The sequence below is a fragment of the Thiomonas sp. FB-6 genome, assembly GCF_000377645.1.
GTDB lineage: Bacteria > Pseudomonadota > Gammaproteobacteria > Burkholderiales > Burkholderiaceae_C > Thiomonas_A.
Genome location: NZ_KB898498.1, coordinates 1 through 43,047 on the forward strand (window position 1 = coordinate 1; position 43,047 = coordinate 43,047).

The window sequence follows — 43,047 nt, forward strand, 5'->3', positions numbered from 1 at the left end:
ATCGTCGAGACCGGCAACGAGTCGATCCGCTTCATGCGCTCCAGTGCCGACGCCAGGACGCGGATCAAGAGCCGGGAACAGGCTCGCAAGGCGCCAGCACAGACCACCTAAGACACCGAGGGGGAAGCCGTTCCGGGCTACGCCCTCCACGGCTTCCCCCTCGATCAAACCGACCACCAGGAGATCACCGACCCAGGCCACGACCTACACTTATCCACCGCCGGACATCATCAGACCGGCTCCCATCCCTGGCTCACTATTGGGTCGGCACGGTGGCTCAGAATTGCATCGGCGCACACACCTGGCGGAACTGCGCGCTGGTGGCGGCAATGTCGCGCTGCTGCTGAACGATGGCCGCCTGCAGCGCCAGCGCGTTGCTGCGCTGAGTCGCGAGGTCTCCAGCCTGGTTGATGCTGTCCTGCTGCTTTTGCAGGTAGTCCTGGCGGGCGACGTAGTTCCCCTGGACCAGTTGGGCGTAGGAGGCCGCCACCTCGGCCGCCAGCGGCGCGGTCTGGCTCAGCTTGGCCACGTCCTGCTGGGTGGCCTCCAGTTGATCTCGGCGGTGCAGCAGCTCGGCTTGCTGGGAAGCCAGCTTGTCCTGCAGCGCGGCGTACTGCGCATCGGCGAGGTGCTGGCTCGCTTCCTGGTCCGTTGGAGCTGCGCCGGAGACGGTCTGGACCTTGGGCGCACGGTCGTTCGCTTGTGCCTGCAGCAGCGCCTGCGCCCGGGCGGCATTGAGCTGCGCCTGCGCCAGCGCCGATTGCGCCTTCGCACGGTCGGCCTGCGCCTGCGTGGGGTCGAGCTCCAGCACGGGCTGGCCCTGCCGCACCCACTGCCCGTCGCGCACCAGGATCGCGCGCACGATGCCGGTATCCATCGGCTGCACCACCTTCACCTCGCCCGTGGGCACCAGCTTGCCCTGCGCCACCGTCACCACGTTGAGCTTGCCCACGAGCGACCAGATCACGACGAGCACGGCGAACAGCACGATCAGGCGCGCCGCCCACTTCGGGGCCGGGTGCACGGGGGTCTCGGCCAGCTCCAGGTGCGCGGGCAGGAAGGCCAGTTCATGGTCGGTACGCTGGGGACCAGCCAGCTCGTGGCGCAGCCGCCAGGAGGCTCGCCCGATCTGGGCGTAGCGCTGCAGCAGATCGCGCAGGGCTTGGAGCCTGGGCTGCACTCAGGCCACCTGCATGCGGACCATGCCCGCGTAGTAGCCGTCGCGCTCGACCAGGTCGGCGTGCGAGCCCATCTCGACGATGCGCCCCTTGTCCATCGCCACGATGCGCTCGGCGATGCGCACGGCGGAGAGCCGGTGGGCGATGATGATCACGGTGCGCCCGCGGCAGATGGCGCGCATGTTGTCCTGGATGATGCGCTCGGACTCGTAGTCCAGCGCACTGGTGGCCTCGTCGAAGATCAGGATGCGTGGGTTGCTCACCAGCGCACGGGCGATGGCGATGCGCTGGCGCTGCCCGCCCGAGAGATTGGCCCCGTGCTCGCCCACCAGGGTGTCGTAGCCCTCGGGCAGCTCGCTAATGAACTCGTGGGCGCCGGCGAGCCTGGCGGCGTGCATGACGGCGTCCAGGCCGATGGCCGGCTGGCTGAGGGCGATGTTGTCGCGGATGCTGCGGTTGAACAGCAGGTTCTCCTGCAGCACCACGCCCACCTGCCGGCGCAGCCACGCGGGCTCGGCCAGCGCCAGGTCGACGTCGTCGATGCGCAGCCTGCCGCTTTCGGGCAGGTACAGGCGCTGCAGCAACTTGGTCAGGGTGCTCTTGCCCGAGCCCGAGCGCCCGACGATGCCCACCACCTCCCCGGGGGCCAACTCCAGCTCGATGCCCTGCAGCACCAGCGGGCCGTCGGGGGTGTAGCGGAAGTGGATGTTCTCGAAGCGAATGTGGCCTTGCACCTGGGGCAGCGCCTGGCGGCTTTGGCTGAGTTCGGTGCGGGTGTTGAGGATGTCCCCCAGGCGCTGCATGGAGATGCCCACCTGCTGGAAGTCCTGCCAGAGTTGGGCCAGGCGCAGCACGGGGCCGGAGACGCGCCCGGCCAACATGTTGAAGGCCACCAGCTCGCCCACCGACAGCTTGTGGGTGATCACCAGCTGCGCCCCCCACCAGAGAATCCCCACGTTGACCAGCTTGCCGATGAGCTGAATGAGCTGCTGGCCGACGTTGGCCAGGGTGGTCACCCGGAAGCCCGCGCTGACGTAGCTGGCCAGCTGCTTGTCCCAGTGCTGGGTGAACTGCGGCTCCACCGCCATGGACTTGACCGTCTCCATGCCCGAGACGGTCTCCACCAGGAAGGACTGGTTGTCCGCGCCACGCGCAAACTTGTCGTTCAGTCGCTGGCGCAGCGGCGGCACCAGCAGCGCCGAGACGGCCACGTACAGCGGCAGGGAGAGTGCCACCAGCAGCGTGAGCTTGAGGCTGTACAGCAGCATCACCCCCAGGAACACGCCGGAGAACAGCACGTCGATGGCCGCGGTCAGCGTCTGCCCGGTGAGGAAGCTGCGGATGTGCTCGAGCTCGCGCACCCGCGCCACCGTGTCGCCCACGCGTCTTGCGCCGAAGTAGCCCAGGGGCAAGGCCAGCAGGTGGCGGAACAGCCTGGCGCCCAGCTCCACGTCGATGCGGTTGGTGGTGTGGGAGAACACGTAGGTGCGCAGTCCCGTAAGCGCCACCTCGAACAGCGAGCTCACGAGATAGGCCACGCCGACGACCTCCAGCGTGGAGCGCGCGTCGTTGACCAGCACCTTGTCCACCACCACCTGGAAGAACAGCGGTGTGAGCAGCGCGAACAGCTGCAGCACCAGCGAGACGCCGAACACCTCCAGCAGCAGCTTGCGGTACTTGACCACCGCGGGGATGAACCAGGAGAAGTCGAAGCGCGACAGATCCCCGGCCAGCGAGGCGCGCGAGGCGAACAGGATGGCGTGCCCGTCCCAGCGCGTGGCCAGCTGCTCGCGGCTGAGGATCTCGTTGCGCCCGCTCGCCGGGTCGAAGATCAGCGCCTTGGCCGCGTCCACCCGGGCCAGCACGAAATGGTGGCCGTCGGATGCCAGCGCCAGGCAGGGCAGCGGCGTGTGCTCCAGGCGCTCGGGGCGCAAGCGCACGGTGCGGGCCTTCAGGCCCAGCGCCTTGGCGCCCAGCAGCAGTTCCACCTCCTGCAGCGCGCCTTGCGGGCGCGCGAGCTGATGGCGCAGCGCCTGCGCGCGGCCGGCAGGTTGTGAAACTGGGCGATCAGCACCAGGCAGGCCAGGCCCGCGTCAAGCTCCGCGGGGCTGGGCGAGCCGTGTGGCTGCTGCGCGGGTTCCGTCTCCGGGACCACGGGCAGCGCGCGTCAGGGCTGGATCTGGGAGTTCGGAACTGCGAAGGGGCGCTCTCGCTCGGGCGTGACGCAGGCGAGATGGCGCTTTCGTGGCGCTGCGTGGTCCATGGCTTTCATGTTCCCCTCCCCCTTCCCGGCTCATCGAGCGAAGTGGTTGTCGCCCAAAGCCATCGCGATTGCGCGATTGATGGGAACAACGGTTTCGATCAATCTAACCGGATTTCGGGACAGGAGTGCGCATTGTCGCAGGGTGTTGCATCTGCGTACACTCCAGAGGGGTATGCCCACGGGGGCATCTCTTTGCATGTCCGGATCTGCGCCAAAGGATGCTCTGCGCCATGAGCATGGCGCCTGGACCGCGAATCGACACCCTGCGCCCAGGACGCTCTCGGGGGAAACTGTCCCATAGCGTCGCCGCCACGGGGCGCTGTGGGACAGTGCCCAAAAAAAAGGCACTGACGATTTCTCGTAAGTGCCTGATTCTCTTAAGCAATTTGGTGCGCCCGGCAGGATTCGAACCCACGACCCCTTGGTTCGTAGCCAAGTACTCTATCCAACTGAGCTACGGGCGCAGCGAAAGAGGAAGTATACACGGGAATTTTGGCGCTTGAAAAGTCCCCCGTGCGGGCGCGTTGTGCCGTCCGAGCTTGCGGGCTGCCGGCGATCCGGGGAGCAGGCGGGCAGGCGACAATGCGCCCCCATGTCCCTCGCGCGCGCCTTTTCCCTGAGCCTGTTGCTGCTGGCGGCCAGCCGCGTGCTGGGGGTGCTGCGCGACGCGGTGGTGGCCACACACTTCGGGCTCAGCGGCCATGCGGACGCGGCGCTGGTGGCGCTTTCCTACCCCGATTTCACCATTTCGCTGCTGTGGGGCGCCGCGGTGCCGGCGGTGATGGTGCCGCGCATGGCGGGGCGCCCTCCGGCGGAGATCGCCGCCGAGGCGGCGCGCTGGTCGCGCCTGGCGCTGGCCGCCTTCGCGGCCGCCGGCCTGGCCAGCTGGCTGCTGCGACAACCCCTGCTGCAGCTGCTGGCGCCGGGCCTGCGCGGCGCCGATGCGCTGCTGGCCGCGCGCACCCTGGGCCTGGGCGCGCTGGTGGCGCTACCCGCCGGGGCCGTGACCATGGTGGGCGCGGCGGCGCTGCAGTCGCAGGGACGCCTGCAATGGCAATACGCGGGCAACGTGGTGTTCAACCTGGCGCTGATCGCCGGCCTGCTGCTGGCCGCGCGCCTGCAGTCCTTCGGCTGGGTGGCCGCCGGCATCGCGGCGGCCTCGCTGGCCCGCCTGGCGATGATGCGCGGCGTGGTGCGGCAACTGGGGCCCGCGCCCGCGGGCAGTGCGCGCTGGCCCGAGCGCGCGGGCCTGCACGCCGCCCTGCTGGCGCTGGCGGCTTCGGGCCTGACCGTGCTGTACACGCTGGCGGCGCGCAGCTTCGCCTCCAGCACCGGCGCCGGCCAGCTGGGCGTGTTCCAGTACGCGCAACGCGTCGGGGAGTTGCCGCTGCACACGGTGTTCGCCGTGGCCGCGGCGCTGGCGCTGGCCCGCCTGTCGGCGGCGGAGGCCGCCGGAGACCGCGCCGGCGCGCTGGAACGCGGCCGCCAATGGATGCGCTCCATGTTGCGCGTGGCGCTGGTGCTGGGCGCCTGCGGCATGCTGGCGGCGCCGCTGGCGGTGCGCCTGGTGTTCGGCTGGGGCCGCATGGACCCGGCGGGCCAGGCCGAGCTGGTGCGCTCGATGCGCTGGATTCTCGCCTTGATGCCGCTGCAGGCGGCGCAACTCGTGCTGGCGGCGCGCCTGAACAGCCACCGCCGCATCGCCGACCAGGTGCTGGGCTACGGCTGCGGCCTGCTGGCCCTGTTCGCGCTGGGCGCGCTGCTGCCGCCGGTGTGGTGGCGCGCGCTGGCCGCCTACGGCGCAGCCTACCTGGTGGCCGCCGGTGTGTTGTGGCTGCGCCTGGCCCGACGCACCACCGACGCCGAGACCGCCAATGCGCGGCTGCTGGCGCTGACCACGCCAGCGCTTGCGGCGCTGGCGTGGCTGCTGGCCGCCTGGCCCGCCGCCTCGTGGGGGCCGATGCTGCTGCAGGCGCTGCTGGCCCTGGCGGCCCTGGGCGGCGGTGCCTGGTTCCTGCTGCGCCATGACGCGATAGGGGAAATCATGGGGCGCGCGCTGGCCCGCCGTTACACTCGCTCGTGACCATGGACTGGATCCAGATCACCAATGTTCCGGAGTTCGCCGCCTTCGCCGTCGAGTGCGGCGTGGCGCGCATCATGGTCGATCTCGAGCGCATCGGCAAGCAAGAGCGCCAGGGCGGCCTGGGCACCTTCATTTCCGACCACCGCCCGGAAGACGTGGCCGCGGTGCGTGCCGCCGTGCCGCGCGCGCACCTGCTGGTGCGCATCAACCCCTGGCATGCGCAAAGCGCGGCCGAGGTGGAGCACGCGGTTCGCCACGGCGCCGACAGCGTCATGTTGCCCATGTTCGAACAGCCCCGGGCCCTGCAGGAATGCGCACGCGCGCTGGCCGGGCGGGCCCGCCTGGTGGCGCTGCTGGAAACCCGTGGCGCCCTCGACAGCCTGGACGCCTGGGCGGGAACCGAGGGGCTGGACGAGATCTACGTAGGACTCAACGACCTGCACCGCCAGCTGGGCTGCCGCTTCATGTTCGAACCGCTGGCCGACGGCACGGTGGAGCGCGTGGCGCGCACCGCGCAGGCGCACGGGCGGGGCTTCGGCTTCGGCGGCATCGCGCGCCTGGACGAAGGCCTGCTTCCCGGGCGCGTGGTGCTGGCCGAACACCTGCGCCTGGGCTCGGGCAGCGTGATCCTGTCGCGCACCTTCAACCGCGAGATGATCGAATTCCCCGACAGCGACTGGCGCAGCGTGTACCGCGAGCAGCTCGGGCGCCTGCGGCATTGCGAATCGGTGCTGCGCGCGCGCAGCCCCGAGGAAATCGAGAGCGACCGCCTGCTGGCCCGCGACCTGATCCGCAAGGCTTCGCTGGCGCTGGGCACCCCGGGCTCCTGATGCTCAAGCGGGGTTTCGACCTGCTGCTGGCGGCGCTGGCCCTGCTGCTGCTGGCCTTGCCCATGCTCGCCGTGGCGCTGGCCGTGTGGTTGGACAGCGGGCGTCCGGTGCTGTTCGGCCAGGCCCGCGTGGGCCGCGGCGGGCGGCTGTTCCGGCTGTACAAGTTCCGCTCCATGGTGGTGGACGCCGAGGCGCGGGGGCCGCAGCGCACGGCCAGCGGCGACCCGCGCATCACTCGTGTGGGGCGCTGGCTGCGGCGCAGCAGCCTGGACGAACTGCCCCAGTTGTTCAACGTGCTGCGCGGCGACATGAGCCTGGTGGGACCGCGCCCTGACGTGCCGGCGCAGCAGGCGGACTACCGCGCCGAGGACTGGGCCCTGCGCTGCAGCGTGCGCCCGGGCATCACCGGGCTGGCGCAGGCGCTGTACCGCTCGCGCGCCACGCCGGCGCAGCGCCTGCAGGCCGACCTGGATTACGCGCGCCGCCCCGACCTGGCGCGCGACCTGCGCATCATGGCGCTGACCCTGCTGCAGCTGCTGCGCAGGAGCGGCAACTAATCCCCCAGCGGAGGCCGGGTTTACGGGCCGAAGCGCCCGACGCCGCCCGGTGGGGCGCGGCTGCGACGACAATAGGGGTTTTGCGCCCTTCTCGACCCATGTGCGGCATCTACGGCTATTTCGACCGCGCCGGCGGTGAACTCGACGCGCGCGCGCTGCAGGCCATGGACGCCTCGCTGCGCCACCGCGGGCCCGACGACTCGGGCATCTGGTGCATGCCCGGCGCCGCGGTGGGCAACCGCCGGCTGTCCATCATCGACATCGCCGGCGGGCACCAGCCCTTCGTGTCCGACGACGGCCGCATCGCCCTGGTGCAGAACGGGGAGATCTTCAACCACGTCGAACTGCGCCGCGAACTGCAGCGCGAGGGTGTGCGTTTCGCCAGCGACCACAGCGACACCGAGGTGCTGCTGCGCCTGTACGAGCGCGAGGGGCTGGACTTCCTGCCTCGCCTGAACGGCATGTTCGCCCTGGCCGTGCTCGACCGGCGCGACCCCGAGCGTCCCTGCCTGCACCTGGCGCGCGACCGCATCGGCGTCAAGCCGCTGTACCTGCACGACGACGGCACGCGCCTGCTGTTCGGCTCGGAGATCAAGGCGCTGCTGGGCGCCTTGCCGTCGCGCCCGCGGCTGGATCTGCCGGCGCTGCAGCACTACCTGGCCTTCAACTACGTGCCGCCTCCGTGGACCCTGTTCTCGGGCGTGCGCCACCTGGAGCCGGGCTGCGTGCTCAGCGTGGACGCGCGCGGCGCGCGCCAGCGGCGCTGGTGGAACCTGGCCGAGCAGCAACAGGCCCCGCAGGAATTCGGCGCATGGCAGGAACAGTTCCTGGGCCTGCTCGACGATGCCGTGCGCCTGCGCATGCGCGCGGACGTGCCCTTCGGCGCCTTCCTGTCGGGAGGCGTGGATTCCAGCACGGTGGTGGCCCTGATGGCCCGGCACCTGCGCGAGCCGGTGCGCAGTTTCTGCATCGGCTTCGACGATCCCCGCTTCGACGAATCGCCCTACGCGCGCGACGCCGCGCGGCGCTTCGGCACCCTGCATCGCGAGCGCATCGTGCAGCCGGACCTGCTCGACGCCTGGCCGGGCGTGCTGTGGCACTGCGACCAGCCGCACGGCGACGCCTCCTTCCTGCCCACGCTGGAAGTGGCGCGACTGGCCGCGCAGGAAGTCAAGGTCGTTCTCACGGGCGACGGCGGCGACGAACTGTTCGCCGGCTACGACAAATACGCGGCGCTGCTGGCCGACCCGGCGCTGCAGGGCCTCGACGACGAGGCCTTCGCCCACCGGTTGGTCGAAGGCACGGGGCTGTTCGGCGCGCAGGCCCGCTCGCAGCTGCTGCAGCCCTGGCTGCAGCAGCGCCTGCGTGACGTGGACAGCGTGCGCGACGTGGCCCTGCCGTGGCTGCGCCAGGCGGGGCACTTCGACCGCGTCAACCAGATGCTCTACCTGGACATGATGCTGCTGCTGCCGGGCAACAACCTGGTCAAGCCCGACCGCATGGGCATGGCGGTCTCGCTGGAGGCGCGCACGCCCTTCCTGGACTGGCGCATGATGGAGCTGGCCTTCCGCAGCCCGGGCACGACCAAGCTGGTGGACGGCGACAAGAAGCACTGGTTCAAGCGCGCGGTGCAACCCCTGATCGGCGAGGAACTGGCGATGCGGCGCAAGCAGATGTTCACCGTGCCGGTCGGCGAATGGTTCCGCGGCCCGCGCAAGGCCTGGCTGCACGATCTGCTGTTCGCCGAGGACGCACTGGCCGCGCGCCTGTTCCAGCCGGCGCGCCTGCGCCAGCTGTTCGAGCAGCATGTGGACGGCAGCGCCAACCACACGCGCGAACTGCGCGCGCTGGCGGCGCTGGAGATCTGGGCGCGGCGCTTCCAGCCGGAGCTGGACCCGGCATGAACGAGTCCAGGCGCCTGCTCGCGGTGGCCTACGGCGGCGGCCACGTGGCCATGCTGCTGCCGGTGCTGGGCGAACTGCGGCGCCGACATCCGCGGTGGAACATCCAGTTGCTGGCGCTGACCACCGCGCGCCGCGCGGCGCAGGCGGCGGGCTGGGACTGCCTGGGCTACGAGTCCCTGCTGCCGCTGCTGGATGCGCAGGAGCGCGAACAGGCGCTGCGCCTGGGGCAGGAATTGCAGGCCGGCAACAGCCATCCGGACGTCGCGACTTCGGAGACCCTGGCCTACCTGGGAATCAACGCCTGGTCGCTGCGCGGCCAGCTCGGCGAGCAGGAGGCGGCGCGGCGCCTGGCCGAGCGCGGGCGCCATGCCTTCCACCCGCAGCTTTTTTTCGAGCGGGTGCTGCGCGCCTTGCGGCCGGATCTGCTGCTGAGCACGAATTCGCCACGCAGCGAGCAGGCCGCGCTGGAGGCCGCGCAGGCGCTGGGCATCCCCAGCCTGGCGGTGCTGGACCTGTTCGCGCAGCCCGGCGACCCCTTCGCGGCGCGCAGCCAGCGGCCGGACCGCGTCTGCGTGCTGGCCGACGCGGTGCGCGACAACCTGCTGGCGGCGGGCTGGGAGGCGCAGCGCATCGCGGTCACCGGCAACCCCGCCTTCGACGCGCTGCACGAGCCCGCCGCGCGCGAGCAGGCTCGCGAAATGCGCCGGCGCTGGGCGCAGCACTGGGGCCGCGAGCCGGGCCGGCTGGTGCTGCTGGCCACGCAACCCGAGGCGCAGGCCCACCCCGCCTCGCCATGGCCGGCGGGCGACGCGCTGGCGCTGGCCATGGAAGCCAGCGCCCGCGCCTGGGTCGAGCAGCGGCCCACGGCCTCGCTGGTGGTGCGCCACCACCCCAACCACTGGCACCGCGCGCAACGCGCGCCGGATACGGCGCAGGTGCATTTCAGCGTGCCGGCGGACGAAGCCATCGAGCCGCTGGTGCTGGCGGCCGACGCCGTGGTGGTGCAGACCACCACGGTGGGCCTGCAGGCCGCGGTGGCGGGGCGCCCGGTGCTGTCGCTGCGCTGCTCGCCGGGCGCGCTGCGCGGCCTGGACTACGCCGCCCTCGGCGTGGCGCGCGGCGTGGCGGACCTGGACGAACTGCCCGCGGCGCTGGACCAGACCCTGGCCCGCCCGCCGGCCCCGACCCGCTGGGCGCGGCCCGCCGCCGCCGCGCCGGCGGTGGCCGATCAAGCCGAAGCCCTGCTGCAACGAGCCCCATGAAGACCATCGCCACCATCTGCGCCCGCGGCGGCAGCAAGGGCCTGCCGGGCAAGAACATCCGGCCCTTTCGCGGGCGCCCGCTGATCGCGCACAGCATCGCCTTCGCGCTGGAGCACCCGGGGATCGACGCCGTGTGCGTGTCCACCGACGACGAGCGCATCGCCGCGGCGGCGCGCGCGGCCGGCGCCGAGGTTCCCTACCTGCGCCCGCCCGAACTGGCGCGCGACGACAGCCCCAAGCTGCCGGTGATCGAGCACCTGCTCGACTTCCTGGAGCGCGGGCAGGGGCGGCGCTACGAGCGCATCGTGGACCTGCAACCCACCTCGCCGTTGCGCATCCCGCAGGACCTCGACGCCTGCCTGCGGCGCGCCGCAGAGCCCGACGAGCCCGGCCTGGTGGTGACGGCCTACGACAGCGGCTTCAACCCCTACTTCAACCTTGTCGAGCTGCAGGGCGACGGCAGCGTGCTGGTGTGCAAGGGCGGCGGGCTGGCCACGCGCCAGGCCGCGCCGCCGGTGTGGGCGCTCAACGGCTCCATCTACGTCTGGCGCCGCGCCGCGCTGGCGCACGCGGCGCGCCACGGCATGTGGAGCGTGCGAGTGGCGGCTCATATCATGCCCCCATCGCGCTCGGTGGACATCGACACCGCCGAGGATTTCGCGGCGGCCGAGCGTGCCGCATCCGAAGGATCCCCGACACCATGAACCGGCCCCACGTGTTCGTCATCGCCGAAGCCGGGGTCAACCACAACGGCCGCCTGGACCTGGCGCTGGGCCTGGTGGACGCCGCCGCCGCGGCCGGCGCCGACGCCGTCAAGTTCCAGACCTTCCGTGCCGAGGACCTGGTGACCCCGGGCGCCGCAACCGCCAGCTACCAGAGGCAGCAGACCGGCCACACCGACCAGCTGGCCATGCTGCGCGCGCTGGAGCTGAGCCACGAGCAGTTCCAGACCATCGCGGCGCGCTGCCGCGAGCGCGGCATCGAGTTCATGTCCACGCCCTTCTCCGAGCAGGCGGTGGACCAGTTGGTGGATCTCGGCGTGCGGCGCCTCAAACTGCCCTCGGGCGAGATCACCAACCGCCCGCTGCTGCAGAAGGCGGCGCGCGCGCGCCTGCCGCTGCTGGTGTCCACCGGCATGGCCACGCTGGAGGAGGTGCGCGACGCGACGGAATGGGTGCGCGAGATCTGGCTGCGCGGCAGCGCCCCGAGCGCGGCGCCGCCGGTGGCCGCGCCGCTGGTGCTGCTGCATTGCACCTCGGCCTACCCGGCCCCCGACGAGGCGCTGAACCTGCTGGCGCTGCGCCAGCTCGGCGAGGCCTGCGGCATGCCGGTGGGCTACTCGGACCACAGCCTGGGCAACACCGCGGCGCTGGCCGCGGCGGCGCTGGGGGCGGTGGTGATCGAGAAGCACATCACCCTGGACCGCCGCCTGCCCGGGCCCGACCACGCGGCCTCCAGCGAGGCGGCCGAGTTCGCCGCGCTGGTGCGCGAACTGCGCCGCCTGCAGGACATGCTGGGCGACGGCATCAAGGCCCCGCGGCAGCAGGAGCTGGAGGTGCGCGAGGTGGCGCGGCGCAGCGTGGTGCTGGCCTGCGCGCTGCGTGCCGGCAGCGAACTGGCGCTCGAGCACCTGCAACTGAGGCGCCCGGGCCACGGCATCGCCCCGCGCGAGCTCGACGCGCTGATCGGGCGCCGCCTGCGGCGCGACGTCGCCGCCGGGCAGCTGCTGGCCTGGGAGGACCTGCACGCCGTGCGCGAGGACCCGGACGGCGCCGACGACGACGCCGACGCCCATGGCTGAGCCTCGGCGCATCGTCTATCTCAGCGGCACGCGGGCGGATTTCGGGCTGATGCGCGCCTGCCTGGAGCGCATCGCCGCGCATCCGGGCCTGGATCTGCGCCTGGCGGTCACCGGCATGCACCTGCTGCCGGAGTTCGGGCATACGCTGCAGGAAATCGAGGCCAGCGGCCTGCGCGTGGCCGCGCGCATTCCCAGCGACGTGGGCGCGCGCGACGGCGCCGGCATGGCGCGCGCGGTGGCGCAGACCCTGCTGGGCATGACGGCCGAGCTGCAGCGCGAGCCCTGCGACGCGCTGCTGCTGCTGGGCGACCGCGGCGAGATGCTGGCCGGGGCCACGGCGGCGCTGCATCTGGGCATCCCCGTGGTGCACCTGCACGGCGGCGAGCGCTCGGGCACGGTGGACGAGCCCATGCGCCACGCCGTCTCCAAGCTCGCCACCTACCATTTCGCGGCCACCGCCGAGTCGCGCGAGCGCCTGCTCGCGATGGGCGAGGAGCCCGGGCGCGTGTTCGTGGTCGGCGCGCCGGGGCTGGACGACATCGCCCGCCACGCGCTGGCGCCGCGCGAACAGACCCTGCGCGCACTGGGCATCGAGCCTGCGCGGCAATTCGTGCTGGTCGTGTTCCATCCGGTGGTGCAGCAGGCCGCGCAGGCGGCCGGGCAGACCCGCGAACTCCTTGCCGGGCTGCGCGACGCCGGCGCCGGGCGCGACTTCGACGTGCTCTGGCTGGCGCCGAACGCCGACGCCGGCTCGGCGCAGATCGAATCCGCGCTGCAGGCGTGCGGCGCCGGCTGGCATCGGCTCACCCACCTGCCGCGCTCGCGCTACCTGGACGCGCTGGGCCACGCGCGGGCGCTGGCGGGCAATTCCTCCTCCGGCATCATCGAGGCGGCGAGCTTCGGCACCCCCGTGCTCGACGTGGGGCGACGCCAGCACCTGCGCGAGCGCAACGCCGGCGTGCTGCACGTGGAACCGCGCTCCGGCGAGATCACCGCGGCGCTGCAGGGTCTGCTCGGCTCCCCGCGCCCGTCCGCGCATAATGTGTACGGCGACGGCCATGCCGGCGAGCGCATCGCGCGACTGCTCGCCGACATCGATCTGCACCCGGGCCTGCTGAACAAGACCCTGGCCTACTGAAACGCGCCGTGACTGCCTCCTCCCCTTCCCTCGTGGCCCCGCCGGGCGCTCCCGCGCTGGTGGTGTTCGGTGCCGGCGGTCATGCTCGCGTGGCGGCCGATGCCGCGCTGGCCAGCGGCGCCTGGAGCGCGGTGCTGGTCAGCGACCGGCGCGAGGATCTGTGGGGCAGCCAGCTGCTGCCCGGCCTGCGCGTGCTGGCGCCGCGCGCGCTGCGCGATCTGCCGCTTCCCTGGGGCCTGCACGTGGCCATCGGCGACAACGCAGCGCGCCGGCGCGAAGCCCGCGCGCTGCTGCTCGACGAAGCCCGCGCGGCCTTCCTCGCCAGCGTGGTGCATCCGCTGGCCGCGCTGGCGCCCAGCGCGCGCGTCGGCCCCGGCTGCCTGCTCGCCGCGCATTGCGTGGTGGGACCGCTGGCGGATCTGGGCGAAGGCGTGATCGTCAACCACACGGCGGTGATCGACCACGACTGCGGGGTCGGCCCCTGGACCCACGTGGCGCCGGGCGCGCGCCTGGGTGGCGGCGTGCGCGTCGGCGAGGCCGCGTTGCTGGGCTCCGGAAGCACCGTGCTGCCGGGCCTGCGCGTAGGCGCCGGCAGCGTGCTGGGCGCCGGGGCGGTGGCGCTGCGCGACCTGCCCGACGCCGTCTGCTGGGCCGGCGTGCCGGCACGCGCCATCCGCCGCGCCCCCGCCTGAGTCCACCGCGCCCCTTTCCCTTCCGGCCATGAGTCCTCAAGGTTTCGAATCCCTGCTGGTCGACCCCGACACCACGCTGCTGCAGGCCCTGTCGCGCCTGGACGCCACCGCGCAGGGCGTGCTGCTGGTGACCGACGCATCGCGGCAGCTGCTGCGCACCATCACCGACGGCGATCTGCGCCGTGCCACGCTTGCCGGCCTTCCCCCGCAGGCTGCGCTGGCCTCGCTGCCCGGCGGGCCGGCCCAGACCGTGGGCCTGGGCGCATCCATGCACGACGTGCTGCAGCTGATGGACGCTCGGCGCATCGACCACGTCCCGGTGCTCGACGAGCAGGGCCGCGTGGTGGACCTGGTCACGCGGCGCGAACTCTCGCGCCGCACCTACCTGTCCTCGCCGCACCTGGGCGACGACGAGGCGGCACTGGTGCGCGAAGCCTTCGAGTCGAACTGGATCGCCCCGCTGGGCCCGCACGTGGACGCCTTCGAGCGCGAACTCGCCGCCTACGTGGGCGTCGGCCACGCCGCGGCCACGAGCTCGGGCACCGCCGCGCTGCACCTGGGGCTGCGCCTGCTCGGCGTGGGACCGGGCGACCATGTGCTGTGCTCCAGCCTGACCTTCGTGGCCAGCGCCAACCCCATCCGCCAGCTCGGCGCCACGCCGGTGTTCGTCGACTCCGAGCCCGAGGGCTGGAGCATGTCGCCGGCTGCGCTGCGCGCCACGCTGGCCCAGCTCGGGCGCGAAGGCCTGCGCCCCAAGGCCGCGGTGGTGGTGAACCTGTACGGGCAGAGCGCGCGCATGCACGAGCTGCAGCCGCTGCTCGACGAGGCCGGCGTGCCCATGCTGGAGGACGCGGCCGAGTCCCTGGGCGCGACGCTGGACGGGCGCCCCAGCGGCAGCTTCGGGCGCCTGGCGCTGTTCTCCTTCAACGGCAACAAGATCATCACCACCTCCGGCGGCGGCATGCTGGTGGGGGACGATGCCGAGCTGATCGCGCACGCGCGCAAGCTGTCGACCCAGGCGCGCGAGCCCGCGCGCCACTACGAACACGTGGAGGACGGCTACAACTACCGGCTGAGCAACGTGCTGGCGGGTATCGGCCGCGGCCAGCTGCGCGTGCTCGACCAGCGCGTGCGCCGCCGGCGCGAGATCTACGCGCACTACGCGCGCGAGCTGGCCGGCGTGCAGGGCCTGCGCTGGATGGGCGAACCCGCGGGACACATGGGCACGCGCTGGCTGTCGGCCTTCACGCTGGAGCTGCCGGAGGCCTCCCGGCGCCGCGACGCCCTGCTCGACTTCCTCGAACGCCACAACGTCGAGGCACGCCCGGTGTGGAAACCCATGCACCTGCAGCCGCTGTACGCCGGCAGCCGCTATTTCCCGCACGCGCCGGGCGAGGACGTCTCGCGCGCGCTGTTCGAGGGCGGCGTGTGCCTGCCCTCGGGTTCCAACATGGACGAGGCGCAGCTGGCCCATGTGTGCGAACTGCTGCTGCGCGGCCTGCGCCTGCTGGGCACGGTGCGATGAGCCGCCTCGCGGACACCTGGCGGCGCGCGGGAGCCGCCGGGCTGCTGGACGCGGCGCTGGTGGCGCTGGCCTGGGTGGCGGCCTTCGTGTTCCGCTTCAGCCTGCTGCGCAACAACGCGCCGGCCAACATCCTGCACATCGTGGCGGTGACCCTGCCCATCGCGGTGCTGGCCTGGGGCGCGGCGCTGGTCTGGTTCGGCATCTACCGCAGCGCGTGGCGCCACGCCAGCCTGCCTGACGTCTGGCGCCTGGCGCGCGCCTGCGCGGTGGCCGCGCTGGCACTGGCGGCGGTGCTGCTGGTGATGCGCGTGCCCAATTTCCCGCGCTCCATCGTGCTCATCCACCCGCTGCTGGCCGGCGGCGCGCTGCTCGCGGTACGCCTGGCCCAGCGTCAGCTGGCTGAACGCAGCCACCGTGGCGCGCCGGGCGACGCGCGGCCCTTGCTGCTGCTGGGCAGCGTGGACGACGCGGCGCCGGCCTTGCAAAGCCTGCGCGCCACGCGCCTGTGGCGCGCGGTGGCGGTGTACAGCCCGCTGCAAGCCGAAGCCGGCGAGCGCCTGCAGGACCTGCCCGTGCTCGGCCCGCCGCGCGCGCTGGGCGAGGTGGCGCGCGCATTCGGCGCGCAGCATGCGCTGGTGGCCGGCAGCGCGGGCTCGGCCACACGCCGCCTGCTGCTGGAACAGGCCAGCGGCGCGCGCCTGGCGCTGCTCACGCTGCCGCGCGCCGACGACTGGCTGCAGCAGGGCGCGGGCTCGACGGTGCCGCGCAACCTCGAACTCGCCGACCTGCTCGGGCGCGCGGCCGTGCAGCTGGACGTGCGCGGCCTGTCGGATCTGCTGGCCGGCCAATGCGTGCTGGTGACCGGCGCCGGCGGCTCCATCGGCTCGGAGCTGTGCCGCCAGATCGCGCGCTTCGGCGTGGGGCGCCTGGTGTGCCTGGACATGTCGGAGTTCGCCATCTACCAGCTCGAGCAGGAACTGCGCGCGCGCCACCCGGACATGCCGGCCGTGTTCCTGACCGCCAACGTGCGCGACGCCACGCGCCTGCGCGTGCTGTTCGAACGCCAGCGCCCGGCCGTGGTGTTCCACGCGGCGGCCTACAAGCACGTGCCGCTGATGGAACAGGACAACGCCATCGAGGCGCTGCGCACCAACGTGCTGGGCACCGTCAACGCGGCGCGCGCGGCGGCGTTGTGCGGAGCGCGGCGCTTCGTGCTCGTGTCCACCGACAAGGCGGTGAACCCGACCAACGTCATGGGCGCCAGCAAGCGCCTGGCCGAACGCGCGCTGCAGGTGCTGGCGCACGAGCACGCGGGCACGCGCATGGTGGCGGTGCGCTTCGGCAACGTGCTGGGCTCCAGCGGCAGCGTGGTGCCGCGCTTCGCGCAGCAGATTGCAGCGGGCGGGCCGGTCACGGTCACCCACCCGGACATCGTGCGCTACTTCATGACCATCCCGGAAGCCGCGCAGCTCGTGCTGCAGGCCGCGCTGATGGGCGACAGCGGCGACATCTACGTGCTCGACATGGGCGAGCCGGTGCGCATCGTCGAGCTGGCACGCCTGATGATTCGCCTGTCCGGGCGCGACGAGGACGAGATCCCCGTGGTGTTCACCGGGCTGCGCCCCGGCGAGAAACTGTTCGAGGAACTGCTGGCCGACGACGAGACCACGCTGCCCACGCCGCACCCGAAGCTGCGGGTGGCGCGCCACGGCGACGTGGAAGGCCCGCGCGTGGACCTCGACGCGCTGCAGCGGCGCATCGCCATCGGCGGCGCCGAGGAACCCGAAGCCGCCGCGGTGAAGGATCTGCTGGCGTCCCTGGTGCCGGAATACCGGCCGCAACTAGCTCCGGAGGGCAATGCATGACGGACAGCGCGCAATATGTGCTGGAGGCGCGCGAGGTGCGCAAGCGCTACGCCGGAGGCCCGCAGACGGTGGAGGTGCTGGCCGGTGTTTCGTTGCGCCTGCGCGCGGGCGAGTCGCTGGCCATCACCGGAGCTTCCGGCTCCGGCAAGAGCACCCTGCTGCACCTGCTGGGCGGGCTCGACCTGTCCGATGCCGGGCACATCGAGGTCTGCGGCGCCAGCTGGGCCGGCATGTCGCCGGCGCAGCAGGGCCAATGGCGCAACCGCAACGTCGGCTTCGTCTACCAGTTCCACCACCTGCTGCCGGAGTTCAGCGCGCTGGACAACGTGATGATGCCGCTGCGTATCCGCCGCGTCGCCGCGGCGCAGGCGCAGCAGCGCGCCGCCGCGCTGCTGGAGCAGGTGGGCCTGGCGGCGCGCCTGCGCCACCGCCCGGCGGAACTCTCCGGCGGCGAGCGCCAGCGCGTGGCGCTGGCGCGCGCGCTGGTCACGCAGCCGGCGCTGCTGCTGGCCGACGAGCCCACCGGAAACCTCGACGCCGATTCCGCCGACGTGGTGTTCGATCTGATCGATGCGATGGCGCGCGAGCACGGCAGCGCCATGGTGCTGGTCACGCACGACGCGAGCCTGGCGGCGCGTTGCGGGCGCACGCTGCATCTGCAGCACGGCACCCTGCACGAAGCCGCAACGGCCTGATCAGGCCTGGGCGCGAAGGTAGTCGCCGGCGCAGCGCAGCAGGTGGTCCAGCGCCGACTGGGCCATCGCGTCGTCGGCGTCGGGGCCGGCGCTCATCCAGTCGCGGAACATGGCGTAGAGCTCCGCGTAGGCCATGGACAGCGGGTGCTGCCCGCTCAGTCCGGCGGCCAGCAGCCAGCGCCCCACCGGCCCCTCGGAGGGGTCGCGGCTCATGATCAACGGCGGCTTGGGCTCCGGGTAGTGGCGCGCGATCAGCAGGTCGGTGTCCAGCGCCACCAGTTGCTGCGCCACGCAGCTGAGCAAGCCGGGCTGGCTGGGACCGCGCCGCGGCTGCCAGGCTGTCAGCCAGTTCTCGAACTCCGGCGCCGGCATGGGGCGCGCGATGCCCCAGCCCTGCGCCTGCTGCACGCGCAGCGCGCGCAAGGCATCGACAATGTCCGGGGTTTCCGCGCCCTCGGCCACGAAGTCCACGCCCAGGCCGCGCGCCAGCTGCGCCAGGCTTTGCACGAAACGCAGGTCCTGCGGATTGTCGGCCAGCCCGCGAATGAAACCCTGGTCGAGCTTGATGATGTCGATGGGCAGTTCCTTCACCCGCAGTAGCGAGGAGTAGGCGCTGCCCACGTCGTCCAGCGCGATGCGGCAGCCGAAGGCGCGCAGCGCGGTGAGCGTGTCCTGCGCGCTGGCGAAGGACAGGAAGTCGTTGTGCTCGAGCAGTTCCAGCACCATGCGCTGCGGCGGCAGGCCGCTGGAGGCGGCCACCTCGCGCACGGTGTCCAGCGCCTCGCCGGAGGCCAGCAGCAGCGGGTCGATGTTGACCGCCACGGCCAGCTCGGCGCCGCATTCGCGCTGCCAGCGCAGCGCGTCCTCGGCCGCCTGGCGCAGCACCGCCACGGTCATGGCCACGAGACCGTCGCGGCCGAGTTGGTGGATGAAGTCCAGCGGCCCGATCAGGCGCCCGTGGCCGTCGTCCAGGCGCGCCAGCGCCTCCACCTCGACCACGCGGGAACTGTTCATGTCCACCACCGGCTGGTAGTGCACGCGCAGCCCGCCGTTGGCGAAGCGCTCGCGTACCAGGCGCAGGTGGCGGTAGCGATCGCGGTCGACCTCCGGCTGGTACAGGCGCCAGAAGGGCGCGCCGCTGCCGCGTGGCTGGCGCTTGATCGCGTACAGCGCCTGGTCGGCGTGGCGCAGCAGTTCGTCGGGGTCGCTCGCGTCCTCCGGGTAGACGGTCAGGCCCAGGCTGGCGCGGATCTGCAGCACGCTGTCCCCGGGCGGAAGGGTCACCGGCTCGACGATGCACTGGCGGATGCGCGTGAGCATGGGCTCCAGGTCCTCGCGCGCCACCAGGCCCTGCATGACCAGCACGATCTCGTCCCCGCCCAGGCGCGCCACCATGTCGGAGGAACGCACCGCCTCGACCAGGCGCGCGGCCACGGTGCGCAGCAGGGCGTCGCCGGCAGCGTGGCCGTGGTTGTCGTTGATCTGCTTGAAGTCGTCGAAATCCAGGATGCCCACGGCGACGAAGCCGCCTTGGGCATCGACCTGCGCCAGCAGTTCCTGCAGGCGCGTGCGCAGGCCGCGCCGGTTGAGCAGCCCAGTCAGCGGGTCGTGCTCGGCCAGCCAGGAAATATGGTGATGTTCCTGCTGCAGGCGCCGGCGCAGATCGAAGGCGTCCAGCGCGTGCCCGAGCAGGCGTGCCACGCGCTCGAGCAATTCGAGCACGGCTGGGGTGAACACGCCGGCGCGCCCGGAGGCCACGCCGAGCAGGGCCCAGCGGTGGCCGCCGCGGGGCACCGGCACCATCGCCACCGCGCGCATGCCCAGGCGGCACACGCTGTCGCGGTACTGGTCCATCCCGGCCTCGGCCAGGTAGTCATTGCTGTACTGCAGCGTTCGGGTGTTCCAGGCGCGCGCCGCCAGGCTTCGCTCGGACTGCTCGCCCAGCACGTTGGGGCGATACCAGTCCTCGCCCACGTGCACGCTGCCGGCCTGCGCCAGCAGGTCCACGAAACCCTGCTGGCCGGCCCGCCCGACCAGCACGGCCTGGAACAGGCCGGAATCGGCCAGGCGCTCGCAGGCCTTTTGCAGCATGTCGCCCAGGTCGCCGGCCGACAGCACGAGTTCTTCCTCGGCCAGCAAGGCACGGTAAAGGCCCTGCGTGGTTTCGTGTTCGCGCTGCTGCACGCGGCGCCGCGTGACGTCCTCCAGCACGCCCAGGTAGTAGCGGGGCCGGCCGCGCGCCTGCACGCCATCGAACAGCGGGGACAACTGCAGCGCGATCCAGGTGTCGCGCCCGTCGGCGCCGCGGCTGCACAGCTCCACGCGGCAGGCGCGCGCCTCGGCCAGGGCCGCGCGCACTTCCTGCAGCGCCGGCTGGTCGCCCGCGTCGCCCTGCAGGAAACGCGCTCGCGCGCCGAGCGCGCGCTCGGCGGAGATGCCGGTGAGCCGGCAGTAGGCGGGGTTGACGTACAACAGCGGGAAATCAGGCTCGCGCGCGTCGACGATCATCACGCCCTGGTCCATGGCGGCGAGCGTGGCACGCCAGCCGGCCGCGCTGGGCATGTCCCACGCGGCGGGCTCGGAATTCGATGGGGAACGCACGGGCGCCTGCATGGCGCACAGCATAGCCTCTCCCGCCCGCCGGTGGCGGCGCCCGGGGCGCCGGGGCTGCACCCGCGCAAACCCGGGGCGCGGCGCGCTTCAGCCCTGCTCGACCGCCTCCAGCACCATGCGCGGGCTGCTGCGTCCCTGCCAGGTGTTGGCCTCCAGGCGCCAGGCCACGCGTGAACGCTCGGGCAGGAAGTCGCTGCGGTTCCAGGCCACCAGTTCGCGCACCGCGGAACCGCGCTGCCCGGCGGTTCGCACCCGCGCGCGCAGGTGGCCGTTGCCGAACTGGCTCTGCTGCACCACCTCGATGTCGCTGGCGAACACCGGCGGGGCGAAACCCTGGCCCCACACCTGTTCCTGCAGCAGCGAAGCCACTTCCACGTCGAACCACTCGGCTTCGAGCTCGCCGTCCACTTCCAGTTCGCGCGCCAGCAATTCGGGCGACAGCCATTGCGCGGCCACGGCCTCGAAGGCGGCGGCGAAACGCTCGAAGCCCGCGGCCGGGATGCTGCAGCCGGAGGCTGCCGCGTGGCCCCCGAAACGCAGCAGCAGCCCGGGCTCGCGCTTGGACACCAGGTCCAGCGCGTCGCGCAGGTGAAAGCCCGCGATGGAGCGCCCGGAGCCGCGCAACTCGCCTTCGCCGCCGGGGGCGAACACGAAGGTGGGCCGATGGTGGAGTTCCTTCAGCCTGCCCGCCACGATGCCCACCACGCCCTCGTGCCATTCGGGTGAATACAGGCAGATGCTGGCGTGGCGCGCGCCGTCGGCCGCGTCCTGCAGCGGCTCCAGCGCCGCCTGCGCCTGCTCGCGCATGCGCTGTTCGATGCCGCGGCGCTCGCGGTTGATGGAGTCCAGACTCTGCGCCAGTTCCAGCGCCTGCTCGTGATCGTCGGTGCTCAGGCACTCGATGCCCACGGTCATGTCGGCCAGGCGCCCGGCGGCGTTGATGCGGGGGCCCAACGCGAAGCCCAGGTCGAAGCAGGCAGCGCGCGCGGCCTCGCGTCCGGTGGCAGCGAACAATGCGCGCAAGCCGGGCTGCAGGCGCCCCTCGCGCATGCGCCGCAGGCCCTGCGCCACGAGCAGGCGGTTGTTGGCGTCCAGACGCACCACGTCGGCCACCGTGCCCAGCGCGACCAGGTCCAGCAAGCTGTCCAGGCGCGGCTGGCTGCCGGCATCGAAAACGCCGCGCGCGCGCAGCTCGGCGCGCAGCGCCAGCAGCACGTAGAACATCACCCCCACCCCGGCCAGGTTCTTGCTCGGGAATTCGCAGCCCGGCTGGTTGGGATTGACGATCACGTCGGCTTCGGGAAGCTGCGCCGCCGGCAGGTGATGGTCGGTGATCAGCACGCGCATGCCCAGCTCGTGCGCGCGGCGCACGCCGTCGATGCTGGCGATGCCGTTGTCCACGGTGATGATCCAGTGCGGGCGGCCCTGCGCGCGCTGCGCGACCAGATCCACCACGGCAGGCGACAGGCCGTAGCCGGTGGTGAAGCGGTTAGGTACCACGTAGTCCACGTGCGCGCCCAGCATGCGCAGCCCGCGCAGCGCCACCGCGCAGGCGGTGGCGCCGTCGCAGTCGTAGTCGGCCACCACGCACAGGGTCTGCCCGAGCGCGATGGCGTCGGCCAGCGCGCGCGCCGCGGCATCGGCATGCAGCAGCAGCGAGGGCGCCAGCAGCGCGCTCATCTGCGGCTGCGCCTGCTCGGGTTCGCTCACGCCGCGGCCGGCCAGCAGCCGGGCCAGCAGCGGGTGCAGGCCCGCGCTTTGCAGGCGGTGCACGTGGCGGGGAGAAGGGTCGCGGAAGACGAAACGCATGCCGGATCGGGAGGGTAGGGTCGGGAAACGGAAATCGGAAGACGGGAACGGGCGGCCGGCAATCGCGCCCCGCGGATCACAACGGGTCCAGCCAGGCACGCGCCGCGGCGTCGCGCCAGAAATGCCAGGAGCGCGAAGCGCGCAGTTCCAGGTCCACCCAGCTGCGCGAGCCGGCCAGCACCAGGCGCACCGCGACGTGTTCGCGCAGCGCGGCGGCCAGGCGCGAGGCGGCCTGGGCGTCGAGTTGCTCGCAGGCCTGCTCCGGCTGCAGCGCATCGCGGCTGCCGAGCTGGAGCACGTGCAGGGAATGTGGATGGCGCGACTCGCCCAGCGCGGGCAGCGCGTCCGCCAGCGCGCCCAGCCAGGCGCAGCCGCCGGAACGCCAGGCGGCGCTTTCGCGCTCGTCCAGCACGAAGGGGTTGGCGGGCAAGGCGCGCAGCACACCGCAACCGTGCAGCCACAGGGTGTTCACCTCGAGCAGGCCGGCCTCGCGCCGGGCCTCGTTCACCGCATGCCCGGCCCACACCATCTGGATCTCGGTAAGCAGGCGGCGCCACGGCGCGGCGGCCGCGCCGCCGGGCATCCAGCTCGAGGCGTTGCGGCCGACCGCGCGCAGCGGGTCGGCACTGAGCACCTGCTCCAGCGAGGGGTGGGACAGCAGCCAGCGCCCGGGACTCGGGGCATGCAGTTCCCAGGACGGCTCCTGCAACAGCGGCAGCACCGCCTGCAGCAGCGCCCCGGCCTGCTCCGCGCCGAGTTCGAGGTCTGCCGGATCGGCGAGTTGCAGGCTGTCGCGCCCGAGCACCAGGTGGGCCGGCCAGGCCAGCGCCCAGGGGCGCGACAGCGCCGGCAGGCCGGCGCCGGCGGCAGCCAGCGACCCCCAGGGGGCCTGCTGCTCGGGAACCTGAAGTTCCGGCTCGTCCAGGCCCAGCGCGCGGCGCATCCAGCGCTCGGCCGGGCTCAGCCAGGCGGCTTGAGCGTCCTCGCGCACCGCTTCGCGCGTGACGACATGGGCCATGCGCAGCGCGCGCAGCAGGCGCGGCAGGCGGCCGCCCTGCACCACCAGGCGCCAGGCCTCGGCGTCCAGCGCCGCAGTGTCGATCAACAACGTGTGCATGCGTGCATTATCGGCTGCACGCGGCCGGGGACCGGCGCTCGCCGGTCCGCCGTGGCTTCGCTTACAGCGTGCGCGAGTTCAGCGCCCGGGCGCGCTGCAGCATCGCCAGCAGTCCGCGCAGGGCCTCGCGCACCGGCTGGCCGGTGACGACGGCCGGGCGCAGCGCCGGCTGGCCCACGCTGCGCGGAGCCTCGGGAATCCATGCGCCGCGGCGCAGCATGACCGAAGCGGGGGTCGCGCAAGCCTGCGCGGGAAGGGAGAACATGGAGACTGCGGAACGGGTTTTCATGATGTGCCTCATGGTTTACCCGAATCGTAGGGTATTCCCTAGGCCTTAGGGTCCCGAAAATTGTCGCAGCGCACCAATCTCATCGCGAAACCCCGACTTCCCCGTCCCGAAAACCAATCAGAGCAATTCGGTCATGCGCGAAGCCGCCTCGCGCAGGGCGGGAAGGTGCTCCAGCATCTGCGCCAGGGACATGCGCGCCACCGGTGCGTGCACGGCCATGGCCGCGCGCACCTCGCCGCCGCGGTCGCGCACCGGCACCGCCACCGCGACCAGTCCGGGAATGAATTCCTCGTTGTCCACCGAATAGCCCTGCTCGGCGATGCGCTCGCAATCGGCGCGCAGCGCAGCCGCCTCGGTGAGTGTGTTCGGCGTCAGGGCCTTGAGGGTGAGCTGGCCCAGCACGCGCGCGCGCCGCTCCCGGCTCATCGAGGCGAGGAACAGCTTGCCGCTGGCGGTGCAGTGCAGCGGCACATGCACGCCCACGTCCAGGGTCAGGCGCCAGGGCCAGGGCGCCTCGACCCGATCCAGGTACATCACTTCCACCCCGTCCAGGGTGGTGAAGTTGCAGGTCTCGCCCACGCGCGCCACCAGGTCCGTGAGCACGCCGTGGCGCAGGCCGCGCACCGTCGAGTGCGACAGCGAATCGAAGGCCAGCTTGCGCAGCGAGGGCCCGACGGCGAAGTGGCGCTCGTCGATGTCGCGAACGATGTAGCCCAGTTCCAGCAACTGATTGCACAGGCGGTGGGCAGTGGCCTTGGGCAGGCCCAGCGCCTGCGCCAGCTCGGCCAGGCTGAGCGCCCGCCCGGCGTCGGCGATGAAGGACAGCAGGCGCAGGCTGCGCTCGGCCGAGGAACTCGTGGCAGCGCTGTCGGAGCCTTCCTGAGCGGGCATGGTGCGTGCGGAAATGGCTGTTGTCTCGGACATGTCGAAAAAGTATTTTTGAAACGTTGCGTTCCACTTTTAACCTAACTACCATCCCGTCCAAGGGCCCTGGGAAGATCGGACGAAGCCCTTTCGCAAGCAAGCGGACAACGAGGCATCGAGGAGCTGGTGGATGGCTGAGCAGTTCGACTACATCGTAGTAGGCGCGGGTTCCGCGGGTTCGACGCTGGCGGGAAGGCTGAGCGAGGACGCGAACACGCGCGTGCTGCTGCTGGAGGCAGGGCCCGCCGACCGCTCCTTCTGGATCCACCTGCCCATCGGCTACGGCAAGACCATGTGGAGCAAGCGCTACAACTGGTGCTTCCACACCGATCCCGACCCGAACATGAACGGGCGGCGCATCTACTGGCCGCGCGGCAAGACCCTCGGGGGTTCGAGCTCGATCAACGGCCTGATCTACATCCGCGGCCAGCGCGAGGACTACGACCATTGGGCCGAGCTGGGCAACGAAGGCTGGGGCTACGACGACGTGCTTCCGTATTTCGTGCGTAGCGAGTACAACCAGCGCGGCGCCAGCGCCTACCACGGCGGCAGCGGCCCGCTGAAGGTCTCGGACGTCGGCGCGCGCCACGAACTGATCGAGGCCTTCATCGAGGGCGCGGGGCACAACGGCGTGCCGCGCACCGAGGATTTCAACGGCGAGCGCCAGGAAGGCGCCGGCTATTACCAGCTGACCACCTGGCGCGGCTGGCGCTGCAGCGCGGCCAAGGCCTACCTCGCCCCGGCGCGTTCGCGGCCCAACCTGCGCGTGCTGACCCAGGCGCAGGCCACCTCGCTGATCCTGGAGGGCGGCCGCGCGGTGGGCGTGCGCTACATGCGCCACGGGCGCCTGTGCGAGGCGCGCTGCGACGGCGAGGTACTGCTCAGCGCGGGCGCCCTGCTGTCGCCGCAATTGCTGCAACTGTCGGGCATCGGGCCGGCCGAGCATCTGCGCAGCCTGGGCATTCCGGTGGCGGTGGACCTGCCCGGCGTGGGCGAGAACCTGCAGGACCACCTGCAGATGCGCCTGATCTACGAGTGCACGCGCCCGATCACCACCAACGACCAGTTGCGCAGCCTGTTCGGACGCACGCGCCTGGGCCTGCAGTGGCTGTTCGCGCGCAGCGGCCCGCTGGCCGTGGGCATCAACCAGGGCGGCTGCTTCATGCGCGCGCTGCCCGAGGAGGCGGCCACGCCGGACATCCAGTTCCACGTGGCCACGCTCTCGGCGGACATGGCCGGCGGCGCGGTGCACCCCTTCTCCGGGTTCACGCTGTCGGTCTGCCAGTTGCGCCCGGAGTCGCGTGGGCGGGTGCGCATCCGCAGCACCGACCCCTTCGAGGCTCCGTCGATGCAGCCCAATTACCTGGCCACCGACCTGGACCGGCGCACCGCGGTGGCGGCCGTGCGCGCGGCGCGGGCCATCGCCGCCTCGCCGGCCATGCGCCCCTACGTGAAGCGCGAGTTCAAGCCCGGACCGCAGACCGACGGCGATGCCGCGCTGCTCGAGTTCTGCCGCGACAACGGCGCCACCATCTTCCATCCCAGCGGCACCTGCCGCATGGGCGCGGATCCGCTGGCCGTGGTCGACGCCCGGCTGCGCGTGCACGGTGTCCGGGGCCTGCGCGTGATCGACTGCTCGGCCATGCCCACGTTGGTGTCGGGCAACACCAACGCCCCGGCCATCATGATGGCCGAAAAGGCGGTGGACATGATCCGCGCCGACGCGGCGCGCGCCTGAGGCGAAGCGCCGGGCCGCGCCCCTCAAGGCTCGCGCAACCAGTGGGCCATGGCCTGCGCGAGTTGCAGCTGGGCCCATCGCGCGGCGGCCACACCGCCGCCCATGCTGACGAAGCCGTGCGCCAGCCCGCGGTACTCGACCAGCACCGTCGGCGTGCCGGCGCGCTGCAGCGCCAGCGCGAAGGCCTCGCCCTCGTCCCGCAGGGGATCGTGGGCGGCGAGTTGCACCAGGGTCGGCGGCAGGCCCGACAGGTCGCCGAGCAACGGCGCGCCGCGGAAGTCGGGCGCCCTCCCCTCGGGTCCGAAGTAGTGCCGGGAAAAGTACTGCATGGTCCGCAGGGATAGCGTCGGCCCGTCGGCGTGGCTGCGCAGCGAGGCGTAGCCGGCGTCGTGCCCCCCGGCCGCCGGCGGATACACCAGGGCCTGCGCGCGCAGTGGCGGCGAGCCGGCGTCGCGCGCCAGCATCGCCGACACCGCGGCGAGCACCGCGCCCGCGCTGTCCCCGGCCACGCCGAGGCGCCCGCCGTCGACGCCGAGCTCGGAGGCGTGAGCGGCGACCCAGCGCAGGGCGGCCCAGGCATCGTCGACCGCGGCCGGGAAGGGATGCTCGGGAGCCAGCCGGTAGTCCACGGAGACGACCGCCGCGCCGCTGTCCACGCACAGGCGCCGGCACACGCTGTCGTAGCCGTCCAGGTCGCCGAGCACGTAGCCGCCGCCGTGGAAATAGACGATGCAGGCCGGTGCAGTCCCGACCGCATGGGGCCGGTACAGGCGCAGCGCCGGAACCACGGAGTCCGCGGCGATGTCGCGCACCGCGCAGGGAGCCGGCGCCACGTCGGCCGCGGCGAGTATCTGGCGGTACACGCCGCGGCAGGCGGCGGGAGGGACATCGGCAAGGTCGGGAGCCCCGCTCGCGCGCGCGGCGGCGACGAGCGCGGCCAGTTCAGGATCGAGTGCAAGCATGTGCGCGGCCCTCATAGGTAGGTCGAGGCCAGTCCGCCGTCCACCGGCAGGTTGACGCCGCTGATCCAGCGCGCATCGTCGGAGCACAGGAAGGCGATGACCGGCGCGATCTCGTCGGCAAGCGCCGGCCGCTTCATGCGGTGCGCGTCCCGGCTCACGCGATCCGGCCCCAGCATGGTCACGAAATCCCCCAGGATCGGCGTCATGACCGGCCCCGGCGCGACGCAGTTCATGCGCACGCCATGCTCCAGGAACCACGGCTGCGACTGGGTGAGAGTCCACACGATCAGAGCCTCCTTGAAGTACTGGTAGCAACTCTCCTGGGCGACCGGATGGCGCGCCAGGTAGTCCAGCCCCGCGCCGAAATCCGCGGTACGCGCCAGGTCCTTGTGCGCCTCCAGCCGGGCCGGCCATTCCGCCCCGAGGATCGACGCCACGTTGACGATGCTGCCGCCCTGCGGCATGCGCCCGAGCACGGCCTGCGTCAGATGGCGCAACCCCAGATAGTTGACCCGCGCGACCCGATCGGCCGGCGCCGTGCCGGGCACCCCGGCCACGTTGGCCAGGCCGTCGATGCGCGCCGGAAGTTCCCGCACGGCGGCATCGATGGCCCGCGGCTCCGAGAGGTCCGCCTTGACGAATCCATCGAGGCTGATCGCCGCCTCGCCGAGGTCGATACCCACGACCCGGGCGCCGCGCTCACGCAGCAGGCGCGCGGTCTCGGCGCCGATTCCCGAACTGACTCCGGTGACCACGAGGGTCTTTCCTGCAAGCTTCATCTCCATCTCCTGGGTTGTCCAAACGTTCGTAGGGTCGGAATGCTCTCAAGAAAACGCCGGGCCGCCCCAAGTTTTCTTGACCCCCACGGGGGGCGGGCTGGGCGCAGCCCGGCCCTGGGGGCGCTCAGAAGGGGTACGGCGACGCCGACTCCTTCACCGTGAACCACTTCCAGGTGCTGAACACCTCCCAGTCCGCGGGGCCGCCGTGGCTGGCGCCGTTGCCGGCCACGCCGGGGCCGCCGAAGGGATTGACGGCGTCGTCGTTCACGGTCTGGTCGTTCACGTGCACCATGCCGGCATCGAGTTGCCGGGCCAGGCCCATGGCGCGCCCGAGCGACGGCGAGATCACGGCGGCGGCGAGTCCGCCGCGGCTGTCGTTGGCGATACGCACGGCCTGCTCGTCGCTGTCGAAGGCAATCAGGTTGACCACCGGGCCGAAGGTCTCCTCGTCGTAGCCGGGCATGCCCGGGCCCACTCCGCTGAGCACCGTGGGCTGGTAGAACAGCCCTTCGTAGGCGCCACCGGCGAGCAGGCTCGCCCCCGCGGCCACGCTGGCCTGCACGCTCGCATGCACGCGATCGCGCTGGCGTGCGTCGATCAGCGGGCCCAAGGCCACCTGGCCGGAAGCGCCGTCGCCCAACGGCAACTGCCGCGCCTTGGCCACCAGGCGCTGCGCCACCGCGTCGAGCAGCGAGGCGTGCACCAGCACCCGATTGGAGGCCATGCAGATCTGCCCCTGGTGCAACCAGGCTCCCCAGGCGATGTTGCTGGCCGCCACGTCCGGGTCGGCATCGTCCAGCACGATCAGCGAGTTGGTGCCGCCCAGTTCGAGGGAGAGCTTTTTCAGGTGCCTCCCGCCCAGCTCGCCGATACGCCGCCCCACGGCCGCCGAGCCGGTGAAGGAAATCAGCGCCACGGCCGGATCGACGACCAGCGCCTCGCCGACCTCGGCGCCGCCGGGAAGCACGTGCAACACGCCTTCGGGCAGGCCGGCGAGTTCGAACAGGCGCGCCAGCAGGAAGCCGCCGCTGACGGGAGTGCGGGGGTCGGGCTTGACGATCACCGCGTTGCCCATGGCCAAGGCCGGCGCGACCACGCGCAGGGCCAGAATCAGCGGAAAGTTGAAGGGGGAGATGACCCCGACCACCCCCAGGGGCACGCGCTGCGCCAGGCTCAAGCGGCCGGGCACGCTGGGAAGCACCTGGCCTTGCGCCTGCAGCGGCAGGCTCGCGGCGATGCGGCAGAAGGCGATGGCCTCCCGCAGCTCGTGCTGCCCCTTGGGCAGGATGCCTCCGGTCTCCCGGGTCACGTAGCGGGCTAGTTCGTCGAAGTGCAGTTGCAGCAGATCCGCCGCGCGCAGGAACACGGCGGAGCGTTCGCGCGGCGCCATGGCCCACCATGCGGGCTGTGCCTGGCGCGCGAGGCTCGCCGCGCCGCTCACGTCCTGCGCAAGCGCGAGCCCCACGCGGCCGAGTTCCGCGCCGGTGGCCGGCTCGATGACGGCCGCGCTGGCCGAGGCGGCGCGCCAACCGCCGCTGAACAGGCGCTCGCTCCACAGGGAATGCTGAAGGAAGGTGGTATCGCTCATCGATGCTCCCGGTTGCGGCGCGAACCCCGCGCCGTTCCCCTGCCTTGCGCAAGCACCATGCCAGGCAAGCCCATGCTGCACTGCGCAAGATGCCCTGCCGCTTCGTGGTCGCGGGACCTGCGCCGCCGACGCGGCCGATGCGCCGCGCCGCAGCACCGGGTTTACGCGCAGCCGGCGAATTCACCAATTGATCAACAATTCGCCGAACCACCTGAAGACTCTCATGTCTTGAGCAACTGCCGATGCCACGCTCCCCGAGGATTTCCCTGGCCGAGGTCTCGCGTTCCAGCGGCGGCCTGCTGCGCCGCGGCGACACCGCGCACGACGATCCCGCGCACCCGCCCACGCTGGGCGACCTGACGGAGTCGCTGTTCTTCTCCCCCGGCGACGGGCGCATCTGGCTGCAGGACCAGCGCATGGTGCTGCTGCACGGGGCAGCCTTCGGACATCTGCGCCGCGAACTCATCGACACCCTCGGCGCGGACAAGGCGCGCGGCCTGCTCACCCGTGCCGGCTACCTGTCCGGCACGCGCGACGCGCAATTGGTGCGAGGGCGCTGGCCCGACGGCGACCTGCTGTCGGTGTTCCTGGCTGGAACCCGCCTGCACGCGCTGGAAGGCGTGGTCAAGGTCACCCCCCTGGCCGTGGCATTCGACAAGCTGCGCGGAACCTACGAGGGCGAATTCCGCTGGGACCATTCGGTGGAAGCCGACGAACATCTGGCCGCCTACGGCGTGGGCACCGAATGCGCCTGCTGGAACCAGATCGGATACGCCATCGGCTACGTGACCACCTTGTTCGGCCAATTGGTGGTGTTTCGCGAAGTCGAGTGCCGGGCCGCGGGCGCGCCGGCCTGCCGCGTGGTGGGCCGCCACGCCGCGGCCTGGGGCGACGTGCGCGAGGACCTGCATCATCTGCACGCCCAGGGCTTTCACAGTCCGGCCCCGCGCGCCCGCGCGCCGGCCCCGCACGCGGCGAGCACCCAGGAGGGCGCGACCGCCGCGACGCAGGCGCCCACGGGCCTGGTGGGAGCGTCGTCGGCCTTTCATTCCGCCTGCCACCAGCTTGCCCGGGTGGCGCGCACCCAGGCCACGGTGCTGTTCACCGGGGAGTCCGGCGTGGGCAAGGAGGCTTTCGCACGCCAGCTCCACGCCACGGGGCCGCGTGCCCAGGCGCCCTTCGTGGCCGTGAACTGCGCGGCGATCCCGGAGACCCTGCTGGAGTCCGAATTGTTCGGCGTGGAACGCGGCGCCTTCACCGGCGCCACGCGTTCTCGCCCCGGGCGATTCGAGCGCGCCGATCGCGGCACCCTGTTCCTCGACGAGATCGCCACGCTGAGCCTGACCAGCCAGGGCAAGCTGCTGCGCGCCTTGCAGGAGGGGGAGGTCGAGCGCGTGGGGGGCACGCGCACGCTGCGCGTGGACGTGCGCGTGGTCGCCGCGACGAATGTGGACTTGCAGCAGGAAGTGCGTGCCGGGCGGTTCCGCGAGGACCTGTACTACCGGCTCAACGTCTACCCCATCCACCTGCCGCCGCTGCGTGATCGGCGCGACGACGTACCGCTGCTGATGGACCACTTCCTGCAGGTCGAGTCGCGCCGGCACGCACGCACGCCCAAGGGCTTCAGCCAGCGGGCGATGCGCGCGATGATGCACTACGCCTTTCCAGGCAACATCCGCGAGCTGCAGAACCTGATCGAGCGTGGCGTGATTTCCTGCGACGACGGAGAGGCCATCGACCTGCCCCACATGTTTCGTCGCGAACAGCTGCCCGACGACTTGCTGTTGTCCGTGGGCAGCGACGGCAACCTGCAGCCCGAATCCGCGCCGGGCCGCAGCCTGCGGGAGGCCGTGGCGGACGCGCTGGAAGGCGGGCCCGGCTCCCTGCACCGCATCGAACAGCGCCTGCTGCGGGAGACCCTGCAGGCGCATGGGGGCAACGTCGCGGCGGCGGCGCGCGACCTCGGGCTCACGCGGGCGCAGTTCGCGTACCGCTTGCGCCGGGGCGAGCAGGCGCCGGAGCCTCGCCGGCGCGGGCGCAAGGCGGATGCAGCCTCGTAACAAGTTTTTGCATTTCCTCGCCATCGGCTGTCGCGGATGCGCTCGCGCATCGCGTTATGGCCCGCAATGCATGCAGATTGTTCCGATCGCTCACGTTGCGGAGTCCTTCCATGAACCGACGAATCCTTCCCGCCCCCGCCTTGCCCTGCCGGCAGGTGGTGCGATGAAAACCCAACTGCCCGCGCGGCGCGTGCTGGGCACGCTGCTCGCCGTCGCGCTGCTGCTCAGCCTCGGCGGCTGCTACGTGCTCGTGCCCGGGCCCGGCTACTACGGCTACCACGGCGGCTGGCATCACCGCGGCGACGACGACCGTTGAGCGCCTGAACCCGGCCTTCCCTTTCCCGTTCCATCATCCAGCCACGAAACCATGATGAACAAGCTCCCGAGTCTTTCCCCGCGCGGCCTGCGCCGCGCCGCCGCCGCCGGCGCGCTGCTGGGTCTGAGCCTGACCGCCGGCGTGGCCTACGCGGATTTCGACGACCACCCCCGTCTGGTGGCCGCCGACCGCGAGGCCTATCAGGCGATGATGCAACTGCGCGCCGCCAGCAACGGCCCGGCCGCCTTTGGCGGACACCGCGACCGCGCGCTGCGCCTGCTGGAGCAGGCGCGCCGGGAAATCCACGAGTCCGCGCGCTTCGCGGACCACCACCGTGATTGAGCGCGCCCGGACCTGGCGGCGCCGCGCGGCGCCCTGGCTGCTGCTGGCCGGGGCGGCCGGCCTGGGCGGCTGCGTGCAGGCACCGCCCGCGCAGCGCCCGGCAGCGGTGGTCGTGCCCGCGCGCTCGCCGCTGGACGGACACCCTCATCTCATCGCCGCGATGCACGCCGTCGACGCGCAGATCGCCCAGCTGCGCGCCGCGCGCAATGGCGACGACGGTTTCGGCAGACATCGCGGGCACGCGATCCAGCTGGCGCTGCAGGCGCGCGCGGAAATCTACCGCGCAGCCGTGTTCGCGGACCGCCACCCCTGAGACCGGGGCGCGGCGCACGCGCATCCGGGCGAAAAAAAAGCCTCGCGTCGCCGCGAGGCTTTTTTTCGCCGGCCCGCCGCGAACGGCGGGGCCGGGACGTCCGCGCTCAGATGGTGCGGATGTTCGTGGCTTGCGGGCCCTTGGGGCCGCTCTTGACCTCGAACTGCACGTTGGCGCCTTCGGCCAGTGTGCGGAAGCCGCCGTCGTTGCGGATTTCGCTGTGGTGCGCGAACAGGTCCTTGCCGCCGTCGCTGGGAGCGATGAAGCCGAAGCCCTTGCCGTCGTTGAACCACTTCACGATGCCGGTCTGAATAGTCATGCTGTTTCCTTGGAATTGAAAGATGGACATACCAACTCCTCACGCGTCGAAGGCGCGGGGAGACAGAAACACTCAAGAACTATCAGCGGGGTGTGGGGCTGAAGCTAGCCGCTCGCGAAACATGGCCCTGGGAAGGCCGGCGGGGCTGCAGACGAGACCTTGGAAGAACGGTCTTGTGCGAATCTATGCGTAGGATCGTACCACCTTTCCTTTGCCCGCAGGGGCCCGCGTCCGCCTCACGCATGCTGCGCCGCGGCGACAGGTGTGCTTGAACTTTTCCATTTCATCGCCTTCGCCGCGAATTTTTTTCGATCTCGGCCCTAAGCAGGACGAAAATCGACAAAAAACTCAGCGACTCGCCAAGCAGAATTCCTGCAGATCCCACAACTCGCGAGTCCTGCCATGCTCAACGCCCCCAAGCTGCAGCTTCCCTTGCCGCCCGACGCGCCGGCGCCGCGGGCGCGTCGGGGCGCGACCCAGACCTTCCTGACCCACGCCGCGCGCAGCAAGGCCTTCCACGGCTTCGTCAACCCGCCGATCTACCGCGGCTCCACGGTCCTGTTCGAGAGCATGGACGACCTCGTGCACGGGCGCGCGGAATTCACCTACGGCCGCAAAGGCAATCCGAGCCTGCGAGCGCTGGAACAAGCCTGGTCCGAGCTGGCGGGCGCCGCGGGCACCATCCTGTGCGGCTCGGGGCTGGCGGCGATCACCACCGCGCTGCTCAGCGTGGCCAGGGCGGGGGACCACCTGCTGGTGGCCGACACTGTGTACGGCCCCGTGCGCGAGCTCTGCGACGGCCTGCTGGAGCGCTTCGGTGTCGAGGTCAGCTACTTCCCGCCCGATCCGGGCGAGACCTTCGGGGATTATTTCCGCAACAACACGGCGGCCGTCTATCTGGAGTCCCCGGGTTCGCTGACCATGGAAATCCAGGATGTTCCGGGCCTCGCATCCGTGGCGCACGAGCATGGCGCCTGCGTACTCATGGACAATACCTGGTCGACGCCGCTTCTATTCGACGCCCACGGCGCCGGCGTGGACATATCCATCGAAGCCGGAACCAAATATCTCGGAGGGGCTTCGGATCTCTTGCTGGGCGTGGCCAGCGCCAATGCCGCCTATTGGCCCATGCTGCAAAAGACCCACAATATGCTGGGGTGCATAGCCGGCCCCGAGGATGTATTCCTGGCGCTGCGCGGATTCCGCACCCTGGATTTGCGCATCCGGGAGTCCGGCAGGCGCGCGCTGGAGCTGGCGCAGTGGCTGCGAGCCCGCCCCGAGGTGTGCAGCGTGCTGCACCCGGCCTTCGAACAAAGCCCCGGGCATGGCTACTGGAAACGCGACTATCATGGCGCCAGCGGCCTGTTCTCTGTCGTCCTGGAGCCGTTTTCCCAGCAGGATCTCGCACGCATGCTCGACGGATTATCCCTGTTCGGCATGGGATATTCCTGGGGCGGATTCGAAAGCCTGATCACCCCCATTGATCACGATCTCGTGCGCACCGCCAGCCCCTGGTCGCATACCGGCCCCACGCTGCGCCTGTATATCGGCCTGGAGGATGTCGAGGATTTGAAGCAGGACCTCGCGGACGGATTTTCCCGGTTGACCGGGAACCGCTGAATCGAGCATGTTCAAACCACGGAGACCCAGCATGAAAGCTACCCACAAGAACCCCCTCGCCACCCCTGCCGCGGAACCGCCGATGGCCGGCCGCCGCACGCTGCTGGGCGCCGCCGCCCTCGGCGCCCTCGGGCTTGTCGGCCTGCCCGCCCACGCCGATCCCGCCGGGCTTTGGAAGCGCATCCAGGCCCGCAAGGAACTGCTCGTCGGTCTGGAAGGCACCTACCCCCCGTTCAACTACGTGGACAAGCACGGTCAGCTGACCGGCTTCGAGGTCGAGTTCGCCAAGGCCCTGGCCGCGCAGATGGGCCTGGGCGCCAAGTTCGTGCCCACGCCCTGGTCGGGCATGCTCGCCGGCCTGGATGCGGCCCGCTTCGACGTGGTGATCAACCAGGTCACCATCACCCCGGAGCGCGAGAAGAAATACCTGTTCAGCAAGCCCTACACGGTGTCGGGCGCGCAGATCCTGGTGCGCAAGGGCGACCAGAACAAGTACGCCACCATCGCCAGCCTGGACGGCCGCGCCGTGGGCGTGGGCCTGGGCTCCGACTACGAAGCCTGGCTGAAGAAGAACGCGCCCAAGGTGCGCATCCAGACCTACTCGGGCCTCAACACCGCGCTGCAGGACCTGGAGATCGGCCGTGTGGACGCGATCATCAACGACCGCCTGGAATCGGCCTACCTGCTCAAGCACACCGACGGACGCGTGGTGGCCGCGGGGCAGCCCTTCTCCAAGCAGTACTCGGGCATCGCCATGCGCCAGGGCCACCCCCAGCTGCAGGCCCACGTCGACGCCGCGCTGGAGGCCCTGCGCAAGGACGGCAAGCTCGCGGCGATCTCCACCCAGTGGTTCGGCATGGACATCTCGCGCTGAACCATGAACAGCGGTCTGCAACTGGTCTGGGAGTCGCTCCCCCTGCTGGCGCAGGGGGCCGGCTACACCATCGTGCTCAGCGTGGGGAGCATGGCCATCGGGCTGCTGATCGGGCTGGCCGTGGCCCTGGCGCGGCTGTACCCCGTGCCGGGGCTGAGCCAGCTGGCGTCGTTTTTCGTCTCCTTCATCCGCGGCACGCCGCTGCTGGTGCAGCTGTTCCTGATCTACTACGGACTGGGACAACTGGGCCTGCGCCTCGACCCCATTCCCTCGGCCTTCCTGGGCTTCAGCCTGAACATCGGCGGCTACACCTCGGAGATCATCCGCTCGGCCATCCTCTCGGTCGACCACGGGCAGTGGGAAGCCGCGCAGTCCATCGGCATGTCGCAGCCGCTGACCCTGCGCCGGGTGATCCTGCCGCAGGCCGCGCGGGTGGCGCTGGCGCCGCTGGGCAACAGCTTCATCAGCCTGGTCAAGGACACCTCGCTGGCGGCGACCATCCAGGTTCCCGAGCTGTTCCGGCAGGCCCAGTTCATCACCGCGCGCACCTTCCAGGTGTTCACCATGTACCTGGCCGCAGCCGCCATCTACTGGGTGCTGTCGAGCATCCTGGCCCGGGGCCAGACGGGTCTGGAGAACAAGTTCTCCGCCTACGTGCGGCGCGGGTAGCGCGTCGCGGAAATCCCATGCACGACACGATGATCGAGATCAAGGGCCTGCGCAAGGCCTTCGGCGAGACGGAGATCCTGCACGGGATCGACCTCGGCGTACGCAAGGGCGAGGTGGTGGCCATCATCGGCCCCAGCGGCTCGGGCAAGACTTCGCTGCTGCGCTGCCTGAACTGCCTGGACGAGCCCACCGCGGGCTCCATCCGCGTGAACCAGGTGGTGATCGACGCGGCGCTGCCGCTCAGGCGCCAGAAGGCCGCGGTGCGCGAGTTGCGCCAGCACGTGGGCTTCGTGTTCCAGAACTTCAACCTGTTCCCGCACCGCACGGCCCTGCAGAACGTGGCCGAGGGCCTGATCCACGTGAAAGGGCAGCCCGCGCAAGCCGCGCTGGAAAGCGCCCGCGCGATGCTCGCCAAGGTGGGGCTGGAGAACAAGCGCGACCAGTACCCCTCGGCGCTCAGCGGGGGACAGCAGCAGCGCGTGGCCATCGCGCGCGCGCTGGCCATGAACCCCGACGTGATCCTGTTCGACGAGCCGACCTCGGCGCTCGATCCGGAACTCGTCGGCGAAGTGCTCGCGGTGATGCGCGCGCTGGCCGGGGAGCACCGCACCATGGTGGTGGTCACCCACGAGATGAACTTCGCGCGCGAGGTGGCCGACCGCACCGTGTTCATGGACGGCGGCTCCATCGTCGAGCAGGGGCCGTCGAAGGAATTGTTAGCGGCTCCCCGCGAAGCGCGCACCCGCAAGTTTCTCGGGCGCCTGATGGAAGGCCGCTGAGGGCCCCGACCGGGAAGCCGCCGATGGACAAGTTCGACCGCGAGATCCTGCGCCATCTCCAGCGCGATGCCGACCTGCCCATGGCCCGGATCGCCGAGGCCATCGGCATCTCCCCGGCCGCCTGCTGGCGGCGCCTGCAGCGCCTGCAGGAAGCCGGCGTGGTGCGCAGGAAGGTGGCCATCCTCGACGACGCCAAGCTCAACGCGGGGGTCACGGTGTTCGTGTCCATCCGCACCAGCGATCACTCCTCGGCCTGGGTCAAGGCCTTCTCCAGCGCGCTGCAGGACATCGAGGAAATCGTCGAGATCTACCGCATGAGCGGCGAGGTCGACTACCTGCTGAAGATCAAGGTGCCGGACATCAAGGCCTACGACGGCATCTACCGCAAGATCATCGAGCGCATGAACTTCCTGGACGTGAGCTCGAGCTTCGCGATGGAACAGATCAAGTCGACCACGGCGCTTCCGCTGTCCTACCTCGAACTGGACTGACGCTGCCGCGGCGCGCCGCGGCAGCCCACCCTCCCTGCGCACCCCGCCATGTCCCACGCCTGGTTCGTGCTGGCCGACCTGCTCGGCACATTCGCCTTCGCGCTCAGCGGCGCCACCGCCTCCATCGAGCGCAGGCTGGACCTGTTCGGCGTGGGGGTCGTGGCCTTCGTCACGGCCTGCGGCGGCGGCATCCTGCGCGACCTGTGCCTGGGGGTGACGCCGCCCGCCGCCCTGGTGGCCTGGCGGTACCTGGCGGTGGCCCTGCTGGCCTGCGCCATGGCGCTGTGGTCGCAGGGCCCGATCCGGCGCCTGCGCCATCCGGTGCTGGTGTTCGACGCCGTCGGACTGGGATTCTTCGCCGTCACCGGCGCCCACGCGGCGCTGCTGCGCACCCACGACGTGGAACTCGCGCTGCTGCTGGGCGTGGCCACCGCGGTGGGCGGAGGCGTGATGCGCGACGTGCTGCTCAACCGGGTGCCGGCGATCCTGCAGCGCGAGATCTACGCCCTGGCCGCGCTGCTGGGCGCCGGCGTGCAGGTGGCCGGTCAGTGGGCCGGGTGGGCTCCCGACTGGACGCCCTGGCTGGGCGCGTTCAGTTGCGCCGCGCTGCGCTTCCTGGCCTTGCGCCGGGGCTGGCGCCTCCCGCTGGCGCGCAGCGCGGACCGGCTGCGTGGCGACTGATTTCCGGGACGCGTCCGGACACAACTGCGCGGAGGCCCTGCCCCTACGATGCACGCAGGCGGCTCGTGCCGCCCGCAACTTTTTCAGGACCCGGCATGAATCGACTGCAAGCCCGGCACCGCGGCGCACGCGCGCGGATGGTGCCCTACGCCGCGCTGGCCGCGCTGGCCCTGGCCGCCGCCGGCCTGGTGGGCTGGCTGCTCGGGCAGCAGGCCAGGCCAGGCGTCACGGCGCCACCGGTGCTGTTCGACGCGCCAAGTTTTCGCGGACTCATCAACCAGAACGGCGTTCAGTTGTCGTCGGCCGATTTGCGCGGCAAGGTGCAGGTGGTGACCTTCCTGTTTCCCTACTGCAATACCTTCTGCCCGGTGATCGCCGCGCACCTGGTGGGCTTCGAGAACCTGTTGGCCGCCACGCCGCTGGCGCGGCGGGTCGACGTGGTGGCCTTCGACGTCGACCCCGGCGACACCGGGCCGCGCCAGATGCGGGCCTTCCTGCGCGAGTACGGCTGGAACCCCGCCAGCCCCCGCTGGCAGTACCTGACCGGCCGGCCCACGCAGATCCGCCGGATCGTCACCGGCGGCTACCACGTGGACTATCAGAAAGTGCAGGACTCCGGCTCCGGCAGCGCCGCGCCCGCACCCACGGCCACGCCCGCGCTGGCGGTGGCCGGCGCCGATCCCCAGCCCATCGTGGCCAACCCGCTGGCGCAGCGCGCCGACGTCGACTACGACATCACCCACGAGGACGTGCTGATGATCGTCGACCCGCAGGGGCGCGTGCGCAGGATCTACGACCAGGCCGACGCGGTGGGCGCCCAGCGCCTGCTGCGCGAGGTGCGTTCCGTGCTGGCTCGGTCGCACTGAACCGGCGTGAACGTTCTGACAACGGGACACTTCCCTGCGGGCACGCGCGAGCACATCGCTCAGCAAGCCGTTCCGCGGTGACCGCTGTGACACCAGCGAGGCCTGATCGGGATGCGGCATCGCCGGCATGCGCAACCGACTCATCCACGGCTACCTGACGGTCAATCCCGAGATCGTCCGGGATAGGGTCACGACGGTCGCGTAGCCGGCGTCCTGTCGCTCGGCCCCGCCTTTCTCCACCCATCGGCGCGGCGGGGCCATCGATGGCGTTGCTGTCGTTGATTACAATGCTATCGTTTTCCACGACAGGGCACGACCCGGGAGTGCGCCATGGCCAGCATCACGATCCGAAATCTGGACGATGACATCAAGCGCAGGTTGAGGGTTCGCGCAGCCATGCACGGGCGATCCATGGAAGAGGAGGCACGCGAGATCCTGCGCCGAGTCATGAACGAAAGCACGCCACCGCGCGACCTCGCCGCGGCGATTCGATCGCGTCTGACTCCGGCGGCCCGCGCGGACCTTCAACTGCCAGTTCGCGAGCCAATGCGCGAGCCGCCGAACTTCGGCCGAGACAGCGAGGCATGATCATCCTCGATACCAACGTCCTGTCCGAGCTGCTGCGTCCATCGCCCGCCTGGCAGGTACAGGCGTGGCTGTCGGCACAGGACGGCACGCAGGTCTACTTCACGGCGATCGGCGAAGCCGAACTGCGACACGGCGTGGCGATCATGCCGGCCGGCAAACGCCGGGCCGAGCTTTCGAACGCGATCGAAGGCATGCTCGGCGACGACTTTCGAGACCGCATCCTGCCCTTCGACCGCGCTGCTGCTCGCGCCTACGCCTCCATCGCCGCCGAGCGCCGCGCCGCGGGTCGGCCCATCAGTCAGTTCGACTGCCAGATCTGCGCAATCGCCCGCGCCAACGACGCCATGATCGCGACCAGAAATACCGCCGACTTCGAGGGCTGCGGAGTCGTCTTGGTCGACCCGTGGGGCGCCCCCGCGGCCTCCTGACCCCAGGGCACTGGGCAGGCTTCGGGTGGTGGCTCGCCAAGGACGGCGACAATGGGCACTGGATCGTGACGATGGCCGCGCGTCCCGGATCGCCCGTCTCGGTAACGCCGACAACCCGAGGGCTTCCATCGCCCTCGTAACCTGCTCGCGTTGAAGGTCGCCACGTGGCCGCACGTGGGGCCAGGCCCTACCGGAGCTCCGCCACGTGACCGTGATCGCGATCTACCAGCCCCCTGCCGGGGAAGACGAGGTCCGGCTTGAACGGGAGACCGTCTGGCTCCGGTTGGAGCAGATGGCGGAGTCGTTCGGCCGCGCCCCACCGTCGTGGGGCGCCACGCTCGGAACGTGTTGGCCGACGAAAAACTCGAGCGTGAGAGCACTGTGCAAAATCTGCACATGACCGGCTCCGACAAGCCCGTCGGCGTCGTTCAGAAAGCCGTCCGGCTGTGATGCCAGCGCTGCGTGATCAGGCGATCCTCGGGCATATCGCGGCGCCCGCCACGAAGCTTCCTCGCTTCACCGCGCGCAGGACGGAAGGCGACTTCATGGCAGCCTCTCAAGAAAACGCCGGGCCGCCCCAAGTTTTCTTGACCCCCACGGGGGGCGGGCTGGGCGCAGCCCGGCCCTGGGGGCGCTCAGAAGGCGCGCGAGCAGCGTACGGAGAGCAAGTTGCTCTTGGTCGCAGAAAACTGCGCGGATCCGCCGCCCGTGGCGAAGTACTGGAGCCAGGCGATGGCCTGCGGATTGGCCGAATATTCGGTTGAACTCCAGTAAAACCCGCTCAGGCTCAGGCCGCTCGCGTCGACCAGATCGGACTGCGCGTTCTGCAGCGTAGGCGCCCCGGAACTACCACAAGCCGGGTTGCCGTAGCCCATCTCGCACACGGCCGGCAAGTACCAGTCCGAGTACCCGCCGATGGTCGCCTTGCACGCTCCCGCGGCATACTGGCTGAGGGGGATCGGCGCGTTGGTCGCATCGTTCTGGTAGTAGAGGTAGAGGTTGTTCGTGTCGCAAGCCCCGTCGGTGGCACCGTTGCAGGCGGACTGCCCGGCCACCTGCCCGGCGGTCGGGTCGGGCGACGACGACGTCGAGACCTCCGTGATGCCGTAGATGGCGTCGTTCGCCACGCCGCTCGAGCCGTTGGCGGCCCAGCGGATGCCCGTCGACTGGTCGCTCGTCGTGAGCACCTTGCCGCCGACGCTGGCGCTGGCCGGCGTGGTGTCGTCGAAGGCGTAGACGTAGCCGCCTTGGTCGATGCAGCCGTAGCCCAGCACCACGACGTCGGTGCTGACGGTATTGGTGTTGCTGCCGCTCACGCTGACGGCGGCCGGTACCGGCGCCGTGCCGGCGGTGCAGGGGTTGGTTCCATCGGACGTGGCGGTGGCCCCCGGCGTGAAGCTCACCGTGCAACTGGCGCCCGCGGCAAGCAGGCTCCCGCAGGTGGTGGTCATCGCGGTTCCGCTCGGTAGCGCCGCAGCCGGGACAACCGTGAGTGCGCTGGCCGTCACTGCGCCGGTGTTGGTGATGGTGATGCTGCGCGACAGGCCCGAGGCCGGAGTGCCGGCGATGCCGTATTCGGTCAGACCCGCGGTGCTCAACGCAAGCGTGGACACGCTGGCGGCGAGCGTGGTTGATGTGGGCGGCGGAGTCGTGGGCGGCGGAGTCGTGGGCGGCGGAGTCGTGGGCGGCGGAGTCGTGGGGGGTGGCGCCGTGCCGCCGGTCGGTGGCGTGGAACTCGTGCCGCCCCCACAGGCTGCGAGCAGGAGGATCGACAGGCTCAGGATGCACGCGGCGAAGGTGCGTGCCAGGGCCGGCAGGGTGTCGAATTCGCAGCGATCTGGAGGCATGGTCCGTGGAAAAATGTCGAGAGACTGGAACGTGTGCGCACATGTTGGCAGCAATTCACCGCCCTGGCAAAGCCGGCTGCCGATGGTCTACTTGTCAAATTCACGGACACTCGGCCGTTTTCGGGTCTGGAAAAGCAACAAGGCCTCACAATTTGCGCTGTAAGGCCGTGTCTTCCTCGATATTGGGTGGCTCGCCGACCAGGGCGGATCCGGGCACTGGACGATCGCGGTGAATGGCACTGACCAGGGCTCCGAGCCTCGCACCGGTCCCGTGGCGACAGGATGATTTCAATCTAGCTAAGCCAAGCTAGAATAGACACATCATGCCAGCATCCAGGAGTGCACCGTGCACACCGTCAACATGTTCGATGCCAAGTCTTCGTTGTCGCGCCTGGTCGAAGCCATCGAGCAAGGGCGTGAACGGGAAATCGTGATCGCTCGCAACGGGCGACCCGCAGCGAAGCTCGTCGCGGTAGACCAGCAGGATCCGGGCGCGCGCATCGGCATCGCCAAGGGCCGTTTCGAAGTCCCCGAAGACATCGACGCGCACAACGACGAGGTGGCTCGGCTCTTCGGCGTGGCGACGACGCCATGAACCTGCTGCTGGATACCCACGTTGCGCTGTGGGCCATCACCGACAGTCCCCGGCTCGCAGCTCGCGCCCGCGACCTGATCCATTCGCCGCGCTCGTCCGTCTGGATCAGCGCTGCGACGATCTGGGAGATCACGATCAAGCATGGGCTCGGCCGCGGCGACATGCCCGTGTCGGGCCGCGATGCCCTGCGCTACTTCGGCGATTCCGGGTATCGTCTGCTGGCCATCGAGCCCGAGCATGCCGCTGCCATCGCTGAACTTCCGCCCCACCATCAGGACCCGTTCGACCGCATGCTGATCGCGCAGGCCCTGAACGAGCCGATGCGGCTGATCACGCACGATGCCACGGTGGCTCGCTACAGCGACACGATCATCCAGATTTGAATCAGGACCACGCGCGCGAGCAGCCAGGCATGCGAAACACAACACGCGGACGCTCCTGGCCGCCGGATCCGCTCGGAGAGCACGTTAGGGCAACGCTGAAGAAGGTCCACCGCCGAGGGGGCTCGTGCGTTGAAGGTAGATGAAGCAACAGACCCTTGCCATGGCCGCCGATCAAGCCGCCGGATTTGAGCAATACCGTAAGCCGACGAAGCGCGACGTGTTCCTGCAGACGATGGACGAGATCGTGCCGTGGGCGCAGTTGTG

The 43,047-nt window shown here is 71.0% G+C and carries 41 protein-coding genes, 1 tRNA gene and 1 pseudogene; 30 read left to right on the forward strand and 13 right to left on the reverse strand.

The window, feature by feature from the left end:
* Nucleotides 1-277: 277 nt before the first annotated feature.
* From D466_RS24085 to D466_RS0115585, 3 genes are all read right to left on the reverse strand, one after another.
* Entirely contained in the window at nucleotides 278-1,180 is a 903-nt protein-coding gene (locus D466_RS24085) for a biotin/lipoyl-binding protein (protein WP_018914637.1), read from the reverse strand.
* Nucleotides 1,181-3,166: a type I secretion system permease/ATPase gene (locus D466_RS0115580; RefSeq protein WP_018914638.1), complete on the reverse strand. Its 1,986-nt coding sequence runs from the start codon at nucleotides 3,164-3,166 to the stop codon at nucleotides 1,181-1,183.
* A gap of 662 nt (nucleotides 3,167-3,828) precedes the next feature.
* Nucleotides 3,829-3,905, reverse strand: a tRNA-Arg gene (locus D466_RS0115585).
* A gap of 128 nt (nucleotides 3,906-4,033) precedes the next feature.
* On the opposite strand from D466_RS0115585, the gene D466_RS0115590 reads away from it, so the two are divergent.
* The 12 genes from D466_RS0115590 to D466_RS0115645 all read left to right on the forward strand — a co-directional run bounded on the left by D466_RS0115590 (nucleotide 4,034) and on the right by D466_RS0115645 (nucleotide 17,793).
* Nucleotides 4,034-5,524, forward strand: coding sequence for a lipid II flippase MurJ (locus D466_RS0115590; protein WP_018914639.1), 1,491 nt, complete (start codon nucleotides 4,034-4,036; stop codon nucleotides 5,522-5,524).
* 2 nt (nucleotides 5,525-5,526) lie between these two features.
* Nucleotides 5,527-6,354, forward strand: coding sequence for an aldolase/citrate lyase family protein (locus tag D466_RS0115595; RefSeq protein WP_018914640.1), 828 nt, complete (start codon nucleotides 5,527-5,529; stop codon nucleotides 6,352-6,354).
* Nucleotides 6,354-6,911: a sugar transferase gene (locus D466_RS0115600; RefSeq protein WP_018914641.1), complete on the forward strand. Its 558-nt coding sequence runs from the start codon at nucleotides 6,354-6,356 to the stop codon at nucleotides 6,909-6,911. The genes D466_RS0115595 and D466_RS0115600 overlap by 1 nt, the downstream gene beginning before the upstream one ends.
* Nucleotides 6,912-7,009: 98 nt before the next feature.
* Entirely contained in the window at nucleotides 7,010-8,815 is a 1,806-nt protein-coding gene (asnB, locus tag D466_RS0115605; protein ID WP_018914642.1) for an asparagine synthase (glutamine-hydrolyzing), read from the forward strand.
* Nucleotides 8,812-10,077 carry a UDP-N-acetylglucosamine 2-epimerase gene (locus D466_RS0115610; protein WP_018914643.1) on the forward strand — a complete coding sequence of 422 codons (1,266 nt, stop codon included), beginning with the start codon at nucleotides 8,812-8,814 and terminating at the stop codon, nucleotides 10,075-10,077. The genes asnB and D466_RS0115610 overlap by 4 nt, the downstream gene beginning before the upstream one ends.
* Nucleotides 10,074-10,781, forward strand: a complete 708-nt coding sequence (locus tag D466_RS0115615; protein ID WP_018914644.1) for a cytidylyltransferase domain-containing protein — start codon at nucleotides 10,074-10,076, stop codon at nucleotides 10,779-10,781. The genes D466_RS0115610 and D466_RS0115615 overlap by 4 nt, the downstream gene beginning before the upstream one ends.
* Nucleotides 10,778-11,878 (forward strand): N-acetylneuraminate synthase, encoded by a 1,101-nt coding sequence (gene neuB / locus D466_RS0115620; RefSeq protein ID WP_018914645.1) that lies wholly within the window; start codon nucleotides 10,778-10,780, stop codon nucleotides 11,876-11,878. The genes D466_RS0115615 and neuB overlap by 4 nt, the downstream gene beginning before the upstream one ends.
* A complete protein-coding gene (gene neuC / locus D466_RS0115625) occupies nucleotides 11,871-13,016 on the forward strand; it encodes a UDP-N-acetylglucosamine 2-epimerase (RefSeq protein WP_026285347.1) in 1,146 nt (381 codons plus the stop codon). Before neuB ends, neuC begins: the two co-directional genes overlap by 8 nt.
* Nucleotides 13,017-13,024: 8 nt before the next feature.
* Complete coding sequence (locus D466_RS0115630; protein WP_231385748.1) at nucleotides 13,025-13,708, forward strand: NeuD/PglB/VioB family sugar acetyltransferase; 684 nt, start codon at nucleotides 13,025-13,027, stop codon at nucleotides 13,706-13,708.
* A 28-nt stretch (nucleotides 13,709-13,736) separates the two neighbouring features.
* Entirely contained in the window at nucleotides 13,737-15,233 is a 1,497-nt protein-coding gene (locus D466_RS0115635) for an aminotransferase class I/II-fold pyridoxal phosphate-dependent enzyme (RefSeq protein WP_018914648.1), read from the forward strand.
* Entirely contained in the window at nucleotides 15,230-17,098 is a 1,869-nt protein-coding gene (locus D466_RS0115640; RefSeq protein ID WP_018914649.1) for a nucleoside-diphosphate sugar epimerase/dehydratase, read from the forward strand. The genes D466_RS0115635 and D466_RS0115640 overlap by 4 nt, the downstream gene beginning before the upstream one ends.
* Nucleotides 17,095-17,793 (forward strand): ABC transporter ATP-binding protein, encoded by a 699-nt coding sequence (locus D466_RS0115645; RefSeq protein WP_018914650.1) that lies wholly within the window; start codon nucleotides 17,095-17,097, stop codon nucleotides 17,791-17,793. Before D466_RS0115640 ends, D466_RS0115645 begins: the two co-directional genes overlap by 4 nt.
* Here the strand turns inward: D466_RS0115645 and D466_RS22935 are convergent, their stop codons facing one another.
* The 5 genes from D466_RS22935 to D466_RS0115670 form a co-directional block, all read right to left on the reverse strand.
* Nucleotides 17,794-20,394: an EAL domain-containing protein gene (locus D466_RS22935; protein ID WP_196803498.1), complete on the reverse strand. Its 2,601-nt coding sequence runs from the start codon at nucleotides 20,392-20,394 to the stop codon at nucleotides 17,794-17,796.
* 99 nt (nucleotides 20,395-20,493) lie between these two features.
* Nucleotides 20,494-22,215, reverse strand: a complete 1,722-nt coding sequence (gene recJ, locus D466_RS0115655; RefSeq protein WP_018914652.1) for a single-stranded-DNA-specific exonuclease RecJ — start codon at nucleotides 22,213-22,215, stop codon at nucleotides 20,494-20,496.
* Between the two features lie 76 nt (nucleotides 22,216-22,291).
* On the reverse strand, nucleotides 22,292-23,332 hold the full coding sequence (locus tag D466_RS22020; RefSeq protein ID WP_018914653.1) for a hypothetical protein: 1,041 nt from the start codon (nucleotides 23,330-23,332) through the stop codon (nucleotides 22,292-22,294).
* A gap of 61 nt (nucleotides 23,333-23,393) precedes the next feature.
* Complete coding sequence (locus D466_RS22025) at nucleotides 23,394-23,621, reverse strand: hypothetical protein (RefSeq protein ID WP_156004354.1); 228 nt, start codon at nucleotides 23,619-23,621, stop codon at nucleotides 23,394-23,396.
* A 117-nt stretch (nucleotides 23,622-23,738) separates the two neighbouring features.
* Complete coding sequence (locus tag D466_RS0115670) at nucleotides 23,739-24,512, reverse strand: IclR family transcriptional regulator (RefSeq protein ID WP_018914655.1); 774 nt, start codon at nucleotides 24,510-24,512, stop codon at nucleotides 23,739-23,741.
* A 163-nt stretch (nucleotides 24,513-24,675) separates the two neighbouring features.
* Here D466_RS0115670 and D466_RS0115675 point away from each other — a divergent pair, with 163 nt between their 5' ends.
* Nucleotides 24,676-26,283: a GMC family oxidoreductase gene (locus D466_RS0115675; RefSeq protein WP_018914656.1), complete on the forward strand. Its 1,608-nt coding sequence runs from the start codon at nucleotides 24,676-24,678 to the stop codon at nucleotides 26,281-26,283.
* Nucleotides 26,284-26,306: 23 nt separating this feature from the next.
* Here the strand turns inward: D466_RS0115675 and D466_RS0115680 are convergent, their stop codons facing one another.
* From D466_RS0115680 to D466_RS0115690, 3 genes are all read right to left on the reverse strand, one after another.
* Nucleotides 26,307-27,245, reverse strand: a complete 939-nt coding sequence (locus D466_RS0115680; protein WP_018914657.1) for an alpha/beta hydrolase — start codon at nucleotides 27,243-27,245, stop codon at nucleotides 26,307-26,309.
* Between the two features lie 11 nt (nucleotides 27,246-27,256).
* Nucleotides 27,257-28,024: a coniferyl-alcohol dehydrogenase gene (locus D466_RS0115685; RefSeq protein ID WP_018914658.1), complete on the reverse strand. Its 768-nt coding sequence runs from the start codon at nucleotides 28,022-28,024 to the stop codon at nucleotides 27,257-27,259.
* A gap of 124 nt (nucleotides 28,025-28,148) precedes the next feature.
* Entirely contained in the window at nucleotides 28,149-29,612 is a 1,464-nt protein-coding gene (locus tag D466_RS0115690; RefSeq protein WP_018914659.1) for a benzaldehyde dehydrogenase, read from the reverse strand.
* A 242-nt stretch (nucleotides 29,613-29,854) separates the two neighbouring features.
* Here D466_RS0115690 and D466_RS0115695 point away from each other — a divergent pair, with 242 nt between their 5' ends.
* The 4 genes from D466_RS0115695 (at nucleotide 29,855) to D466_RS0115710 (ending at nucleotide 32,643) form a co-directional block, all read left to right on the forward strand.
* Complete coding sequence (locus D466_RS0115695) at nucleotides 29,855-31,672, forward strand: sigma-54-dependent Fis family transcriptional regulator (protein WP_018914660.1); 1,818 nt, start codon at nucleotides 29,855-29,857, stop codon at nucleotides 31,670-31,672.
* 163 nt (nucleotides 31,673-31,835) lie between these two features.
* On the forward strand, nucleotides 31,836-31,988 hold the full coding sequence (locus tag D466_RS24510) for a hypothetical protein (protein ID WP_018914661.1): 153 nt from the start codon (nucleotides 31,836-31,838) through the stop codon (nucleotides 31,986-31,988).
* 51 nt (nucleotides 31,989-32,039) lie between these two features.
* The gene (locus D466_RS0115705) at nucleotides 32,040-32,330 is read left to right on the forward strand and encodes a hypothetical protein (protein WP_026285349.1); all 291 of its coding nucleotides are present in this window, start codon (nucleotides 32,040-32,042) and stop codon (nucleotides 32,328-32,330) included.
* Nucleotides 32,323-32,643, forward strand: a complete 321-nt coding sequence (locus D466_RS0115710) for a hypothetical protein (RefSeq protein ID WP_018914663.1) — start codon at nucleotides 32,323-32,325, stop codon at nucleotides 32,641-32,643. Before D466_RS0115705 ends, D466_RS0115710 begins: the two co-directional genes overlap by 8 nt.
* Before the next feature lie 106 nt (nucleotides 32,644-32,749).
* On the opposite strand, the gene D466_RS0115715 is transcribed toward D466_RS0115710, so the two are convergent.
* Complete coding sequence (locus tag D466_RS0115715; RefSeq protein ID WP_026285350.1) at nucleotides 32,750-32,956, reverse strand: cold-shock protein; 207 nt, start codon at nucleotides 32,954-32,956, stop codon at nucleotides 32,750-32,752.
* Between the two features lie 408 nt (nucleotides 32,957-33,364).
* Here D466_RS0115715 and metC point away from each other — a divergent pair, with 408 nt between their 5' ends.
* The 10 genes from metC (at nucleotide 33,365) to D466_RS0115755 (ending at nucleotide 39,958) form a co-directional block, all read left to right on the forward strand.
* Nucleotides 33,365-34,582 carry a cystathionine beta-lyase gene (gene metC / locus D466_RS0115720; protein ID WP_018914665.1) on the forward strand — a complete coding sequence of 406 codons (1,218 nt, stop codon included), beginning with the start codon at nucleotides 33,365-33,367 and terminating at the stop codon, nucleotides 34,580-34,582.
* A gap of 31 nt (nucleotides 34,583-34,613) precedes the next feature.
* Nucleotides 34,614-35,456: a cystine ABC transporter substrate-binding protein gene (gene tcyJ / locus D466_RS0115725; protein ID WP_156004356.1), complete on the forward strand. Its 843-nt coding sequence runs from the start codon at nucleotides 34,614-34,616 to the stop codon at nucleotides 35,454-35,456.
* A 3-nt stretch (nucleotides 35,457-35,459) separates the two neighbouring features.
* Entirely contained in the window at nucleotides 35,460-36,125 is a 666-nt protein-coding gene (gene tcyL / locus D466_RS0115730; RefSeq protein WP_018914667.1) for a cystine ABC transporter permease, read from the forward strand.
* A gap of 29 nt (nucleotides 36,126-36,154) precedes the next feature.
* Nucleotides 36,155-36,904, forward strand: coding sequence for an amino acid ABC transporter ATP-binding protein (locus tag D466_RS0115735; protein WP_026285351.1), 750 nt, complete (start codon nucleotides 36,155-36,157; stop codon nucleotides 36,902-36,904).
* A 23-nt stretch (nucleotides 36,905-36,927) separates the two neighbouring features.
* Nucleotides 36,928-37,395, forward strand: coding sequence for an Lrp/AsnC family transcriptional regulator (locus D466_RS0115740; protein WP_018914669.1), 468 nt, complete (start codon nucleotides 36,928-36,930; stop codon nucleotides 37,393-37,395).
* Between the two features lie 48 nt (nucleotides 37,396-37,443).
* A complete protein-coding gene (locus D466_RS0115745) occupies nucleotides 37,444-38,076 on the forward strand; it encodes a trimeric intracellular cation channel family protein (protein ID WP_018914670.1) in 633 nt (210 codons plus the stop codon).
* Between the two features lie 95 nt (nucleotides 38,077-38,171).
* Nucleotides 38,172-38,942, forward strand: coding sequence for an SCO family protein (locus tag D466_RS0115750; RefSeq protein WP_081629986.1), 771 nt, complete (start codon nucleotides 38,172-38,174; stop codon nucleotides 38,940-38,942).
* Between the two features lie 127 nt (nucleotides 38,943-39,069).
* On the forward strand, nucleotides 39,070-39,147 hold the full coding sequence (locus tag D466_RS25160; RefSeq protein ID WP_081629989.1) for a HepT-like ribonuclease domain-containing protein: 78 nt from the start codon (nucleotides 39,070-39,072) through the stop codon (nucleotides 39,145-39,147).
* A 125-nt stretch (nucleotides 39,148-39,272) separates the two neighbouring features.
* Complete coding sequence (locus tag D466_RS23480; protein ID WP_081629987.1) at nucleotides 39,273-39,530, forward strand: plasmid stabilization protein; 258 nt, start codon at nucleotides 39,273-39,275, stop codon at nucleotides 39,528-39,530.
* Nucleotides 39,527-39,958, forward strand: coding sequence for a type II toxin-antitoxin system VapC family toxin (locus D466_RS0115755; protein WP_018914672.1), 432 nt, complete (start codon nucleotides 39,527-39,529; stop codon nucleotides 39,956-39,958). Before D466_RS23480 ends, D466_RS0115755 begins: the two co-directional genes overlap by 4 nt.
* Before the next feature lie 635 nt (nucleotides 39,959-40,593).
* On the opposite strand, the gene D466_RS22030 is transcribed toward D466_RS0115755, so the two are convergent.
* Complete coding sequence (locus D466_RS22030; protein ID WP_081629988.1) at nucleotides 40,594-41,805, reverse strand: DUF1566 domain-containing protein; 1,212 nt, start codon at nucleotides 41,803-41,805, stop codon at nucleotides 40,594-40,596.
* 346 nt (nucleotides 41,806-42,151) lie between these two features.
* Here D466_RS22030 and D466_RS0115765 point away from each other — a divergent pair, with 346 nt between their 5' ends.
* The 3 genes and pseudogenes from D466_RS0115765 to D466_RS24090 form a co-directional block, all read left to right on the forward strand.
* Nucleotides 42,152-42,400, forward strand: a complete 249-nt coding sequence (locus tag D466_RS0115765; RefSeq protein ID WP_018914674.1) for a type II toxin-antitoxin system Phd/YefM family antitoxin — start codon at nucleotides 42,152-42,154, stop codon at nucleotides 42,398-42,400.
* Nucleotides 42,397-42,783 (forward strand): type II toxin-antitoxin system VapC family toxin, encoded by a 387-nt coding sequence (locus tag D466_RS0115770; protein WP_018914675.1) that lies wholly within the window; start codon nucleotides 42,397-42,399, stop codon nucleotides 42,781-42,783. Before D466_RS0115765 ends, D466_RS0115770 begins: the two co-directional genes overlap by 4 nt.
* A 139-nt stretch (nucleotides 42,784-42,922) precedes the next feature.
* A pseudogene (locus tag D466_RS24090) lies at nucleotides 42,923-43,047 on the forward strand (IS5/IS1182 family transposase); the annotation flags it as partial.

Bases quoted from the DNA above. Each gene is read 5' to 3' on its own strand.
- D466_RS0115590 (WP_018914639.1), top strand. From the start codon at position 4,034: ATGTCCCTCGCGCGCGCCTTTTCCCTGAGCCTGTTGCTGCTGGCGGCC.
- D466_RS0115595 (WP_018914640.1), top strand. From the start codon at position 5,527: ATGGACTGGATCCAGATCACCAATGTTCCGGAGTTCGCCGCCTTCGCC.
- D466_RS0115600 (WP_018914641.1), top strand. From the start codon at position 6,354: ATGCTCAAGCGGGGTTTCGACCTGCTGCTGGCGGCGCTGGCCCTGCTG.
- asnB (WP_018914642.1), top strand. From the start codon at position 7,010: ATGTGCGGCATCTACGGCTATTTCGACCGCGCCGGCGGTGAACTCGAC.
- D466_RS0115610 (WP_018914643.1), top strand. From the start codon at position 8,812: ATGAACGAGTCCAGGCGCCTGCTCGCGGTGGCCTACGGCGGCGGCCAC.
- D466_RS0115615 (WP_018914644.1), top strand. From the start codon at position 10,074: ATGAAGACCATCGCCACCATCTGCGCCCGCGGCGGCAGCAAGGGCCTG.
- neuB (WP_018914645.1), top strand. From the start codon at position 10,778: ATGAACCGGCCCCACGTGTTCGTCATCGCCGAAGCCGGGGTCAACCAC.
- neuC (WP_026285347.1), top strand. From the start codon at position 11,871: ATGGCTGAGCCTCGGCGCATCGTCTATCTCAGCGGCACGCGGGCGGAT.
- D466_RS0115635 (WP_018914648.1), top strand. From the start codon at position 13,737: ATGAGTCCTCAAGGTTTCGAATCCCTGCTGGTCGACCCCGACACCACG.
- D466_RS0115640 (WP_018914649.1), top strand. From the start codon at position 15,230: ATGAGCCGCCTCGCGGACACCTGGCGGCGCGCGGGAGCCGCCGGGCTG.
- D466_RS0115645 (WP_018914650.1), top strand. From the start codon at position 17,095: ATGACGGACAGCGCGCAATATGTGCTGGAGGCGCGCGAGGTGCGCAAG.
- recJ (WP_018914652.1), bottom strand. From the start codon at position 22,215: ATGCGTTTCGTCTTCCGCGACCCTTCTCCCCGCCACGTGCACCGCCTG.
- D466_RS22020 (WP_018914653.1), bottom strand. From the start codon at position 23,332: ATGCACACGTTGTTGATCGACACTGCGGCGCTGGACGCCGAGGCCTGG.
- D466_RS22025 (WP_156004354.1), bottom strand. From the start codon at position 23,621: ATGAAAACCCGTTCCGCAGTCTCCATGTTCTCCCTTCCCGCGCAGGCT.
- D466_RS0115670 (WP_018914655.1), bottom strand. From the start codon at position 24,512: ATGCCCGCTCAGGAAGGCTCCGACAGCGCTGCCACGAGTTCCTCGGCC.
- D466_RS0115675 (WP_018914656.1), top strand. From the start codon at position 24,676: ATGGCTGAGCAGTTCGACTACATCGTAGTAGGCGCGGGTTCCGCGGGT.
- D466_RS0115680 (WP_018914657.1), bottom strand. From the start codon at position 27,245: ATGCTTGCACTCGATCCTGAACTGGCCGCGCTCGTCGCCGCCGCGCGC.
- D466_RS0115685 (WP_018914658.1), bottom strand. From the start codon at position 28,024: ATGAAGCTTGCAGGAAAGACCCTCGTGGTCACCGGAGTCAGTTCGGGA.
- D466_RS0115690 (WP_018914659.1), bottom strand. From the start codon at position 29,612: ATGAGCGATACCACCTTCCTTCAGCATTCCCTGTGGAGCGAGCGCCTG.
- D466_RS0115695 (WP_018914660.1), top strand. From the start codon at position 29,855: ATGCCACGCTCCCCGAGGATTTCCCTGGCCGAGGTCTCGCGTTCCAGC.
- D466_RS24510 (WP_018914661.1), top strand. From the start codon at position 31,836: ATGAAAACCCAACTGCCCGCGCGGCGCGTGCTGGGCACGCTGCTCGCC.
- D466_RS0115705 (WP_026285349.1), top strand. From the start codon at position 32,040: ATGATGAACAAGCTCCCGAGTCTTTCCCCGCGCGGCCTGCGCCGCGCC.
- metC (WP_018914665.1), top strand. From the start codon at position 33,365: ATGCTCAACGCCCCCAAGCTGCAGCTTCCCTTGCCGCCCGACGCGCCG.
- tcyJ (WP_156004356.1), top strand. From the start codon at position 34,614: ATGAAAGCTACCCACAAGAACCCCCTCGCCACCCCTGCCGCGGAACCG.
- tcyL (WP_018914667.1), top strand. From the start codon at position 35,460: ATGAACAGCGGTCTGCAACTGGTCTGGGAGTCGCTCCCCCTGCTGGCG.
- D466_RS0115735 (WP_026285351.1), top strand. From the start codon at position 36,155: ATGATCGAGATCAAGGGCCTGCGCAAGGCCTTCGGCGAGACGGAGATC.
- D466_RS0115740 (WP_018914669.1), top strand. From the start codon at position 36,928: ATGGACAAGTTCGACCGCGAGATCCTGCGCCATCTCCAGCGCGATGCC.
- D466_RS0115745 (WP_018914670.1), top strand. From the start codon at position 37,444: ATGTCCCACGCCTGGTTCGTGCTGGCCGACCTGCTCGGCACATTCGCC.
- D466_RS0115750 (WP_081629986.1), top strand. From the start codon at position 38,172: ATGAATCGACTGCAAGCCCGGCACCGCGGCGCACGCGCGCGGATGGTG.
- D466_RS25160 (WP_081629989.1), top strand. From the start codon at position 39,070: ATGCGCAACCGACTCATCCACGGCTACCTGACGGTCAATCCCGAGATC.
- D466_RS23480 (WP_081629987.1), top strand. From the start codon at position 39,273: ATGGCCAGCATCACGATCCGAAATCTGGACGATGACATCAAGCGCAGG.
- D466_RS0115755 (WP_018914672.1), top strand. From the start codon at position 39,527: ATGATCATCCTCGATACCAACGTCCTGTCCGAGCTGCTGCGTCCATCG.
- D466_RS22030 (WP_081629988.1), bottom strand. From the start codon at position 41,805: ATGCCTCCAGATCGCTGCGAATTCGACACCCTGCCGGCCCTGGCACGC.
- D466_RS0115770 (WP_018914675.1), top strand. From the start codon at position 42,397: ATGAACCTGCTGCTGGATACCCACGTTGCGCTGTGGGCCATCACCGAC.